Here is a 57,515-nt window from a genome sequence, read left to right on the forward strand (position 1 = left end):
TGGAAGATCTTGTCCTTGCCGATCGAGAAGCGCGAGGTGCCGTCCGGCATCAGGCCCTGGCCTTGAGTGGCGCGGATCGAGGTGCACAGGTTGGTCTTGCGCGACAGGCACGAGTAGCATTCGCGGCATTCCGGCGTGTAGAGCGGAATGACATGGTCGCCCTTCTTCAGCGACGTGACGCCCGGTCCGACATCGACGACGATGCCGGCGCCCTCATGGCCGAGGATCGCCGGAAACAGGCCTTCCGGATCGGCACCCGACAGCGTGAACTCGTCGGTGTGGCAGATGCCGGTCGCCTTGACCTCGACCAGCACTTCGCCGGCGCGCGGGCCATCCAGCTGAACGGTCATGATTTCCAATGGCTTGCCGGCCTGAACGGCAACAGCGGCGCGTACGTCCATTTAGAATGTCCTTTCGATAGCCTGCCTCGACAGAGCAGTGATTATGTTCGATGTCGGAGAGAACAGGGATTGAATTCGGAGTACGCCAACCAAACCCAGCGAGCGCCACGTGATCGAGATCACAATCGTAAAATTGTCCCCCTCCCGGGGGACACGGCAACGACTTCAAAACCCTCCAGCCGCATCGGTCTTCGTTAACATACCAGAACGCATCTGCATACGAAAAAGTATCCGAGATTCACAGAATGATCGCCGATCGCGTCACCGGCATGACCCCTTTCTCTAGGGCCGCGGCTTCATCGAGGTTTGGCCGATCATGAGATGCTTGAGGTCCCCTCAACAGAAAAGGCGCCGTCGCGATAACACGACGGCGCCCTTCTCGGGAGGCGACCCGATGGTCTTGCATTATCCCTGGTGTTCGCTGCCTTCCACCTGGATCACGAGGTCGACCTCGTCACCGATCATACCGTGCGCGGCCTTCATCCCGAAATCACTGCGTTTGACTTTGGTAGTCGCGCTGAAACCGACAACGTGGTTCTTAGTCCAAGGGTTCTGGCCTTCCTTGTTGAACGTGACGTCCAAGGTCGTGGATTTCGTGACCCCCGCTATTGTCAGGTCTCCGACGATCTGTCCGGTGTTGTCGGCCGTCTTTTTGAATTCCTTACCGACAAAGGTGATTTCCGGAAATTCGGTGGCATTGAACCAGTCCGCACCCTGGATGTCGTCGTCACGCTGCTTGTTGTTCGTGGAAATTGAAGCGACGATGACCTTGACATCCAGGCTGCTGGTATCCGGCTTGGAAGCATCGAAATCGAAGGTGCCAGAGAACTGTTGCGCGACACCGATCACCTTCGAGAAACCCAGGTGGTCGATGTAGAACGCAATGCCCGAATGGACCGGATCGATGTCGAATTTCGCGGCCCAGGCGGGCGACACCGCGCCGGATAGGGCCGTCATCGAAAGTAGCATTGCTGCAAGTCGGTATTTCATTCTCATTCTCCTCCTCCTGTTAAATTGGAAAGCTCGATCCATAGTAGATGTATGCGACGGCAAGGGCTGCAGCAGCCGGCAGTGCAGCCAAGGCGACGTGGGTGAAAAGGCGCGGAAATGGCCGAGACAGCCCGCACGTCCGGCAGACAGGCGCCGAGAATGCCGGCAGCACGAGGCAGAGTGCGAGAACCGCAAGTGCGATGAGATCGGCTTTGCGCGTGATCAGCACGACGGTATCGGCAATGGCGATCAGGCCACCCAAAGCACCGATCGACGAGGCGCCTCCAAAACGGAAGGCAGGCTTCAAGGAGTGGACGACCAGGATTCCAAAACATCCAGCCGCAAACATCAGGCAGAGCTGAAACGAGGAAGACGAGGCGCCGAGAAGGGCGATTGGTGCAAAGCCGAGCGCAATTACGGCAATGACGCCACCGCGCTTCACGTCGCCCTCCGTGCCCGTGGCCCCGCGCAGGAAGACCAACCCCATGACCGCCATTCCGGCGACCGCGGCGAGCGCCACCTCCCAGGAGGCTATCCCCAATCGCGGCGCACCGACATAGAATGCGGCGGCGACCGGCTGCAGCAATGCGAGAAGGCGCACCGCGCGTGGGGCCGCTATCTCGGCGGCAAAGCCAATCGCCGTTCCGACAGCGATCACGTAGAACGCCTTGTTGACTGCACCGACAGGCGGAAATGGCGGCACCTTGTTGTAGGTGAGCCAATACGCTGCCAGCAGTGCTGCGGGCATCAGGAGGTCGGTAAGCCGCGCCAGACCGCGCCAACGCATCAGGCTCGACGCAAAAAAGCCGACGAGCGCCATGGCGAGCAGGGACGCGACCAGCGCCTCCTGCGGGGAGTTGCCAAATCCAAGCATGCAATGATTTCCGAACTGAGAATGTATGACGGCGAGCCGCCGACGTGCATGACCTGCGCTACCAGGCTGAACCTTGCCCTCGGGTTCGGTCGCTCCGACAGGTCCTTATCGTTATGATTTTGTCCATGGTCCCCCCCATAATCCGCTGCTCCTCAACAGCGATCGCCGCTTGCGACCTAAATACTATTAGGTTTTCAAATACCAAATAGTTTCTGGATGAAAGCTAGTCTTTGAAATTGATGATGTCAAGCGGGTTTGCGGAAAGACCGTCGTCTTTCGCATGCACAGCAAACTTCCAGGCCGCAGTGAATAATAGCCATGCTCAGCGCGCGCTGGCGTTGCGCGCGCATCTCTGTGGTGGATGATGATTAAGCGGTGGCGCGCGTGGCGGGCGCCGCCGCGCGTGAGGACCGGTACATTTCCCGCAGCACGACCCGGATCATATCCCCGGATGCCCCGTCCTTGAGGAAGCTCGAAATACCGCCATAGGTAAGTTCGAGAACGATACCGCCGATGTAGAAGGGGGTCGCCGGCGGCTGCAGAACAAGATCCAGCTTGTCGATGAGTATCTTGCCCACGCCTTCCCATTGATCCCGGAACAACTTGACATGCCGGTCTCCAAGCGTGTGGTCATGCTGGGCCATCCGAAGAAGCTCTATCGCCAACATACCCCATCGACGATCGTCGCCGCGGTCGTTCGCCCACGCCGCCAAGACATCGATCAGTCCCATGGGGTCATCGTGTTTTCCGAGAAGCTCGGTCAGCTGAACGACGTCGCCACCCGCGTTGCCAGCAAGGAGTTGCAGGAAGATATCTTCCTTATTGGCAAAATTCGAGTAGAAGGCGCCCTTCGAGTAGCCTGCCTCTTCCGCAATCCGCTCGATGGACGCCCCGGCATAGCCGTAGCGTGCCATGACTTCGTAAGCGGACGCCAAAAGCTTTTCCTTTGTGCGAGCCTGACTTTGCTCACGTGTCAGTCGTGCCATCAACAAAATCCATTCCGTGGGTATCCAGACACCGAGGCGTACCTCAAAATGAGGTGATCACACAAGAGCCGTTAGCAGACAAATGATCGCCCAGAATATCGGATATTCGGGTCCCATCTTCTGCCAGCGCCAGTTCATGCCGTTGATCTTCACAACTGCGTAGCCCGCGCCAAGCAGCACCAAGGCACCGAAAAGGGCCGCGAGCCGGGGGTATATCGAGAAAATCAGACCCACCGCTGCGCAGACCTCCGCAACGATGGCGACCCCCACGAACAGCTTTCCGGGCCTGAGACCCGCCGCCTCGAATGTTCCTCCGGCTCTCTCGTAGTGCGATGCCTTGCCGATGAGATGGGGAATAAACCAGGCGCCGCAAAGAATGCGCAGCCAATCAATCAACGCGAAGTCCATGTCTCCTCCTTGACCCGCTCCTTGGCGCGTCCGCGAGGATAGTTGACAATCCCCGCTTGCTTTTTCAGATACTAAACGGTATTCACAATCCAAATAGGATGTCAATACGACGCGATCTCTGAGTTTGGGAGGGTAATGCTTATGGAAATGATGCGTGCTGCGCGCCTGCATGCCGTTGGTCAGCCAATGAGGATTGAGGAGGTCGAGCGGCCGAAGGCAAGCGGAAGCGACGTCGTCGTCCGCGTGAAAGCCTGCGGAATGGTCCCGAACCTGGCAAATGTCCTGGCCAACTGGGAAACCTGGTACCCCCAGATGCCGCTTCCGCCACGCCCGGCAATTCATGGCCTCGATCCGAGCGGGATCGTCCACGAGGTCGGTCCTCAGGTCGTTAACCTCAAGCCGGGCGACCGGGTGTATGTGAACCCCGGTCGATTCTGCGGCGCTTGCCACCATTGTTCGTCGGGAAAGCCGCAGGCTTGCGAACATTGGACGCTTGGCGGTTACTTCGGCTACAACCGGAAAAGCCTGGAGATGTTCGCCCGCTATCCTTACGGCGGTTTCGGCGAATTCATGCTCGCCCCGCAGGCGCAGGCCATCAAGATCCCGGATAACATGAGTTTCGTCGAAGGCTCCCGCCTGGGTTATCTCGGCACCTCCTATGCTGCCCTCAAGAAATGCGGGCCGCTGATGGGCAAGACCCTGGTGATCAACGGCGCAACCGGCACGCTGGGGCTGGGGGCCACGCTTTTTGCGTTGGCGATGGGCATCGCGAAAATCTACGCCGTCGCCAGGGGCGAAAAACTGCTTGAGCGGTTGAAGGCGATCGCTCCCGACCGGATCGTCACTTTCTCGAATGTCAACGGATCGTCGGGAAGCTTCGTGAAAGAGCAGACCAACGGAAGCGGCGCCGACCTCATGCTCGATACGCTCGGTGCGAAAGCCCCTCTCGATTCCATGCTGGACGCCATGGGCGGGGTCAAACGGGGCGGTCGTATCGTCAACATCGGCGGCACGTCCGGAGCTTTGCCTGTCGACGTCAAGTGGTGGATGGACGAGCAGATGGAACTGATCGGCTCCGTCTGGTTCACCGCCGCCGAAGGCATGGAAATCGCCGCCATGGTCGAGGCTGGCATCATCGACATGTCGGTCATGTCTCCGATGGTGTGGCCGTTGGAGAAGATCAACGATGCGATCTCAGGCGTGGGCAAGGACGAGGGCGGGTTCACCTACTACGCCGTCGAACTGTAGCGCCAATGGCTCACACTTACCGGGTCACGGTCGAACGGCTGGAGGGCGATGTCCCTTCGGCTGTCGACGAAGCTCTCGTTTTCCAAACCACTAATCACGACGACCTGTTCAAGATCCTGTCGGCAGTACGCCAAAGGCGACTGCTGCCTGACGATGACGCGGCGGAGTTTATTATCGGATTGAAGCTGTTCGCAGAGGTTCTCATCAAGCACCGATCCCATACGCCTTTCAAGGAACTGTTTCCGCATATCGGCAGCTTCATGAAGTCTCTGAAAGGCTGAAGCTGCTTCCGCGCAATCCAGGACGATGACACGAGGACAATTTCGCTCGAACGGTGGTATGAGGAACTCCGCGCCTCGAACGACGACCTGTCCAGCCGCCTTCAGCACGCTCAAGAATGTGGCGACACGTGGCGGCAATCTAATCGATCTCGATGAGGAGGCCCGCCACGAACTGCGGATCAGAAGGAAACCAAACGTTCCAAACGATTCCTCGTGCATTAAGGGCCTGCAGGATCACGTCAGGCGCCGATGGACCAACACAACCTCTCGCGCCTCTCTGACGTAGGCTACGTCGACGATCTATCCGGGTTGCCGTGAAAGTAGGAGAGCGTTCCACGAGCCTCTCCAACGCACAGTAGAAATCGACCATGAGGCGCTCCCGCACCGTCGAATCAAGGCACGGGACAGGGTTTGGCGGTCCAGATTTCGGCCGCGTATTCGGCGATCGTGCGATCGCTTGAGAACCTTCCCGAGTTCGCGACATTGAGTAGCGCCTTCCGGGTCCACGCTTGACGATCGACATAGAGAGACTGCAGCCGCTGATCCGCCTCCAGATACGAGGTGAGGTCCGCCAAGTGCCTGAAGACGTCGCCGCTCGTCAAAAGGACATTGCGGAGCGCATCGCCGACATCGGGATCATAACGGCAAAAATGCCCGGACAGGATCAGATCCAGCACCGCGCGGGTTTCGGGTTCGTTGTCGTAGTGCCAGCGCGGACTGTACCAGCCGCGGCTCCCCGCGACCTCGTCCGCCGTCAGCCCGAACAGGAAGAAGTTCTCCTCGCCTGCCGCCTCGGCCATTTCAATCGTCGCTCCGTCGCGGGTCCCGATCGTCAGCGCACCGTTCATCATGAACTTCATGTTGCTGGTGCCACTCGCTTCGTACCCTGCCGTCGAAATCTGGTTGGAGACGTCGCTGGCGGGGATGAGACGCTCCGCCAACGATACGCTGTAGTCCGGCAGGAAGACGACCTTGAGACGCCCGCGCACCATCGGGTCGGCGTCTATCGTGGCGGCGAGATTGTTGAGGAATTTGATTATCAGCTTCGCCACGTGGTAGGCTGGCGCCGCCTTGCCCGAGAAGAAGAAGGTGCGCGGCACCATATCGAGGCCTGGATTTTCACGGATGCGATTGTAGAGTGCGACGATCCTCAGCGCGTTCAGCAATTGCCGTTTGTATTCATGGATGCGTTTGACCTGGCTGTCGAAGACGGCCTCGGGATCGACATCGATCCCCGCACTTGAGTTCAGCCATTTGGCAAAGCGCTGCTTCGCCATTCGCTTGGCCTCACCGACCGCATCGACAAATCCGCTATCGTCCACGAGCGGCTTCATCTTTTCGAGTTCGGCGAGGTTGGTGATCCATCCATCGCCGATGCCGTCGCTTATGCAGCGGGCAAGGTCCGGATTGGACAGGAGCAGCCAACGCCGGGGCGTCACGCCGTTCGTCTTGTTGTTGAACCGTCCGGGGAATATCTCCGCAAGGTCCTTCACAGTCGTTTCGCGCAGCAGCCGCGAGTGGATCTCGGCTACCCCGTTGGTGCTGTGCGAGCCGACAATGGCCAGATTGGCCATGCGAACCAGACAATCGCCGCCCCGCTCGATCAGGCTCGCCCGCTCGACGCGGCCCTGATCCTCGGGAAAACGGGCCAGAACCTCGTCCCTGAGACGTCGATCGATCTCCAGAATGATTTCGGAGTGGCGCGGCAGCATCAATTCGAACCACCGCAGCGGCCATTTCTCCAGCGCCTCGGGCAGAAGGGTGTGGTTGGTGTAGGCGAGACAACGCCTGGTGAGATCCCACGCATCATCCCAACCCAAATCCGCGTCGTCGAGCAAGATACGCATCAGTTCCGCAACTGCGAGGCTGGGATGCGTGTCGTTGAGCTGGATGGCCACCTTGCCGGGCAGGAAATGCCAATCGGAGTCATTCGAGCAAAACCGCCGGACGAGGTCGGCGAGCGAACATGCGACGAGGAAATATTCCTGAACGAACCGCAGCCCCTGTCCCATGCTCGTCGTATCGTCGGGGTAAAGGACCCGCGTGACGGTCTCGGCCGTCAGCCTCTGTGCCAGCGCGCTGACGAACTCACCGGCGCTGAAGGCCTGGAAGTCGAAGCTTTCCGGCGTTGCCGCGGCCCAAAGCCGCAGCGTGTTTATGGTCCTGCCGCCATAACCTATAATCGGCCGGTCGTAGGGTATGCCGAGCAGACGGGACGGCATCCCGGCAGCCACCCGCAAATTCCCGCCGCGAACTTCGAAGGAGCAGCCGAGTTTGATTTCGACCGCCTCCTGCGGCCGGGCGACCTCCCCGGGATCCGGCCGGCGCAACCAGTTATCGGGCTGCTCGCGTTGCCAGCCGTCAACGATCGTCTGCTTGAATATCCCGTACTCGTAGCGCAGCCCGTAGCCCATTGCCGGCAATTGCATCGTCGCCATCGAGTCCAGTAAGCAGGCCGCGAGCCGGCCAAGGCCCCCATTGCCCAAACCTGCGTCGGGCTCTTCGACGAGGATGGCCAATTCGTCTATATGCTCCTGATCGAAAAGCCGCCTGGCTAGTGGACCGAGACCGAGATTGGCGATGTTGTTGCTGAGAGATCGCCCGATCAGGAACTCCATAGACAGATAGTAAATCCGCTTGGGGTTCTCTCTGTGATAGGTCTGTTCGGTGTGTTGCCAGCGCTGCGACAGCACATCTCTGACCGATCGAGCGATCGCCTCGTATCGCTCGCGGTTTCCCGCATCTTCGGGGGCGATGACGTTGTCGAAGAGCAGATGACGCTCGTAAAGCCCGTCGTGGCTTCCCCTGAACTGGATCGGACCGCAGCGATAGTGTGTGGGTAGTACATGAGATTCAGGAGACATGGAAGTTTGCGGCGGGACTGCTGCCTTTTCGCTGCTCATGGTGGTGCCCCTTCTGGCGGTGCTATAGCGGGACCTTCGGCCCGAGCGGTCTCAACCGATTGGAATTGCTTCCAGTATTCGAGAGGGTGGTGCGTGTTTAAGCCGCCCCCAGCACACAGCCTTCCGATGAACGTCCGTCGCCTGCATGACGCTGTTGTCTGGCGTTGACAACTCTTGCCTCATCACGTCTCCGACCAGCATCGTGCCAACTTCGACGTAGAATCCGAGCCTACTACAAAATAGCTCCGTAACAATGCTTAGACAACTCGGCCAGTCGATCGGGCACGCAGGCGGAGTATTTCGGCTAAAACATGTCGAGGCAGGCGACTCTCGTCATAGCGATGTGAAATTCCGCCGGCGAACAGCCATCGCCGCGTCGTGGCGGAATGCTGGAGCGAAGCCCGCAAGCTTGGAAAGATTTAACTATAAATGGCTGGGGTTTGAGCCATGGATCAGCTAAAATACTCGTCTAATCCCGATCAGAGTGGGACCCAGGATGAAAGTCGGTATTGTCGGAACCGGAATGGTGGGCAGTGCTGCCGCGTACGCTCTCGGCTTGCGAGGCGTGGCGAGCGAGGTTGTGCTGGTTGATCTCGATTCAGCTCTAGCCGAGGCACACGCCCTTGATATCGCGCACGCGATGCCATTTGCCTCGGGAACCTCGATCGCCCACGGAGACTATGACCGCCTGCAAGATGCCGGAGTAGTCATCATCGCCGCAGGGGTCGCGCAGCGACCCGGCGAGACACGGACCGACCTGCTGGGCCGCAACGCTGGAGTCTTCCGGACAGTCGTCGCCGAGATCATGCGGGTCTGCCCCAATGCAATTCTGCTCGTCGCGTCCAACCCGGTCGACATAATGACCCAGATCGCTTGGGTTTATTCGGGACTGCCCGCCCACCGGGTGATCGGCTCGGGTACAATCCTTGACACTGCGCGGTTTCGCAGCCTGCTCGGGGCACACCTGCGCGTGTCGCCGCGTTCCATTCACGCCTACGTGCTCGGCGAGCACGGTGACAGCCAGGTGCTGGCCTGGTCGGGCGCCAGGGTCGGCACGGTCCCGATCGCTCTTTTCGGCGAACAGGTCAGCGCGCCCATCACCGAAGAAGTACGGGCAAAAATCGACAGCGAGACCCGCAACGCCGCCTACACAATCATCAAGGGCAAGGGGTCTACCTACTATGGGATTGGAGCAGGTCTCGCGCGAATCGTCGGGGCAATAAGGCAGGATGAGCGGGCCGTGTTCTCGGTTTCCAGCGTCACCGCGTTTGTCGAGGGCGTGCGAGATGTCGCCTTGTCGGTCCCGCGTGTCGTGGGTCGCCAAGGCATTGCCACGGAGCTGCTCCCTGAACTCGACGCACAGGAACGCCGTGCACTTCAACAAAGCGCTTCCCTGCTTAGGGGGTTGTTCGAGGCGGCGACGCTCTGAAATCGAAGGATGGGCCGGACGGACTGGTCGTCCATTTCTCGGAACAGGCTCAAAAATCGCAATGTGTCACGGGCCGCACTGGAGGAAAGTACCAAGGCGATCGACGCACCGCGGTTATGCGGCCCATATACACCCAGACATGACATCGCCTCTAAAGATTCTTCTGCGACGGGGCCGATTCGCGCCCAGTCGGACACTCCGGATCTTCGTGGAGCGAAGGGATCGTGGCGCTGGTCGCGCCGCGTAGGCGATCTCGCTTTTCGGCGGGGCCCGAAAGCACCCGCAGCCAAGGCGGCAGGTGGAAGACGCTCATGAGCAAGTACATCGGCACCATGCCGTTGAGCGGAAAGGTATCCCGTATGGAGGAGCAGATCATATCTGCTTCTCCGTTCACGGACGTGAGAAGCGCCATGACAGCGAACGTTGGAGAGGCGGCGAGGGAGAGCCAATGGGTTGCACGGGCACCGGCTGCTTTGCCGCCTGAGGCAGCCGCAAAGCAGCTGCCTGCAGAGGGCATCCCTTCCGGTCGGTTGGACAGGGAGGACATAGCAGTCATCCCCGGCCATATTCGTCATGGCGGCGCCACCAGACGCCGTTCTCGTTGCGCCCCAACGGGGCTCGGTCGAGCCACTGATACATGCCCCAGACCCCGTCCAACCCGCGGGCAAAGCTGGAATAGGTATGATAGACGGCGCCGTCCTGGAGCACGAAGGCGCTAAGCCCGGGCCTGTCTCGCGTATATGTGGCGACGTCGGTTCCAGTCATGGCGGCAATCTGCGCGACGGGGCCTTCGCTACCGCGCAGCTGCCATTCCTGGACGGACCTGCCGGCGAGCGGCTGAGGCATCGGCGCCTCGCGGTGGAAGTTGTATTCTATGCCTCCGTCACGCTGCTCTTCCTTGGTGAACCAGACGCTGAAATCACGGTTGAAATCGCTCCCAAAGGAGGAGGCCCAGGGAAAGCTCCAGCCCATTCGCTCCTTGAAGACCTGCAGCTTGGCGAGCGGCGCGCGTGATACGGCCGCGAAAGCGACGTCGTGATGTTCGAGATGGACGACGATGCCGTTGAAGCCATCGGCGATCGACGAGCAGGACGGGCAGCCGGCCGTATAGTCAGGCCCAAACATGAAGTGATAGACGAGGAGCTGCGAGCGTCCGTTGAAGAGGTCGATGAGTGAGGCGCTGCCGTCATCTGTCTCGAAACTATAGTCCTTGTCGATCCGTACCCAGGGCAGCTCCTGGCGCCGCTGTGCCAGCATGTCGCTGTGCCGCGTTAGCTCCTTCTCATCCGCGAGCAGCTCGAGCCGCGCCGCGAGCCATTCTTCACGTGTTCCTGTCTTATGCGTCGTCATTATGCTTCTCCTTTTGCCGTCTGTTGTCGTACCATCACTGGTGCGATCGGTTTCTTGGTCGTTAGGAACAGACTAGAGGCCGATCGGGGGATGGTGGGAGTTACAAGTTTGACGGGATTTCAATGGACTCGATGATGACCGCCGCGGCGCGGCTGCTCGCGACCGGTGATCTTCTCGGCGCATTAAAGAGGGTTGCCCTGCGCGAAGATGCGCCTGCGCTTGCGCTGCGGGGCATTGCGATGGCGCAGCTTGGTGACCTGGTCAGGGCAAAGGTTCTCCTAAAAATGGCCGCCCGTGCCTTCGGGCCTAGAGAGGCGATGGCACGTGCGCGCTGTATAGTCGCCGAAGCCGAAATCGCGCTCGTCTCGCGTGACCTTGGCTGGCCGGCCAAGACGCTCGCCGCCGCGCGAACTGTGCTTGAGGCCCATGGAGACCGCTTGAATGCCGCCCATGCGCGTCATCTCGAAGTCCGGCGCTTGCTCTTGATCGGTCATCTAGACGAGGCCGAACGGCTGCTCGCCGAGCTCGACCCGACACCGCTTCCGCCTCCATCGAGGACCGCCTACGAGTTGGTCGTCGCGGGGATCGCTATCCGGCGGCTCCAGACGGGTGCGGCACGGGCGGCCCTCCGGCGGGCGGAAAATGCGGCGCATGAGGCGGGCATTCCCGCACTCGCTGCCGAAGTCGAAAGCGCATACCAGGTTCTGAAGACGCCTGCCGCGCGTCTGGTCGCTGTGGGCGAGGAGCGCTTCCTGCTGCTGGAGGAGGTCGAGGCGCTGCTTGCATCGGGGGCGCTCGTGGTGGATGCCTGCCGTTATGCAGTACGGGATGCAAACACGCTGGTCTCTCTCTCAACGCGGCCGGTATTATTCGCGCTTGCCCGCGCTCTAGGTGAGAGCTGGCCGGGGGATGTCTCGCGGAATGCTCTCGTCGCACGCGCATTCCGGGGGAAAGATGCCGATGAATCGCATCGAGCGCGATTGCGCGTCGAAGTCGGGCGGCTTCGAGGCGAGCTCCGCACCCTCGCGGATGTGAGGGCGACCAAGGATGGCTTTGCGCTCACGCCGCGCGGTGTCCGGAAGGTCGTCGTCCTGGCCCCGCCCGTTGAGGAAGAGCATGGAGCTGTACTCGCCTTCCTCGCCGATGGGGAGTCCTGGTCGAGCTCGGCCTTGGCGATTGCCCTTGGGGCCAGCCCGCGCACGGTGCAGCGGGCGCTCGATGCACTGGCGGCGGCTGGCAAGGCGCAATCCTTTGGCCGGGGGCCGGCACGCCGCTGGACGACCCCATCTCTGCCGGGATTCCCGTCAACTTTGTTACTCCCCGGTCCACTACCGAGCGATTAGGATGAACCTATGAAACAGTCCCAAGCCGAAATTCTTCGTGAGTATGGGCCCTTTCCACGTGCCGATCGCGTGAATGGAGTCACCTATGATGGAAGGCACATCTGGTTTGCGTCCGGGGACAAGCTCAACGCCTTCGACCCAGTCAGTGGCGAAGTGGTGCGCTCGATCGATGTCGCCGCGCATGCCGGAACAGCCTTTGATGGCCGGCATCTCTTTCAGATCGCCGAGAACCACATCCAGAAGATCGATCCGAAGACCGGCGCGGTGCTGTCGACGATCCCGGCACCCGGCAATGGCGGCGATTCCGGCCTTGCTTGGGCCGAGGGAACACTCTGGGTCGGACAGCATCGCAGCCGGAAAATTCATCAGATCGATCCCGAGACCGGTACAATTCTTCGTACTATCGAATCCAACCGCTTCGTCACCGGCGTGACCTGGATCGATGGAGACCTCTGGCACGGCACCTGGGAAGGTGACGAGAGCGATATTCGGCGGATCGATCCAGGGACGGGAGAGGTCTTGGAGCGCATCGATATGCCGGCTGGCTTGGTCGTATCAGGGCTTGAGTCTGATGGCGGAGATCAGCTTTTTTGCGGCGGCGGGAGCAGCGGCAATATCCGAGTTATCCGCCGGCCAGGATAAGGGCTGCCCAAGCGAACATGGAGAGCATAAGGAGCTGTGGGTGGGCAGGGATCGATTTCAATCGAGCTATTGGCTGCAACTTATATTAAGTCGATCCATCCCGCCGCAGCCTGGCGTCGGAATCCGCACTGAGAAAATAGGAGCGAAAAATGGGGCGCAGCCGCACCCATTCGCCGCACCTAAACCGGATTGTCATCTACGCCGCCCTCTCTTCTGCGGCGTTCGGGTCTCCATTTGACGAACCGGCCTTCCAGTACATCGAGAATTCGGTCGTTGATGAGCACGAACATGGCCAAGATGATGATGCCGGCAAATAGCCGACCGCGTCGAAGTTGCCTGCGGGCTCTTGATCATTTCCTTCCGCTCAGCAGCCCGGCTTTGCTAAGCGCACCGGCAAAAATAAATTTTCCTGCGTCAGTTCTCCGATCTTGGCATGGAAAGTTTTGACATCGACGGAGGGGTGCCGCTGGTTCTGTTGGCATCATCGCCAAATACGCTTGTCGCTCCGTCTTTTACATAGATAGACCTCCAGGTCGAACTGCTGGGACAATTCACCCAGGACAATCCGACCAGGACGCACAATCTGCCAAAGCCGGTTTCGGATATGGAAGAATCTGCTTTGAGAATTCGGATTTCGGTGGAGCTCGTCGTGGAGGGTCGGTCTATGATGGATGCAGATGAAACCCCGCATCAGTTCAGGACCAGTTCATGTCTCACTTCCGGCCGAAATACATCACCTTCGACTGCTACGGCACCCTCACAAACTTCCAGATGGCAGAAGCCGCGCGGGACCTATACGGCGAACAACTTGACGAGCCGCGCATGGCTGAGTTCATCAAGAACTTTGCCGGCTATCGTCTCGACGAAGTCCTGGGCGACTGGAAGCCCTACAACGAGGTAGTTTACAATGCGCTCCAACGGGCCTGCAAGCGCAATGGCATAAAGTTCCACGACGACGCGGCGCGGATGGTCTATGAACGCGTGCCAACCTGGGGGCCGCATCCGGACGTACCGGCCGGCCTTGCCAAAGTCGCCAAGGAAATCCCGCTGGTCATCCTTTCCAACGCGATGAATTCGCAGATCATGTCGAATGTTGAAAAGCTCGGTGCACCGTTTCATGCGGTCTATACGGCCGAGCAGGCGCAGTCCTACAAGCCGCGCTTCAAAGGCTTCGAATACATGCTTGATATGCTGGGCTGCGGGCCTGAGGAGATCCTCCACTGCTCGTCCTCTTTCCGCTACGACCTGATGTCGGCGCACGACCTCGGCATCAAGAACAAGGTTTGGGTCAATCGTGGCCACGAGCCGGCGAACCCCTATTACGGGTATGTCGAAATAAGGGATATCTCGGGACTGCCCGGCGTTGTCGGGCTTTGATGGACACACTGCGATGAAGTTTCAATCCTACTGGTGGCGCGATACCACCCCCAGCAGGATTGTCCTTCAGTCGATCGCTTCGGATGTTCCAATGCATGAAAAGCAACGATCCCCCGGCAGGCGAGGAGCTTCAAATTGGGTGTTTGTAATGATGTGCTCACCGAGGGGGACGTAGGCCGCGGCGAGGCCTCCCAGGCCCATGATGCAGGCTCGCGGTTCTCGGCAGCTTCAAGCGAAGCCTATTTTCGAGCTGCAACGGCGGTCTTGGCCGCGCAGCCAAGCTCGATCGGAGCCGATCGGTCGGCCGAACTTCTAGCGCGCCACTATGGCTTAACGGGATCGATAGCGACGTTATCGTCGGAGGTTGAACGCACCGAAGAGGTAAACCTGTCGGACGGCCGCCGACTGATCTTGAAGACATCGACACGGCCGGAAACAATTGACAGTTTCCGTTTCCAGGCCGCAGCTGTCAACGGATTGCAAGGAGCGTCTGGCTTTATCGCGCCTGAGATCCTACGCACGAGCGGCGACACACTGATGTTTGAGGAAGAGGGTATCTGCGGATACCTGCAGACCCGCATTGAAGGAATTCCGCTACACCAAGCGAGCTTAACTCCCGACCTGCTTTTCCGCACCGGTAGTGCGCTTGCCCGGTTGAACTCGGCTCTTGGGCTTGTGAGCGTGCCCGCGATCGATCGGCCAATCCTTCTGCACGTTGGTTGCTGGCCGAGGCTGATGGAACTAAGCGAATATCTGCCGTCCGGGCGAATTGCTGATAACGTGCGTGTCGCGATGGACAACTATGTCGAACTCGTTGAACCCCAGCTCTCAAATGTGGCGTGGCAGGTGACGCATAATGATCCGAGCCCATTTAATATGCTGGTCACTGACAATGGATTGGGTTTCATTGACTTTGGCGATGGCTGCTGGAGCCCTAGAATTCAAGACCTCGCGATTGCTGCAAGTCACGTGGTAAAAGACCCGACCACAGCTTTGGGCGGGGCAGAATATCTTATTGCTGGTTATGCCTCGGTCCTTCCCCTTTCGGCGCTGGAAGCAAGACTGCTTGTCGGACTAATGCGGGCGCGACAAAGCGCACTGATCTTGGTCAACTACTGGCGATCCCACCTTTTCCCTGCCGATGCCGAGTACATCAAAAAGAATGTCCCGCGCGCCGAGCATGGTCTTTCAATTCTTACACCCCTTAGCGTCGGCGAGGGCGAGGCGGCAGTTCTCGCGGCGATGTCGTTGTTCCCGTAGTGCAAGACCGGTTCGATCGGGCCCTGACACGGCACTCGAAAAAGAAGAACCGCGAATTGATCAAGGTACTCTCTCAAGCAGGTTGAAGCACATGTCCACAGACCTCATGCCAAATCGCTATATACCCGGTGAAGCGGATCTTCCTACGCGCGAAGCCGAGCTTATTGCCCGGCGAAACAACGTGCTTGCAGCTTCCTATCGCCTGCAGTATCGCCGACCGGTCCATTTCGTTCGCGGCGAAGGCATGTGGCTCTACGATCCTGACGACCGGGCCTACCTTGACTTCTACAACAACGTACCGTCTCTCGGCCACTGCCATCCAGAAGTAAACGCTGCCATGGCTGAGCAGGCAGGTCGGATAAGTGCCAACACGCGCTATCTCGAACCAAAACTTGTCGACTATGCCGAGCGACTGGTCGAAACCTTCCCTCAAGAGCTGGACCGCGTGGTTTTCACCTGCACGGGAAGTGAATCCAACGACCTGGCCCTGCGTATCGCGCGATTGGCAAGCGGCAACGAAGGTGTGATCGTCTCGTCTTACGCATATCACGGCACCAGCGCGGCCACAGCAGCGGTGTCGCCCAACCTTGGTGACGCGGTCAAACTCAGCCCGTTCGTGCGCATGGTGTCTCTACACGGTCCCGCAGGCGTGCCGCAATCGCAAGCTGCGGATTTCTTCGAAACGCAGGTTCGCGCTGCCGTTGTAGATCTAAACCGCCGGGGCATTGGCGTTGCCGCGCTCCTCATCGACAGCATATTTTCCAGCGACGGCGTATGGGTCGATCCTCCCGGCTTCATCGCCGGTGGTATTGCAGCAGTGCGGGAAGCAGGCGGCCTCGTAATCGCCGACGAAGTTCAACCCGGCTTTGGCCGAACCGGCGCTCATATGTGGGGCTTTGAGCGGCACGGGATAGTTCCGGACCTGGTCACCCTCGGCAAACCCATGGGTAATGGATTTCCAATTGGCGCTGTCGTGGGGCGAAAATCACCGATGGACCAGTTTGGTGATACAGCTCGATATTCAAACACATTTGCCGGAAACACAGTAGGAATAGCAACTGCGGACGCCGTGCTGACAATTCTCCAGCGCGATCAGATCCCTCAAAACGCGCTTGCCATGAGCGAGCGGCTCCGAGCCGGGCTGGAGAAACTTGCAATGCTGCCCTACGGCATATTGGGCATTCGAAATGCAGGTCTGTTCTTTGGCATCGATCTGGGGCTGGAGGACGCAACGGCTGCAAGCCGGCGGGCCATGGCGTTGAACGTGGTAAACGCGATGCGAGACGACGGCGTCCTTGTTAGCACGACGGGCGCCAATGAAGATTCGCTTAAAGTTCGCCCTCCGCTCGTTTGCCAAGCCCAGCATGTGGACCAATTTCTTGCAGCATTGGAGCGCGCACTCATCAAAATCGCAGGCTAGATTCTGGGCTGTGTTACAAACACATGCTTGTTGCGTCATCTAGCTCGGCTGTATTCGCAGCAGGTATTTTAACAGGCGATTTCAAGTTGCAGTACTTTCGCAGATACATGTGTTATGCGAAGCGAGGAATTGACCCTTCCCGTCTTTGATTCTTTGATTGATTGGTTCGTTTGTTTCAAGCGCCGCTCCGACCTTCTGCGGAAGGCCCAGCGGCGCCTTACGCGAATGTGGTAGCGGTGGCCCAGCGTATTGCGTCACTCTTTTGTCGATACCGGCCGTGCCGCACGCCGAACGGCAGGGCGGACGTCAATGGGCTTAGTCTCGTCCGGCCCGGACACAGCCAAACCTCGGGGTTTCGCCAGCCCCGCCAATAGATTCGCAGGATTGCAAGCAAGTGCGCTGACAGCGAGACGGTTGCTGTCGTTCCGCCCGCGCAATGCTCGACCCCAAATTATAGAAACTGCACGGTTTCTTCGTCCTTAGCGATGTTCGGACATAGACAAAACGCTCCGGTATGCATGGTCAATTGTAAGCCAAAGAGAACCGAAGCGCACAAACTGACTGGTCCAAGGCCGGCAACGATATGGGCCGATTGTTCCAGATGCACCTGAAGCGCGTGAAGGTCTTTCAGTCCAAGACGGTCCGCTGATCGCCCAAACAGCGCGAGGACGACGTCACCGCACGCAAGTACGATAACCGCCGGCGAAAGATTGCGGATCGTCATGTCATCCCGGGAGTGCTTTCAGGCTCGCGATGTAGAATAGGCCGCGAGCCCGTCGCAACCAACCAGTCGACCCGCAGCGGTCTGGGCGCTCTGGAACTTCTGACCCGTGCGCGAAAGACTGTGCCGGATGGACTGGATCCAAGGTGTTCTGGAAGGTTGGGCGGGGGAAATCCCCAGGGATGGGGATCATGCGCGTGTGCGATCCTCGCCCATAGCTACCCCTCGTCTGGTTGCTGGTGCCAGTATAAAGGGGTGGCTCTGTAAGGCAAACCATCCTCGTCTTTTAGAGTCCGAAAACCCCAGGCAACTGGGTCACGTCGGCGATTTCCGCATACTGGTAGTAGGGGTTGGCGGGCTCATGGCCGCGATTAACCCAGACCTTGCTCTTGATCCCCAGGTCATAGGCAGACATCAGGTCGTGGCGGAAAGACGAGGAAACATGCGTGATGTCCTCCGGCCCGCATCCCAGCATGTCGAACATATACTCGAACGCTTTGAAGTGCGGCTTATAGGCACCCGCCTGCTCGGCAGTGTAGACGGCATGAAACGGCGCGCCGAGCTTTGCCACATTCGACGGAATTTGGGCGATCATGGAATTCGTAAGGATAACCAGCGGGATTTCCTTGGCAAGTTTAGCCAATCCCTCTGGTACGTCCTGATGCGGTCCCCAGGTCGGGATGCGGTTGTAAATCGTATCCGCGTCTTCGGCACGGAACGTAACGTTGTTGCGGCGGCAGGTGCGCTCTAGTGCGTTGTGAACGACATCTGCATAAGGTTTCCAGTCCTGCATCACCTCGTCAAGGCGATAGCCTTGGAAGTTTCTGACGAATTCTTCCATTGAAGGCCCATCCAGAAGATGACCGAAGAGATCCCTAGCGGCTTCCGCCATTTGGAAATTAATCAACGTGCCGTGGCAATCAAAAGTCACGTATTTCGGCCGGAAGCGGTCCATGTCCTTGGCTCCTATCAATTGACTTGTGAGCCGAGCATAGCTGCGTACCTTTGGCAGTATGTGCCGAAGTGCATGGTCATTCGGCAGAAGGCCTTAGCCATTCACCGCAAAACCAGCACGACCTTTTGCACTGCTTCCTCATACGAATCTTTCGAACTGCACCAATCCGAGAAAGCGTGGGCTGGGCCGGCCGGCGGGCATCGACAACTTTTTCACACAGCCCACGATCTTTCGGAGGTGACGTCCGACATGCGCATAGCTCGTGAGGAGATCGTCGGCCCGTGATTTCGATCATACCCTAAAAGGACGAAGAAGAGGCAATCGCCAGTCATCAGATCCGGATGCGCTTGCCGCGCGCATCCGTGCCGGCCAGGTTCATATCAACTCTCCCGCTTGGGACGGAGCGGCCGACTTCGGCGGTTAAAAGCGATCGGGTATGGCCGCGAGTATGGTGTAGTATCTCGTGACGAAGTCCCATTCTCGGTTATTCACAAGGCGACGCCGCGCGGTTGGCTCGCCAGGGCAGTGGCTTCAGCGACTGACGAAGCATAGTCAGGAAAGCGGTAGTCCGCGCGCTTCGCCCGTGTCGCGATCCGAGGATGGCGACGATATCGGCCGGCGGCAGCTTCCAGTTGGGAAGCACCTGCCACAGCCGTCCCTCGGCGAGGTCCTCTGCAACTGCCCACTCGGAACGCATCATGATGCCCTGGCCAGCCAGCGCCCAATCCCGAACGACGGCACCATCGTTGCTCGACATGATCGGATTAACGCGTACTGTCGCACTTTCCTGCTGTGATCCCTTGAACCGCCAGAGCGTTACATCCTCCTCATTCTCTCGGACGACAAGACAGCGATGTCGAGCAAGATCGGCGGGCGTAGAAATGGGCAGAGCCGAAGCGAGGTATTCTGGACTCGCGCACAGAATTCGAGGGTTCGGCGCAAGTGTCGTCACGACCTGGTCCAGATGCGCGGATGCCCCGATGTGAACAACGACCTCATAGCTTTCAACAAGCAGAGCCGAGGGATGGTCGGACAGTTGCAGGGTGGCGGTGGCGCTGCCATGCTCTCGAGCAAACGCTTCCACAACAGGGGCCACATAGAACCTGCCGAACCCGTGTGGTGCTGCGACCCTGAGGTGCCCGCGAACCGCTCCCCTACGATCAGCCAATGCCTCTGCAAGCGAGTGTATGGCATCGCTGACAATAACGCTGTGAGAAGCGACCAACGAGCCTTCTTCGGTAAGGCGCAGGCTACGTCCGGACCGGTCGATCAGCCTCACCCCGGCTTTCTCTTCAAGTGCGCGCAGGCGCTGGGTCACCGCCGGAGGTGTTACGTTCAGCTTTCTCGCGCTTTCTGCGAGAGACTTCGAGCCTGAAAGGACCGAAAAAAAAGCAAGATCGTCGGACGTGAGCATTAATCCACACCTAAACGGGACATTCACCGCTCGTTAATTGCCATCTTTAGATCTTGGCGACAAGGTGAAATTAAGGGATCGGATGAATGGATGTAGCGACGTTCGACTGAACTGGTTGGGCCGGGAGCGCTGCTCGATTGGGCGCCCGACTTCCGAGCGATCAATGCGCGACCGCCTCTTACTGTGATCACCGGCCGCTGGTACGCTTTTGAGGCCTGGACATCACGGAGAACTCGCAATGAATGCTAAGGAGTGCGTCTGACAGCCGGATCTCTGTGGGATTCTGTACTTCAGGAAAAGTGATCAAAGTCAATCGGAACCGAAAAGCCCGTCTTCACCCGGTCCATGACCACCATCGTCTTGAAGCCTTTGATATCGGGATTTTCATAAAAGAACTTGCGGGTAAAGACCTCGTAGTCCTCCATGCTTTGAGCAGTGACAATCAGGACGAAGTCCGCGTCTCCGGTTACATAGTAACCGTTCATGACTTCCGGCGTCTGCCGGATCGATTGCTTGAACCGATCAACGATGTCCGCTCTTTCGCGCTCGAGCGTCACCAGCACAAGCATTGCGATAGGCCGGCCGACGAATTTGGGTTTCACAATCGAAACTTCCGCCTCAATCACACCCGCCTCACGTAGTCGCTTGAGGCGGCGCTGTACCGCAGTAGCCGAAAGACCGACCATCGCACCGAGTTCTTCGCTGCTGTGCTTGTTATGTTTTTGCACGATGCTGAGCAGGCGAGCATCAAGGCGATCGAGCTGCAATGGAAAATTCCGCATAATTTCATCGTTTGGTCGCCCCAGAAAGCAGGATTTCTTCATGTGGTCAACAGTTGTCGGGAAATTCGGCGTTTGAATGCCCCTATGCTTCTTTTGGCAAGGCAGTGGGGCGACGGAAATGTCGAGAATGCCAGGGCGACATGCTCGGGGGTGTGGCGATCTTCCAGACGCTCTTCGGTTGCAGCTCGGTGTTGGCGCTGACCGCCATAAGGCATCGGGATGCGCAAACTCAAATATGTGGGCTTCGGCGGACTGGCCGCGCAAGGAAATGACGATGACGAATATTGCTGAAATCGCAGAAATGGACCGCAGAACGGTTCTCCATCCTTTCACTTATCTAAAGGATTACGCATCGGGCGATACTGATCCTACCATCATCGAGACCGGCAAGGGCATTCGTATAAAGGATGCGACCGGCAGGGAGTTCATCGACGGGTTTGCCGGCCTTTATTGCGTGAACATCGGTTACGGTCGCACCGAAGTTGCGGAAGCGATCGCACGGCAGGCCTACAAGCTGGCCTATTACCATTCTTACGCCGCTCACACCACCGAAGAGCTGGCACGTCTTTCCGACCGGCTTGTCAGAATGGCGCCGGGAAACATGTCGAAAGTATTCTATGGCCTTTCAGGCTCCGACGCGAACGAAACCCACGCGAAAATCGTCTGGTACTACAATAACCTGCGCGGAATGCCGAAGAAGAAGAAGATCATCGCACGTGAGCGCGGATATCACGGGTGTTCCGTTGTCGCCGGCTCGATGACGGGTCTTAGCTTCTACCACGATCATATGGACCTGCCGGTTTCCGGGATCCTTCGGACGGGCGTCCCGCATTTTTACCGGGGTGCACTGCCTGGAGAAACCGAAGAGGCGTTTTCGCAGCGCCGTGCCGATGAATTGGAGGCACTCATTATTGCCGAAGGGCCGGAAACGGTTGGCGCATTTATCGCCGAGCCGGTGCTTGGAACCGGCGGCATTACCCCGCCGCCCGCCGGATATTGGCCTAAGATTCAGGCGGTGCTTCAGAAATATGACGTGCTGCTGATCGCCGATGAAGTGGTTTGCGGATTCGGCCGCACCGGTGCCATGTTCGGATCGCATCTCTACGGTATGGAGCCCGATCTGGTCACTGTTGCCAAGGGTCTGACCTCCGCCTATGTGCCCCTGTCCGCCTCGATTGTGTCACAAAAAGTCTACGACGTAATGGAGGCAGCAACGCCGCGTGTGGGTTCCTTCTCGCATGGTTATACTTATTCCGGACATCCGATCGGCGCTGCGGCTGCAAACGCGGTCCTCGACATCGTCGAGCGGGAGGATCTGGCGGGCCAGTCCGCGACAAAAGGCGCCTACCTGCTGAAACGGCTGAAGGCGGAATTCGATCAGAACCCGATTGTAGGCGAAGTTCGCGGCGTGGGGATGCTTGCTGCGCTCGAGTTCGTGTCCGACCGCGGAACCAAGGCCTCGTTCGATCCGGGTCTCAAAGTTGGAGCACGTATTTCCCAGGCGGCCCGTAATCGCAACCTGATTGCCCGGGCGATGCCGCACGGGGACATCCTGGGCTTCGCTCCGCCGCTGGTCATGACCGAAGCAGAAATCGATGAAATGGTCGCGATCGCGAAAGCCGCGGTCGACGAGGTACTGAAGGAACTGGACGCTCAAGGTGCTGTGGCTGGATGATGGATGACCAATTGGCTGGAAAGTTGTCAGGCATGAACGAGGTTCTGAAGGTCCATGAGCTGACCAAGGCGTTCGGATCCACGAATGTATTGGATGGCATCAGCTTCCGCATGAAAGAAGGGGAGGTGATCTCTTTGATTGGATCGTCAGGATGTGGAAAGAGCACCGCCCTCCGCTGCATCAACTTTCTGGAGACGCCGACGTCCGGGCAGATCGAGTTCCTGGGTCAGGAGATCTCTGTCAGTTGCAATAAGCGTGGCGAGAGCGAAATCGTCAACGCTTCATACATCAGAGCGTTTCGCCAGCGGATTGGCATGGTGTTCCAGAACTTCAACCTCTGGCCTCACCGTACCGTCCTCGGCAACGTGACGGTGGCCCTGGTCTATGCGCTGAAAATGACCAGAAAGGAGGCCGAAGAGGTTGCACTGTCCGCCTTGTCAAAGGTTGGCATGGCGAGCTTCCGGGACCGCTATCCGCATCAACTGTCGGGCGGGCAACAGCAACGGGTTGCGTTCGCGCGTGTGCTGGCAATGCGACCAAAATTGATGTTGTGCGATGAACCAACATCCGCACTCGACCCGGAACTCGTCGGGGAAGTGCTGAAGGTTATCCGCACACTGGCCGAAGAGGGCGCCACGATCCTCCTCGTCACGCATGAAATGCGGTTCGCACGCGATGTGTCGAACCGGATGATATTCCTGCAAGAGGGCCGCCTTGAGCAGGACGACACGCCGGAAGAACTACTTCGAAACCCCGCCACGGAAGGGGTAAAGCGGTTTCTATCGAACGTGATGCCAGCCAGCGCCCAGAGGCGTCTGGCCACAACAACAACCATAAAAGGGTAACAGACATGATCAGCAAAATCTTCAAGTCAGCATTGGCAACCAGCTTGCTCGTCTCCGCTCTGTCCACGGCCGTTTCGGCCAAGGATGGCGTCCTGCGCATCGGCACGGAAGGCGATGCGCCGAAGTTCAGCATGGCTGACCCGAGCGGTAACGTGACCGGCTTTGACGCCGATATCGCCAATGGCATCTGCGCCGAACTCAAGTTGAAGTGCGAGTTCGTGGTGCAGACGTTCAGCTCGTTGGTGCCATCCATGGACAGCGACCGGTTCGACGTCATCATTTCCGGTCTTGGGATTACCGCCGAGCGCCAGAAGAAGATCGATTACTCCATTCCCTATGCAACCACGCCTCTTTACTTCGTCGTCGCGAAGGATTCTCCGCTCGCCGGACTGAAGAGCCTGCCCGAAATCGAAAAAGCCATCGAAGGCAAAAGTGTCGGCGTCGCCACCGGCACGACCTACGCCAAGTTCATCGAAAAGCGGATGCCTGGCGTCGAACTGAAGACTTACGACGCAGTCACGCAGCAGACCGCCGACCTCGCAAGTGGTCGCATCGATGTTGCTTTCGGCGACTCGCCGACCTGGATGGACTTTCTTGCAACACCTGACGGCGCCAACTTCGCGAAGATCGACGTGAGGATCATGGCCATGGATGCCCCCGACGTTCTTGGGCATGGCATGGGCATTGGCATGCGCAAGGGCAACACCGAGCTCAAAGCGAAAGTGGACGCCGCGCTTTGCAAGATGGTCGATGACGGCAAAGTGAAAGAAGCCTCCATGCAGTGGTTCCAGGACGACTATACCATTCCCTGCAAGAAGTGATCTTTGAAGATGCGACCTGTCTTGGCTTGGTCCAAGGCAGGTCATTGGGATGGTGTCAATGCTAGCTGAATTCTGGATATTGATGGTGGAGCGAGGCTGGGCGCTTGCTCTGCTGCGGGGAAGTGCCGTCACGATTGCGATCGGCCTGCTCGGCATGTTTTTAGGTTTTGTTGTTGCAACCCCGTTGGCTGTTCTGCGTTGGCAGAAAGTCGCCGTGGTTTCGCAACTTGTCGACTCCTATAGTATCGTTGTGCGTGGTGTTCCGGGGCTGCTGGTAATCTACCTGCTGTTCTTCGGGTCAGTCGATATGGTCAAGACCGTTGCCACCGCGTTTGGCTATCAGGACTCGGTTGACAATGCCTATCCATACATTGTCGGCGTGATCGCCATTGCTGCAATCTCGTGCGCTTATTCCATCGAGGTCATTCGCGGCGCACTTCAGGCGGTGCCCTATGGCCTGCTTGAAGCTGCGAAATCGCTCGCCTTGCCAACGGGGATCACCTTCTCCCGCATCACCTTTCCGCTGGCATTACGGCTGGCGCTTGGAGGGATCAACAATGTCTGGCAAATGACGATCAAGGACACATCGCTGATTTCGGTGATCGGACTGCAGGAACTGATGAGAACAGCCGCGATCGGGGCCGGAATTACCCGCTCTCCGTTCATCTTTTATTGCATCGCTGCGGCTTTGTTCTTCGGCATGACTGCCGTCAGTCAAACTCTGTTTTCCAGAGCAGAACGCGCGCTCAATCGCGGCTTCGGAGCGCGATGATATGAATCTCGATATCGTCACATATGCCATCCCCTTCCTACTTGTCGGCGCCAAGACGACATTGCTGATTGCCCTGTTCGGAATTGTCTTAGGATTCCCGTTCGGTATCGTCGTTGGCCTAGGGCGCGGCTCGAAGAATAGGGTTCTGCGCAACATCTGCGACAGCTACTGCGCTATATTCCGCGGGACACCGATGCTGGTGCAGATATTCATCATTTACTACGGATTGGCCCAGGTAAGCTTCATTCGTCACAACCCGGTTCTGTGGTGGCTGATCGGGGAGGGCCTAAACGCGGCGATCCTCGCCGTCGTGCTGAACACCGGCGCTTACACCGCTGAAATTTTCCGTACGGCTTTCCTCTCTCTGCCCAAGGGTCTTATCGAGGCGGCCGAAGCCTGCGGCATGTCTCCCTGGCATGTCTTTACCCGGGTGAAGTTTCCGCTCGCATTGCGCCAGGCGCTACCCGCCTACAGCAGCGAGGCGGCCATTGTCGTCAAGGAATCGAGCCTCGCGTCGACGATCACCGTCCTCGAAATCACTGGATACGCCAAGAGGTTGATGAGCGAGACCTTCGCTATCATGGATATCTTTATCATCACCGCTGCCCTCTATCTCGCCATGAACGTTGTTGCTTTGACGGCATTGAAACTCCTCGAACGGCGCCTGTCGTTTGTCCGATAACCTCTCACAAGAAGGGACTTGACCATGTCTAACCTCACTTTCGTCGACCAGAACAACCTGCCGGAGCCGCGCAAGGGTCAGCCCGCGCCCGACCGGCTTGTCGAGGGAAACCCGCAGTTCCTGTCCTGGGACATCGCCCAGACCGCTGACGGCGTTGTTCGCTCCGGCGTATGGGAAGCGACGCCCGGCGCCTATCGCTCGATCAAGGGCGAGACCTTCGAGGTTTGTGTCATTCTTTCCGGCGTTTCGGAACTGACCGAGGATGGCTGCGAACCGCGCCGGATCGGCGCCGGCGACAGCTTCGTCATGCATCCCGGCTTCGTGGGTACCTGGAAGGTCATTGAGACCACGCGCAAGCTCTGGGTCTGCCGCGATTAAATCGTCACCAGCACGGTTCGTCCCATCCATTACGGTATTCGCTCATGATCCAAACTCCGCGGCATTCGGTTAAATCAACGCCCTACCGGTGGGACGACTGCATCTTTGCGTCTCTGTCGGTTCGGGATGTCGACAAGACTTGTGATGTGGCCATCGTCTGGGGTGGATATACAGGCTTGTCCGCGGCAATCGAACTGGCGCGGGAAGGTCAGCATGTCCAGCTCTTTGATCGTCAAATTTTGGGTCAGGCAGCATCCAGCCGAAACGCTGGTATGGCGAGCGGTAGCATCCGACCGGGACGCAAGGAGCTGATCAAGCGCTTAGTGAGGACAGGGCAAATGGCATCCTCATGGAAGGGAAGGCTGCGAGGCAGGATCTCTGGCATTTCCTTAAGGAAGAGAATGTCGAATGCGATTTCTTCCTGTCTGGTCTGTCGACGGAGCGATGACGGCCGACGAGGCCGAAGAGCTTCGCCGTCACGCCGGCTTCCTTCACCGCAACCTTGACTCGAGGCATTTCAGGTCGAGCGAGCGGACGTTGGAAACGTACATCGGCACGGACTGGGAATCCACCGATCAAACCAATATGGTTTCACTTTGCGTCGGTGAGCTGCCACCACTCGCCACGTTGGGGCGTTGAGTTGCAGTATCTGAACGTGGAATTGGACTTCTACGCTGTACCAACTCAAAAATGGACAAATTTATTTGGCAAACCAATTTGGTTTATATTGACACCAATAGCGAAACCAATTTTATAATGGCGTTCACTCAAGCTCGGTTGGTAACGAATGGTGCAGAACGTGAAAACACAACATACACATGACACAACCCGCCTTAGCCATTTGGAGGCGACTGCTGCAGTCGGCGATGTTCCCACTCAGCTTTTGATTGGTGGCGAATGGATCTCAGCAAAAGGGGGGCGGACTTTCGACGTGATGGATCCCGCGACCGAAGAGGTGCTCGCCGCTGTCTCTGACGGCGATATCGCGGAGGCAATTGCCGCTGTGGATGCGGCGGAAGAGGCCGCCGCCGACTGGAAGGCGACTTCGCCGCGCCGGCGCTCGGACATTCTCATGAAGTGTTTCCACCTGATGAATGATCAGGCAGAACGGCTGGCGCGCATGATCACCGCGGAAAATGGCAAGGCGCTTCCGGACGCTAGGTCGGAAGTCACCTATGCGGCCGAATTTTTTCGCTGGTATGCGGAAGAGGCTGTGAGGGCGCCCGGTGAACTCGGGCCTGCACCGGCGGGAGCGAATCAGATCATGGTAACCCATGAGCCAATCGGCATTGCCGTCCTGGTAACGCCCTGGAACTTTCCCGCAGCCATGGCAACCCGGAAGATTGCTCCCGCGCTCGCTGCGGGCTGCACCTGCATCCTGAAGCCTGCAGCGGAGACCCCTCTGACCGCGTTGGCGATCGGCGAGATCATGCGGCAGGCCGGCGTCCCTGCTGGGGTGGTCAACATCGTGACAACCACCAAGGCGGGGCCTGTCGTGAGCGCCATGCTGCATGACAAGCGGGTGCGCAAGCTGTCTTTCACCGGCTCGACAGGCGTTGGCAGGCGACTACTGCACGAGGCGGCGGACCAGGTCATCAGTTGTTCAATGGAACTGGGCGGCAATGCGCCTTTCATCGTATTCGATGATGCCGATGTGGAAACCGCCGTCGCCGGCGCAATGGTCGCCAAGATGCGGAACGGCGGTGAGGCTTGTACGGCCGCGAACCGCTTTTACGTTCAAAAGAGGATTCTGGCTGAGTTCATGCGGCGTTTCGCGGAAGAAATGGCGGCACTCAAAGTCGGACCAGGCCTGGCTGCGGATACGCAACTTGGCCCACTGATCACCGAAGCCGCGGTCGCTAAGGTCGAACGGCTCGTGGACGACGCAATTGCCAAGGGAGCCCGCCTCGTTACAGGTGGCAGCAGACTGGGCGGCGAGGGCTTCTATTATCTACCAACCGTCTTGGCCCACGTCTCTCCCGACGCTGAAATACTTCGCGAGGAAATCTTCGGTCCGGTCGCGCCAATCATTGCGTTCGATACTGAGGACGAGGTCGTCGAACTAGCCAACGATACCGAGTATGGATTGGTCTCCTATGTTTTCAGCCGTGACCTCAAGCGCGCGCTTGCTGTCGCCGGACGCCTCGAAAGTGGCATGGTTGGGATCAACCGAGGTGTCGTCTCCGACGCTGCCGCACCGTTCGGCGGCATGAAGCAGAGCGGCCTCGGGCGCGAAGGTAGCAACCACGGCATGCTCGAATACCTCGAAACGAAATACATCGCCGCGACTTGGTAGGCGCAGCCTCAAATTCGGCTCACGCTTGCAGCGGAAGCCCATTAAAGACCGGGCAGTGTCGCCGTCGTCACGGTACAGCTTGAAGGTAGGCTCCGCCCCGATAACGCTAATAAGGCTTCGTCTGTTTGATGGCGGTAAGCGATTCCCGAGATCAGCCCGCCGCCGACGGGAACGATGGTCGATGGCCACTACGACATCGTAATCGGCGGCGGGTTCACCTCTTGGCGCCGCCCGGCTCGCAAAGGCAGGTGCCAACGTCTTCGTACTGGAGGCGGAGACGGTGGGCTGGGGCGCCTCCGGCCGCAGTCACTTGAACAATGGGCTTGCGCATAGCTATCTGGCGGAAAAGGCGGAGCTTGGCAAGGAGCGGGCGATCGCGCTTTACAAGGCGCTCGATGACCGATCGATACGATCGAAGCTAAGAACGGATTGCAGCTTCCGCCGCGCCGGTAAGCTGAAGCTCGCCTCGAAAACCCCAGCACATCCAGGCGCTCGCTCGCGCAACTTCGAAGCCGTCCAAGCCGAGGTCGATCCGACACGACGTTGCTTGGCGCAGGCGACCTGAAGCAGGAGATCGGCTCTCCCTGTTCAGAGCGATGCTCTCTCGATATGGGCCGCTACGTCATGGATGCGCAGAGGCAACCAAGCGTCAAGGCGCGATGATATTCGAGAATGTCGCCGTCACCGACCATCGGCAGGCGGGCTGCGGCCATCGTCTGAAAACCAGCCGCGGCAGGTCACCGCCGATGCGGTGCTAGTTGCAACAGCGCCCATACGCCTTCGACTACTTCCGGCGCCGGTTATTGCGGTAGGCAGCTTCATCATTGCCACGCGGCCTCTGACCGAAGCGGAGATCGGGCCGCGACCGATGAAGGGGTTCGAATGGCCGGCCGTCCCGGGGGCACTTCGGAAGGCCTTGGTCCTGCATGATTAAAACGCGCTGAACAGTGTCGGCTTGGCACTTGGTGTCCCAGATTTCCGCCATTCCGCCATGATCAGAGCCCGCCGACCTCGACTCTGGAGCCGTCAAAGAAGCCCGACAGACGGAAGGGCGTGGGATCAACGCAAGGCTCATCGTTAGCAACCAGATCAGCGGCCAGGCGGCCGATGCCCGGGCCAATGCCGAAGCCATGGCCGGAGCCGCCAGCAGCCAAATAAAGGCCCTTCACATGATCGGAAGCCGAGATGACCGGTACCGCGTCCGGTGTGCAATCCACATAGGCACCCCAACTGTCGGCGACTTCGATGCCCGCTAGCGCAGGGAACTGCGCTGTAACACCTTTCAGAATAGCCGCGATCGTACGGCGGCTCGGCGTTGGGTCGAGAACGCGAGTCCGCTCGAAAGGCGAAAGCCTGTCCTTGGTCCAACTCCGCTCTGCGAGAGAAAACGCCGCCGACGCGCCAATAATGCCGCCGCCGATGACAACGACATCGGCCATTGCGGGTAGCTCTTGATCGCTCGGAATGCGTTTGAGGAGTGGAGACATTGAGACTGACCTTAATTGATCTATTCTGGACCGTTTGCTGCTGGTCCGGCGGGAGCACTTGGGGCGAGAACGGCTATCGCATCGACTTCGATGTGATAGCCGTAGTGGAGTTCGGAAACCGGAACGACGGTGCGCGCCGGACGGGCATCCCCCAGCCGTGCTGCATAAACCTGGTTGAAGCGGGGCCAATTGCTCACGCCGACAATATAGGCGGTCACCCTGACGAGATCGGCCGGGGTTCCGCCGGCAGCCTCCAGAACCGCCAGCATGTTGTCGATGGCCTGCCCCGCCTGCGTCTCGAAACTGTCGTCGGCAAGCGGCTGCGCCCCCGGCCGGATCGGCAGTTGCCCGGAAATATAAAGGTGCTGACCGGCCAGCTTCGCTTGCGAGTAATGACCCGCAGGACTGGGCGCACGATCGGTACTCACGGTTGAGTTGGACATTACCAGCCTCCGAAGCGTGGCCAGCAGGCCTCAACGGCGTGCGAGCGACCGCGGACCACATGATAGGCTGCGTGCTGCGAAGCGGTAGCGCAGGCATGGTTCGGCAGGATCCGCACCCGGTCTCCTACCGCCAGATCGGGTAGGCGCGCGCCCGACCCGGGCCGCACGGCGATAATTCCATGCTCCTGGTTCGCATCGGCAACGATGATGTCACGATAGGTATTGCCGCCGATGTCACAGACGAGACCATAGCCCTGATCGATGGCTTGCTTGCTGGTGCCACGGTCCCGCGACAGCGACATCCATCCGCCATCGGTTATGATCCAGCCCTTCTCGCGCTGGTGTCCGATAACGGTCGCAAGAACGCTGACCGCGATGTCATCCACCTGGCAGATCCCGATGCCTGCCATTACCAGATCAAAGAACACGAACACGCCGGCGCGAACTTCGGTCACTCCGGCAAGATCCTTCGCGTGATGGGCCGTCGGCGTCGAACCGACGCTGACGAGCGGGCACGGCAGGTCCGCACTGCGCAGCAACTGCGCGGCTTCCACAACGGCCAATCGCTCCGCTTCCGCATAGCGCTGCTGCGCCTCGACGCCCCCACCCTTGTAGCTGTCGCCGGCATGGGTCAGAACGCCACGCAGCTCGGCACCTGCCCTAAGCACCTGCCCGATCTCCAGCAACTGGGCATGGTTGGAGGGTACAACACCCGAGCGGTGGCCGTCACAATCGATCTCGATCATGGCAGGGATGCGCATTCCCGCGGCCCGGGATGCCTCGGCGACCGCCTGTGCCTGCTCGACAGTGTCCAGAATGACCACGAGATCAACGCCCTTGGCGCGCAGCTCGGCGACACGCGCGAGCTTCGCCGGTGCAATGCCTACCGCGTAGATCATGTCGCGAACGCCTGCGGCCGCGAACTGCTCGGCTTCCTTCAGCGTGGAGACGGTCGCCGGCCCCTCGGGCGCGCTCATGAACCGCCGGGCCACTTCAATCGACTTCGCGGTCTTCAAATGCGGTCGCAGTGACACGCCAAGGGCATCAAGCCGGCTCCTGAGCCGCGAGACATTCCGGTCCATCCGGTCCGCATCCAGAACCAGACAGGGCGTTTCCAGCGCCTCAAGACTGGTCGTGGCGGCCGGGGCGGGCGGGTCGATAGTCGCTAGATCCATGTGTCTGGTCTCCAAATTCGAAGTTCACCTTGCCGCCAAATCGTAAAGATGGCAATTAATGATCGGTGAAGGTTCGATTCAGGTTCGCGTTAATACTGGCGCTGCAATACCACACGCGTCAGCCTGAATCCGCCGGAGCACTTCGCACTCCGTCTGGATCTCCAACCGCAGGTTTGAACTGCCGGAAAAAGCGCCATTGAAAGCTGCCGTTCCAATGGTAAACCCTGCAGCACCAGACCGCACGACCGCCGCCATCCTTTCGGCGCTGTCGATCGATCCGGCAACAACCACAGGCTTGTCGACGGCCTCGCACACGCGTGTCATCAGCTCTTCGACATCGCCGTTGAAGCGATAGGCGAGCAGATCGAGACCGCTGACCCCCTTGATCGCCGTCAACTGCCGGGCACTTTCCACAATTGTTTGGATCGTCCCTTCGAGCTTGCTCGGATGACCGACGATCTTGCCGGGGAAAGGATAGTAGCGGATATTCCTGCTGGCGATAAGCGGCAGGACGACATTCGGTCGGGTCCCACCCATCAAGATGTCCACGCCGAGGTCGATTGCGGCCTGCGCGGATCGTCGCTCGCTCTCCTCGTCGAGGCTGACCACTTCTAGGTAGAGCGTCGCACCCGATGCTTTGATTGCTGACGCAAGGTCCAAAAGTTTATCGAACGGCAGGCCAATATCCTTGAAACCCACATGCGTGATGCCGGCGGCAAGCACCTCCTTGAGGCGATCAGCCGCGTCGGCAACGGTCCGGTCCTGGTTGGTCAGCATGAAAATGAAGTCGGGGGAAGTCCGGGGCATCGAAAGCGCTCCTAGATTGCGTTGAGAAGCAGCGCCTGGTCGAAGGCGTAGCGAAGAGAGGAATGGTCGGCCGTACCTTGGCCTGCGATGTCGAATGCGGTGCCGTGATCGACGCTGGTGCGGATGAAGGGCAAACCGATGGTAACGTTGACGCCGTTGTCGATACCGAGATACTTGACCGGAACGAGCCCCTGGTCGTGATATTGCGCGACGACGATATCGAACTCGCCCTTGCGGGCCCGCATGAAAATCGTATCTCCGGGCCACGGACCGGACGCGTTTATTCCAAGCTCCTGAGCTCGGCTGATCGCTGGTGCGATAATGTCGAGATCTTCGCGTCCGAACATGCCGTTTTCACCGGCATGGGGATTGAGGCCGGCGACCGCAACGCGGGGCGAAGCAATACCATAAGCTTTGACTGCCCTGTGCGCTAATTCGATCGTTGTGAGAACCGAATCCTGCGTCACGCGGTCGATCGCATCGCGTAACGAGACATGGATCGTAACCAGAATGACACGCAGTTCGTCGTTTGCCAGCATCATCGCGAACTTGTCGGTCCCCGACCGTTCTGCAAGGATTTCGGTATGGCCGGGATAATTGAGCCCACCCTTTTTCATTGCTTCTTTGTTGATCGGTGCAGTAACGATTGCCCTAATGTTGCCTGCCAGTGCTTCGTCGATCGCTCTCACGACATAGTCGTAGCTGGCGCGGCCAGCGCGAGCGTCGACCTGACCGATCGGCAAATCGTCAGGTAGATCCGAAACTTTGAGGACGGCTATGAGTTTGCCGTCTGGGACAGCCTCATCGACTGACGTGATGGGCTGCACCTGGAGCGGAAGATCGAGGAGTCGAACAGCACGTTCCATCACCTTGGCGTCACCAATCACCACCGCATGCTCAGGCAGGCCGTCCGCAAAAATGCGTGCGACGATTTCCGGGCCGATCCCACAAGGATCGCCCATGGTTATTCCGATAGGCTTCTTCATCTCTTATCTCCAAGCCAGAGGCCCCGAAGCAATTCGGCTGATTTCAGCATGACATTCGACGAACCAAAGCCGCCTGCCTTTGTGATGATGTGAATGGGATGCGATCCGGTCGTGCGCCCGAGCGGAATTCCAGGCTCGATCTCACCCAAAAGTTCGAGTGAACCAATTTCAAGTATACCCAACACGGATTCGGCAGTGTCGCCGCCGGTCACGAAGAGCCCGGTCACGGGATAACGCTCCATAACCATGCGCACCGCCTGACCAAGAGCGATCGCAATGGATCGAGGATCGGCCGACGTGCCGCGTTCAGACGTTGTTAGGATGACATCTCCGGTTGGCCCCGATTGGCTGTACTGCGCAACGGCGCTTTCGGCCGCGAGAACCGGAGAGCGAGACGCCTCCTCGGAGTCGACGACGATCTGCCCGACGTTGTCGTTGCTTCTCAGCCTTGAGCATTGCTCGCGGCTCAGAGGATTGACGCTGCCGATGACAAAGAGATTGAGTGACGCCGTGCGGGTCGATCGTGCGGTGTCACCAGCTGGGCCAAAATAGTCCGCCAACGCAGTCGCCAGACCCGGCGAACCGCACCAAAGGATGGATTTTGGATCCGCCGCCGATTTCACCAGAAGGGCCAGATCGTCCTGCGTTGCTGCATCGGCTATCAGTAACTTCCTGCCATCCGCGACAAGTTCGCCGGATTTCAATGCGCGAACTTCCGCAAGCCCAAGAAAACGCACTTCCGCGTCAGGAATCCCCCGGAACAGGGCGCGAAGATGAGAGTCTGTTATGGGGTGGAGCGGGTCTCTTGCAAATTCGGTCTCCTCCAACGGCACGCCACGAAGAAGCTGCCGCCCTCCTTCAGTGGTTCGCCCACCCGCCGGGAAGGCCGGAGCCACGATTGCAACGGCCCGACCGGAAGCCGCGCGTGCAGCGGTTATTTCCGCTCCAACGTGCCCACGAATGGTGGAATCAACGGTACTGTAAAGTATATCCGAGGCCGCCAGGCTTTTTGCGGCCAGCGTCGCCCGATCGACAGCGTCCTCAACGGATACTGCACGGCTTGCCTTGTTCACCGAGATAATCGCGGCATTTTCCAGAGGCGATCGCTGATGATCGGTGAAGACAAAGCATCTGTGCCCCATGCTCACGAATGGTCCGGCGCCATCTGTTGCGCTCGTCAGATCGTCGGCGAGAATTCCTACCTTCAAAATCGCTCTCCCGTCGGTTCTCAATGATGCGAGAAAGTATTAGCGCTATTGCCTCCGGCGAAAAAACGATGAATTCTGACAGAATTCCGTCACTTCAAGTTACAGATATGGCCGCACGAGTCCCCTCATTATCCACACTGAGAGCCTTTGAATCCGCTGCCCGTCATTTGAATTTCGGTCGTGCCGGCGATGAATTGTTTGTCACACACAGCGCCATCAGCAAGCAAATCCGCTTGCTTGAGGAAGACCTTGGAGTGGCTCTTTTCGAACGAAGAAACAGGGCCGTTTTCCTCACCGATCCGGGGCGACGCCTTCTTGTTACGATGAGCGAGGTGCTTCGCCAGATCAGCGATTGTTGCGAGGTCATAAGAGTCGGCGGTTCGGCACCGCTGGTGGTCTCTTGCGAGCCGACATTCACGCAGCGGTGGCTAATTCCTCGCCTTCCGCAATTCAATGCACTTCATCCGGATGTCGAGGTTCATGTATTGGCCTCTGGTGGTCCGGTGAGCTTCGACAGAAGCCATATCGATTTGGCACTACGGAGAAGCGATTTTAGCTGGTCGCCCGGGCTCTTTGTGGAAACGCTAGTGGAAGAACGTGTTAGCCCTGTATGCGCGCCACGCCTGTTGGCTTCCGGCGAACATGAAATTCTCTCCTTGCCTCGCATCCATTCGGCCACGCGTCGAGACGCGTGGGTACGATACATCGCCGATAATCAACTCGCAGATCCAAATCCACCCGGCAACCAGGTATTCGAACATTTCTATCTGAGCATAGAGGCGGCAATCGCTGGCTTAGGTGCTGCAATCGGTCCCGAGCCGTTGGTAGCCGATGCTTTGGAAAGCGGGCAGCTGGTGGCGCCGCGGGGATTCTCCGGCAACGGCTATAGCTACATCCTGTTGAGCCGCCTTCCCTTCGAAGGCGATGCTAGAAAACGTAACTTCCTCTCCTGGCTTCGCGCGCAGTTTGGCCCATGAGGCGCGCAGTCTGGTCAGCTCCCTGAGGCTGATACTCTGCTTCGTGAGATAATGTGCTAGATGAGCGACATGGCGGAGATCGCAACCTTGACGGTCACTGGGACAGCATGCGTCGATACCATGGTCGCGCAAAGTTCAGATGCTGGGGCCTAGTATGTTTGTTCTGGCTTCAATGATGTGGTCGTACATATTCCGCTCAGCCTCTCTGCTGTCACGATCTTTGATTGCATCGAGAATCGCCTGATGGCTGACGATATACGCTGTCATGCGCTCAGAGGTCAGCGATTGTTCTTTCATTTTTCCCCAGAGGTTTCCCGCCCGTACTGCGTGAATACCTTCATAGAGCGAGGCAAGAAGACCGTTACGCGCGGCCTGAACGATTATGCGGTGAAAGACAGCGTCCCATTTCTCGAAATCGCCCAGTGATTCCGACGTGTTGCCTCGAACGATTGACTTCTGCATTTCTTCGATTTCCTGCCTGGTCGCCCGCAACGCTGCCAGAGCGGCGATCTTGGGTTCTATGATAAGCCGAGCCTCGAAAACTTCCGCCGGATAGGTGCGCAATGCGCTTCCTTCATTGCTCAATGGGCGACGAAGGGCGCTCGAACTTACCCCGCTGCCGGCGATAAAGGTCCCCCTGCCAACATGCCTGATGAGGCGGCCTTCCTTCTCCAATGCACCAAGCATCCTTCGAAGGGCGGTGCGGGGCATCCCAAGTTTCAGCGCCAAGTCGCGCTCAGGAGGCAATCGATCCCCTGGCTCCAGACCTTCCGCGTCAATGAAATCCTTCAACACCAAGCTCATGCGCCGCCCTCCAACAATTATTTGCGCAACCAATTTGATCTATATTGACACCAATGGCAAGACCAATCCCTATATCAACCCGCGGATCACCGCTCTAATGGTAGCAGATGGCGCTGAAGGCCCAGTGGACAAACGCAGGCAGCAAGAATAGGGCAGCGACAAAACCGCGAACGAAAAGCTGCGTTGAAAAAGGGAGCTAAATCGATGGCCACAAAAATCGAGGCTGTTGCCATAAATGACGCAGCGCTGTCGGTGCGTGGCCTGACAGCCGACCTGCCGAAAGGCATGGCACGCGCTCATGCCGTCGAAAATGTCTCGTTTGAGCTCGAGCGTGGTCAGATCCTTCGCATTATCGGCGAGTCACGGTCAGGCAAGTCGGTAACGGCGAACACGATCATGGGACTCTTGCCCAAGATCATTCCAGTCACGTCGGGGGCGATTAATCTTGGCGGAACGACCATCGTCGGCGCGCCTGAAAAAAAATCGCGACAGCTGCGCGGCCGCGTCGTGTCGATGATCTTTCAGGATCCGCTTTCAGCGCTTACCCCGCTAATGACAGTCGGCGAGCAGGTTACCGAAGTGATGGCGGCCCATGGTGTGGGTACGAAAGCGTCGCGGCGGGACCGCGCGCTCGAGTTGCTCTGCCCGACCCGGAACTCATGTATCAGCAGTACCCCTTCCGGCTTTCGGGTGGTCAGCGCCAGCGACATTCAGCGTCGCAAGGATATGAGCGTCATGTTCATACCCCACGACTTCGGTGTTGTGGCTGAAATCGCCGACAGCGTCGTGGTTATGGACAAAGGGCGGATCGTCGAACAGGGAGGCGCCGACCAAGTTCTCAAATCCCCAGCCGCCCTTACACGCAGCGCCTGATCGCTGCCGTTCCGCACCTCACCGGCGAAGACGGAAAGCTCAAGGCGCAGAAAAGCGATGAGACGATTTCCGTCGGTCAATGGATTGTGCAAGACCTATCGCAGCGGCAGCGCGCTGTTCGGCAGCCAGCGAGTCGTGCCTGCTTCAGCCGCCGCTGCCCAGCTGGGGCAATATGCTGAACGGCGTGCAGCAATATCTGGGGACCGCAACGTGGCTGGCGACCATCCCCGGGGCGGCCATAACGATCGCTGTAACCAGCTTCAACTTCATCGGCGACAGGTTGCGTGATGCGCTCGATGTTCGCGGGGATCACAACTAAGAGAAGCACCATTTCGCGCGACACCCAAAAGGCCGTTTACCCGCACGTGAGGTCGGCGGAACAGAGTCTGCGTCGCCGCCACTGCACAGCGTTGGGAACGTCTGTTTCGCGACGGCTAATGAATGAGTTTTTAGCGTTCCCGTCAGGAATGATCGGAGCACGATGCCAGAGGAATGGAGACTATGCCGGTCCAGGTTCAGAAAGTAAGTGATAGCGCCTCTTTTCCAACCGAGGTTGACGTCGTCGTGATCGGGGCGGGGATCGTGGGTACTTGCACGGCCTATGAGCTCGCCCGCAAAGGGGTGTCCGTTGCTCTGCTTGAAAAGGGCATTGTCGGCGGCGAGCAGTCAAGCCGCAACTGGGGATGGGTCCGCCAGCAGAACCGCGATATCTACGAACTGGCCCTCGCCATGTACAGTCTGAGGCGCTGGGAGGAATTGGGCACCGAGATAAGCCGCGATCTTGGGTTTCGTCGAAGCGGGATACTTTACTGCACCAAAAACGAGGCGGATGTCGCCCGGTGGGAAAAGTGGGGCCAGGCTGCACGCATTCAGGGATTTCACAGCCAGATACTCAGTGCTTCCGAGGCTAACGAGCGGACTTCGGGTGGCACATCCTCCTGGGCCGGCGGCGTTTGGTCTCCGACCGATGGGAGAGCGGAGCCCAGCCTCGCTGTGCCTGCCATCGCCGAGGCCGCGAAGGAAACCGGGGTATCGCTCCATCAGAACTGCGCCGTTCGGGGCCTCGACATTGCAAACGGCCGGGTAACAGGAGTGTGGACGGAACGAGGACTTGTGAAAGCGAGCACCGTTGTTTGCGCTGGGGGAGCATGGGCTTCTCGCTTTTCGCATCGCTATGGCATTGAGCTGCCGGTCGCAAACATCTCCGGGACCGCGATCAAAACGACCCCCGCGCCCGAAATCATTCAAGCAGGATGCCTCTCGGCTTCAAACTTCGTGTTGCGGCGTCGGACAGACGGCTCCTACACGGTTGCCGTGCCGGGACATGGTACGCTCGACATCACGCCGCGGGGAATGCGATACGCATTCAAATTCTACCAGATGTATCGCAGCAAGATCAGCAAGAAGCTCAAATATCGCCTCAACAGCAGCTTCTGGAGTGGTCCAGATGCGTTCGGTGGTTGGGAGAACGACGAGATCTCGCCGTTTGAAAAGAACCGCATTCTCGATCCAGCGCCAGACGCTGAACTTGTCAAACTCGCCATCAGGAACCTTGAGAGCGAGTTCCCGGCGCTCAAAGGGATTGGGGCCGAGCGCGCGTGGGGAGGGCTCATCGATACCTCTCCGGACCTCGTTCCCGTTATCTCAACAGTGGAGCAACTGCCCGGTTACGTGATTGCCGCGGGCTTCAGCGGACACGGCTTTGCTATCGGGCCGGGGGCCGGTCGGCTGGTAAGTCAGATCGTCCTGAATGAAACGCCGATGACAGACATCTCACCCTACAGGCTGAACCGGTTCACCGATGGTTCGGTGATCAGACGTCCGGAAATGATGTAGCCCCGACCGCGGGTGTAACTCGAGGTACTGTTTGTCACCTGGCCATGCGCGAGACGCCGAAACCCACAACTGCGTGCGGGCTATAAAACCGGATCAGAACTGACATCAAGGTCCCGTCGAGTTTTGTGGTCTCAACTGTGATCGAAAAAATTTGGCGCAACAGGTGATCGCGAACTAGGCCGTGAACTCATTAAATCGAGGCTGACAAGAAATGCACGAGCTTCCGGTCTCCAAGACCGTCACCGACACCGCTAGCGCGGTCCACTACGACGTCGTCACCAAGTTACTGTCGCCGATGGGACAACGGTGAAAGTGACGGGCGGGTAGAACGTGGGCGCTTGCTGAAACGAGTGGGTACGCGCGACATTTTCTGTCGGCGTCAGGTTGATGCGATCATTGGAGAAGCGCGCTTTGGGTTTCTTCGACCCAACCGTCCGCTTTTATCTCTTTGAAAAGTTTAAGAGCGCTGTGTAGCAGTCGCTCGGCTTTATCTCTTTCAGTCGCGAGTTCAAATTTGCCAAAAGCAAGCAGGCTCTGGGCGAGCTCGGGCCGGGACTGGATTTTCTGAAGAACGGCAATACTTCGACGGAACTGCCCGTCGGCCGATTGGCGATCGCCGTTGGCCTCGTAGGCTTGGCCGAGTGCGCGGTGAGCAGCGCCGATCTCAAGCCTTGCAGTGACGCGCTCCGCGAGCTCCAACGCGCGTTCCGCAGATTGCAATCCCGCTGCAGCATCGCCTTCGGCAAGCTGCAATTGGCTCAGTGCGATATGCGGATAAATTTTGCAGAAATCGAAATCCAGGCGGCGCGCCGCCGTCTTCATTGCCGGCTCCAAAAAGGCTCGGGCATCGGAAATGCGGTTTAACTTCAAACAGGCGATGGCGGCCCAACCCGAAGCCCATAATACGACGTTCCACATCCTGTTTTCCCAAGCTGTCGATAAATTCTCGTCGACAACCCGGACTGCGCGGTGCCAAAGCCCCTTATAAAACCAAGGCTCCGCTTCCATTGCAAACCACGAGCGCACCTCCAGGCTGTGGGTAAACGCTGCAATCTCTCGGGCCATCTCCGCGAACTGCAGAGACCGTTCCAGCCTGCCGGCGCGAGCATTGTTGCAGCGGCCTGCGCCTGCGGCGAATTTACCGAGCTCTTCCAGAGCTCCGGCTTGCTTCAAGAGCTTGACGGCCTTTTCGATCTTCCCGAGCGATTCCTCAAGCCGTCCGGTATTGCCCAGGAAGTAGGCGTAACGGCGCGCGACCTGGGCCTGAAGCTCAGCGTCTGCGACACTGGCACGCCGCTCTGCGGTCGCCAGCAAAGACTCCTCCCGCCAAGCCATTCCCTTGAACGACTCCAGGCGTGCCAAAGCCGGGACATTTCCCTCAGCGAGTTCAATTGCCTTGTTGATCTGGTGAAGCGCCTCAGCGCGCTCTCCTTCAGTCGCGTATCCCTCCCCGCCGCTTGCGATTTGGGCCAGGACGGTTTCGAGGTAGGCTTGGCGGTACTCCGCGGTGTCGGGAAGGTGTTCATGAGCATGGATGGCGCGCCGGTAATGCTCGGCCGCCTCCCAACCAGCTGATCGGCTCTCGGCTTTCGCCGCAGCCAGAAGCCGGAAATTCAGCGACTCTTCCCACGCATGCGCACATTCGTAATGATGCGCCAGCAATGCGGGATCGGTGTCCAGCGACTGTCTGAGCGCACCCGCGACTCGCTTGTGCAGCTCTCTCCTCGTATCACGAAGCAAGCTGCTATAGGCAGCATCGTGAAGAAGCGCGTGCTTGAAGACGTAAGTCGCTCCCGAGGCGATTTGTCGGGAGACCAGCAGCCCGGCCTCTACCAGCTCGTCCAGAGCATTCTGGAGCGCAGCTCCGTTCAGGTCGCATATGTGCCCGAGGAGCTCGGTCGTGAACTCGCGACCAATCGCAGCTGCGGTCTGAATGACCGGCTTTCCCGTGGCCAGCCGGTCGAGCCGGGCCATAAGCAGGTCCTGAAGCGATGCGGGCACATCCAGCTCGAATTCACCAGTGGCAGTTGGTTTGCCGCTTCGTGTCTCGATGAGGGTCCGAGCCATCTCCTCAAGAAAAAGCGGGATGCCATCGCTCCGCTTGACAATCTCCTCAACTAGGCGCTCCGGAAGCAAGTCATCGTTTGACAGCGAATTTAGCATTTTCTCGCAGTCACGCTTGCTGATGCGATTCAACATCAGCGTCGTGACATGAGGCTGATCCGACCAGGGCACGCGGATGCCGGGGCGAGAGGTGACCAGCAGCAGAACCGGCAGGGACTCTACCCTGTCGACCAGCCTGCTGAGAAATTCGAGCGTGGACTGGTCGCACCAGTGCAAGTCCTCGAAGATGAGAACTGAGGGGCCGTTGGCGCAGGAGTCTTCCACGAGGCCCGCAAGCACGTCATAGGTTCGCTCCGACTGTTGGGCCGCATCGAGGCTCGGCGACCCCTCTCCTCCATTCTTCGGAATTGAGAGAAAGGTAGCGAGGACCGACAATTGCTCCTTGGTGCCGTGAGCGGACATCCGGAGCATCGCAGCAAGCCTCCTCAACTTTTCGCCAGGATCGAGGTCCGGCCGAATGTCGGCCGCCTGCTCAAGCTGCATGGCCAAAGGGTGAAACGCTCGGTCCGTGTGAGAAGGCGAGCACTGGTACGTCAGACGCGTATGCGGCCGGTCGAGGAGGCCGGCCCGCAAGGCCTCGCAAAGCCGGGACTTGCCGATGCCGGGCTCGCCCGAAATGAGGACGACCTGGCCTTCTCCTGCTTCTGCCTGCTGATATCGTTTCATAAGCAGTTCCACCTCATCGTCACGCCCGATCAGCGGCGTACGAAGTCCGCCGTGCAGCGCCTCAAAGCGCGTTTCCTTGGGCTCTTTGCCGGTCACGCACCAAGCGCACACGGGCTCCGCAAATCCCTTCAAGGACTGCTCGCCAAGCTCGGTTGTCTTGAACAGATTGCCGAGCAGCTTCCGCGTGCTCGACGCGACTACCACAGTCCCAGGCTCCGCGACGCTTTGCAGGCGCGCCGCCAAATTCGGCGTTTCGCCAACCACAGCTTGCTCACGTGCCGTACCTGCGCCGGTCGTTTCACCGACCATTACAAGGCCGGTTGCGATGCCGACACGAGCTGCAAGGGGCCGTCCTATTGCGGTGTCCAACGTTGCCACTGCCGATGTTAGTTCGAGACCCGACTGGACGGCGCGCTCAGCATCATCCTCATGGGCGCGCGGCCAGCCGAAATAGATCAGGACCCCATCGCCCATAAACTTGGCGATGTGCCCATCCCATCGCGCGACGACTTTCGTGCAGCTTTCGTGATACACACGGATTGCGTTGGCTAGGTCCTCGGGGTCGAATTCCACCGAGAGAGGCGTCGAACCCACGAGGTCACAGAACATCACCGTGAGCTGGCGGCGTTCGGCTGACACTCCCTCCGGGGACCTAGCACATGCGACGGGTTCCGCGACAACTTCCTCATGCCGCGCATTGTGGGTCCGTGAAAGGTCGGCGATCGCATCGAGAAGCCTCCGGCGATCGCCGACCGTGGCAACGCCCATCTCCTTGAGGTCCTCCCCCGTTAAGCGGGGTAGCACATCGCGATCGATTTTGTTCCTGGCGAACGCTTCCGCGTACTCCGCAAAACCTTGGCCCTTCAGCCACTCGGCGATATCGTGCATGACCGTTCCTCGACTGGCTACGGTCCATTCCAAATGAGCGTCATTCCTAGTTCGCGCTATGTCGGCCGCAAGTCAATAGTCTCCGTCGGACCGGCTCACTGTCAGTTCCAAATTGGTGCTAACCCCGGAACGCAGGACGAGGCCTTGAGTGGGGCGCTGATGTGGTCCTCGTCCGTAAGTTGGTTTGAGCATGCGATATAACTTAGCGACTCTGAATGGCGCGTCACTGCGCCGATGCTCCCGAACAAGGCACGCGGCATACCCCGTGTCGACGACCGGCGCATTCTCAACGGCATCTTCTGGGTCTTGCGATCGGGTGCGCCGTGGCGCGATCTGCCAAAGAACTATGGTCCCCATACGACCCGTTACAATCGCTTCGTTCGCTGGCGGCGGGCTGGCGGCTGGGATCAGATCAGGGATGCACTGGCGGTTGCTCACAATGCGGGCGTGCAGATGATCGACACGTCAGTCGTTCGGGTCCACCAGCACGGGGCCTGCATCGCGAATAACCGCGATCAACAAATGGGCCGTTTACGTGGTGGGCTGACAAGCAAGATTCACGCCGTCGTGGACGCCAATAGTCTGCCGGTGCGCATTGGTCTTACGCCCGGTGAGGCTCACGACAACCGGCTGTGTTCGGTTCTCCTAAGCGGGCTGCATCCACAGCTTTGGCTGCGCGTTTTATGAGTTCACGGCCTAGCCGCCGCAGCGGCTCTTACCGCGATTGTCCAAGCAGCAACGGCCGCCGATCTCGCCAAGAGCCAGGCCTTTGCAAGCCGGCAGCAGACCTATGCTCCGGTTTATCAGTATCCCATCTACAAAGGTCGGGTCGCCGTCATGGACGGTCGGACCCTCTGGTATCCTCAGCATGCGCAGCGCGTTCGCCTCGTCGACATCGACACCTGCGAACTCCCGCAACTGGACCCCAAGTGGGTGAACCGCGAACGGCAAAAGGGTCCTTCGCCCGTTCCATGCGGCGCGCTTGCAAAGGCCTGGCTGAAGAGGACGGTAGGGAACAAGCCTGTCGAATGCAGCGTCGTAACCTACGGCAATGATGGCATCCCTGAGGCTCGCTGCACTGCGCGCGGGCGCGACCTTGCCGCGGAAATGCTGCGGGTCGGTTGGGCGCGTGTCGCCTCGCCCTATCCGGCGAGCAGTCAATATCTGGCCTACCAGAACCACGCCATGGCGGCGCGCTATGGGATGTGGGCGACCTATGTCCTCGACATGAACGAATGGCGCCGAAAGTCCGTCGATAAGAGCCTCGATCGCCGCCCGATCGCCGATTTCAACCTGCTGGCGGAACGCGAGAGCGAGATCTCGCCCCCCTTCATTGACGCTCGGAAAAAGCCGAAAAGGACAGACCGATAGTTGCCGGACTTCGCCCATATTGCGAATGCCTTCGCAACCGATCCATTGGCGGGCCCGTTGCTCGCCATAGCATTTTCGTTCGTTCTGCTGATCCTGTCCGAACGTCTCTGGTGGATTCATGGCGCTTTCGGGCTCCTGTTACTGATCGTCTCGATAATCTTCCACGATCAGAGACATCTCTCCTTCGACAGCTTCCTGGTCGCGCTCTTCGCCTTTCCTCCCCTGTGCCGGGACATTCCCAATCAGCCACTGCTGTTTCGCATCGGGATCTCCTGGTTCGCAGCTTTTGCGCTCATTGCCGCCGTGATCTCCGCCGCGGGCGACCGAGTGCAGCATGTCACACCGATCGACGAACAGCTCGTCAATCGGGCGTTTTCAGTCGCAACCATCACGAGGATGACCTGACATGAGACACCTGCTTTATACCGCCACCGGCCTTGCTGCGCTGGCGTTGGCCCCCACGGCGGCAAAGGCGCAAGATGCAGAATGGGGCTGCCAGATTCTCCTTTGCGCGGCATCGCAAAGTCCCTCCTGGCAGGGCGTTCCTTATTGTGTTCCGCCGATGAAGAAGCTCATCAGCGCAATGGCGAAGCCGGGATTCGATTGGCCCGTCTGCCACCAAGCGAAAGCCGGCGAACCAGGACGGGAAGAATACGAAGAGTGCCCCAAGGGAAGCAAAGTCGGTTACAGCCGCGATCGCGACGGGTTTCGCGGCGAACCAGACCAATGCGTCAAGACCGTCGATGTTTGCAAGGAGCGTCGGGATCAAGGCTATCGTCGCTTTAACGAGAGCGGCGGCGACAAGCGCTGCATCAACGAAGTCGCAACTCCTCGTCCGCGACGCGAAAATCCGTGGTTCTTCGACATCCCGAACGACAGGGGCGTCAAGGAGCGCTTCTGGTTTAACCTCAACACCTGACAACGAGGATCCCGCATGAACCAGAATGTTCTACTCACGATCGCAGCCAGCGTTGGCCTGGTCGCCGGCGCCGGCGGCACTTGGTTTGCGACGTCAACGTCATCCAAAGAGGTCGAAGTCGTCTCTAAGGAGGTGATTGCTGCTTTCATCAAGGCTGATCCATCCCTCTGCCCGATCCCTACCGTCGTGGCGCCCACGCAGGCTGAAGCACTATCGGCCTACCGCAAGGCTTACGCCGCGTCCCCTCTCGTTTGGGATAGGGAGAATTTGCCGGAAATCACGCTAGCGCTGGGTCAGTGTGACAAGGCGAGCTCAGGTCCCGGCGTCGCGTGCATTACCTCAGTCAAGGTGGGATCCCAGGCGCAGCCCCTTGATCGGATCGTTGGCTTCGCCAAAGCAGCATCCGGCGAGTGGATTGCTACCCTCAACTGAAAGAATAAGCCGCCTCGATGGCGGCTTTACACTTCTCAGGTCGTACCTATGACAGCGGCCATCTCGACGGTTTTCAAAGTCCGCTTCGTCGCCATCAGATACGCAGCAATATAGGTCAGCTTGAGTTCTGCTTCCCGATCGTCCCGAGGTTCGTGACGGACAATTTTGATCCTGGCCGCCTCTTCTTCTCTGGTCACATCGAGCAAAGCGTTGACATAAACAATGCTGCTGACGTCACCGCCGGTCCGGCGCCCGTCCCATTCGCGCACCGCATCAATGATCGCCAATTGTGCCGCGATATGCCGCTCCATCATCGCCTTCAGGCTCGATCCCACTTTCAATTTTCCCGTTTCTGTCATCGCACCCACTTTTCCAGGCTACGCGGTCACTCCTTGTCCTCCCGAAATCGAAGGGAGGGCAGGAGCCCTGCTCCTGCTCCCGAGCTTGCGCGGAGCAGCGGAAGAGAGGGGGACAAGCTGAAAACCGGAAGGGGTATCGCCCACCCGTAGGGCCGGGTCGGATAGAGCAAAGCGAATCCGACCGGTGCTGCAGGCCGAAGGCCGAAGCATGGGGAAGGCCGGTTTTCTGCTTGTGGGGGAGAGAGGGCAGAGCTCTTTCTCCCCTCTCAGCGAGTTGAAATTATATGGGGCCGTCGGCCGTTATTTCTGGTGCGATAAGGACAGGTATTTTTTTCCTCTCTCAACATATGTCGAGCGTACCAAGCTGATGGGCATGACTGACGGTTAAAAAATCTGTCAAATAATTAACCGTCGCGTCTTTGGCGTTTCTAAGGTCGGGCATGGTCCATCAACCGTACACTGGCTGTGGCGGGTAGTTGACTAGGAGGGTTATACCATTAACGTAATCGCTCACGGCACGCGGTCCGGCGCAACGATACCGCCTTCGTTCTCAAGTATGGCGATACGTTTAGCTTCAGATCTTGTTAATTTCAGACGCACGCCTATGCGGTGCGCGGTGCAGCGCCCAGCGCGCACGCGCGTAGCCCCAGCCGATGCGAGGACCGGCCCGCGGCGGCGGCCACCAGCGCGCGGGAGATGCCGGTGGGGCTGGGTAACTGCCTGTTGAACGCGAACGTGGTGAACGTGGCCGTTACTGGCACATCGAGCTCTCGCGCGGCCACCGCGCTCCATCGACAGGCCGTCCCGTGAGGGCGCCGCGAAGATCCGAGAGCACGCTGAGCCGCAGGCCGAGGGTGGTCCGCGCGAGTTCTTCCAGCAAGGCGTGGGGAATCGGCGGATCCGGCAGGGGCATGGCGCCACCGGGGTAGAGGTGGACCTTCGCACCAGCGGCCTCAATCTGGGCCGCGAACGCAGAGAAGGTGTGGTAGGTGACCAGGTGACCACGCCGGACGAGCTCTGCTACGATCGGCAGCGTCGGGTTGACGTAGCTGTGCATGCCGATGTTGAGGATGGTGCTCATCGAGAGGTCTCCGGATGCCGTCACCACGGGCTCCGTCCCAAACAGCCCAGGGCCGGCTCTGACCGGTTCGTCGAGGAACCGGTTCGCCGAGAATAGCGCGGCGTCGGCCAGCCGGCGGGAGTGGCTGAAGGCTCGGAGTGCGGGCCATGCGGCCATTGACGTCATCGTTCCACCGGCACCGTCACCCAGATCCGTCTCAATGGACCGACTGGAAGGCGTTAGTCTCAGCTTTGGTCGCGGCATTTCAGATTCCAAACACCTCATCGCCTCGTCCCCGCGGTGGTTGATGACCCTCGCCGTTTCGTCCAACCGACGTGGCAGCGGGGGCCTCTCCACCGCTGCCACGCAGCTTCGCTGTACAGCGCGGCAACTAGAAATCGATTGTGCGAGCGGCGAGCACATGCTCATAAGCGGCTGTGCGTTCGGCGTTTGGCGGGTAAATCCAGACCTCGTTTATCTCCTTCTTGACCGCCTTGGCCTGCGCGCCGGTGATTTCCACCTTGGAATCCCATCCGCGCGTAAAAATCGCGTTGTCGGGGCCAAGGTCGAGGCACGTCACATAAACGGGCTGATCGTAGGGAAGTGTCGGTTCTCCGAGCAGATCCGCTGCAGCGTTATGTCCGGCGAAGGCACCCAGTCGGCGGGCATGTTGACAGGACATGGCGGCGTAGTTCCCCGCCGTGTCGGTCCGCGCCTTGGCCGTATCGCCCGTCGCGAAGATTTGGCTCCTTCCCGGCACCCGCAGATCGCGTTCTACGATGACCCGGCCCAGATTGTCGCGCTCGGCCGGCAGTTGCGCGGTCAGCGGCGAGGCGCGCATACCGGCGGACCAGATCACCGTGGCCGTTTCGATCCGCTCGCCGTTACCCAGTGTCACACCGTTTTCGTCGAGCGCCCCAATGCCAACATTCAACCGCGTCTCCACGCCCAGCGTGCGTAGCCGCTCCTCGATGAAGGGTCGGGGGTCGGTGCCCATCGCCGGCGCGACATGTTCCGACCGATCGACGATGATGACACGGATATCCGCATCCTCGCCCATTATCTCGCGCAGACGTCCTGGCAGCTCGGTGGCGACCTCCAGCCCGGTGAAACCGGCACCACCGACCACAACCGTGTTGCGCGCTGTCGATGCCGGTTTCTGCGCCAGAGCGTGCAGGTGGCGATCGAGCGCCACCGCCTCGGCCATTTGCGTGGCGGCGAAGCCGAACTCGGCAAGACCAGGGATCGGGGGAGTGAAACCATCGCTTCCTGCCGCGAGGACCAGCCGATCATAGGCTAGGGTGGCGGAAGTGCCATCCGCCGCGACGACCGTGATCGCCGAAGCAACGCTGTCGATCGTCTCGACGCTACCCTGATGATAGTTGATATCAGTGGCAGCGAACAATTCCGTGAGAGGCGCGACCATCTGTTCGGGGTTGCGTTCATAGAGACGCGGACGGATGACCGTTTCTGGCGCAGGCGACACCACGGTAATGGCCAGTTCGTCCGGCGAGACGCCTTTTTCATGGCGTAGCCGGGAGGCGCCCAGCGCTGCCATCAGCCCCGCGAAGCCGGAACCAATAATCACGATATTCATAGACATGACATCCCTCTTAGTCCTTGTTGAAAACAGCTGTGATGCAAAGTCGGCGATCCCACCGACACGACTGTTCCACACCCGCAAGCGAGTTCGTGTGGTGCGTCGAGGAGTCCGAACGGCAATGTATGCGTTACCGAATGTCGCCTGCAGATCTTTCAGGCATCCATCGGCTCGAGCTGCAGCGGGGTGATGGTTTCTTCACCACAGGCTTCGCCTTACCCGGTCGGCAAATTGTCTCGACACGTCATCTATAATGAAAGCCGCGCGGAAGTATCCTATGCGAAGGTTCAGGATATCCTTGTCCGGAGAACAGGTAGCGATTGCATATTCCACTGAAGCCGGACGCGCCTAAGCGGGTGTAGACTCTCTCCCCCTTGCCATGCGTTCAGGCATATGCCGCCAAATGTGCCAGATCTTGCCGTTGTGCGCCGGGCATCAAGCGTCGACAACATCTCTTGAACAGGCATATCGTCTCACCCGACGATCGTCGGGTGTCACAGTTTGCTGGCGCCGGCTTCGCATGCCGACCGTCTGCTCAGTAGCTTTGCGAGGATGGCGAAGCTTCTTTTGCGCCGGCGAGCCAGTCGCGTGGCGCGCCGGCAAAGCGTCGCAACGGGGCCGAAGATTGCCAGGACGGCTGACGGCCGGGAAGTCGCGCAGGATCACGGTCGGGCCTCATGCGGGCCCGTTAATCAGTCTCTTATGGCTTGGTGGGTGCGGCCTACAAATTTCCAAAACGGACGCTTCGTTTCGACCAGTAGTCGACCGGGATCGCCGGCCTTGAGGCGCCCCCTTAGCAAGGCGTCCAGATCTTTTTGAACCGCCGGGTCGGACAGGAAGTAGCTATGGCCCGAAAAGCCCGCGTTTCCCACGTATTCGATGAAGTCGGCGACACCCGATATCTGTGAATTGCTCCACAGCGCATTTGAGCTCGCCGCTTTGGAACCTATGCTGGTGCTCGTCAAACGCCCAAGCCGAACAACGCTTCCAAACAGAGCACTCGAGAGGGCGAGCGCCTTGTCATTGGGGGACGAATAGACGGTCAGATGCAGCGAGCCAACGGGCGGCAGGAGGCCATAGGGACTTGCTCGTGTTCCGAATGGAACATCCGGATCAGACACGAAGCCGAACAGTTTTGTTGTGGCGACATCCAGATCAACGTCGGGGGCGAACAGCACGACATTGTTGATTTTGTAGCGCTCGCCGAGAGACGTCCGGGTGATGTAGCCTTCCATTCCGAGTTGATAAAGGGCGGAGAGCAGAACATCCGCACCGCGGCTGTGTGCAATAAGATGGAGGCGCTTGACGCGGTTGGCTGCGGAGAGGGTGCGAATGGCCTTCTTTAAATCCAGGACAGCGAACTCGCCGGACTCCCGGTCGATATTGTAACCATAGAACGCGCCGCCCGCCCCGCCCGCGGGCCATGACAGCGACACGCACACAAACTCCACGGACAGTGTGTTGCATATCTTTCCGGTGGCTTTTGCCGCGTCGTCGAAACTGTTGTTGTAACCATGAATGAAAACAACCACCTCCTTGCGTTTCGCCTTCGCAAGGCGATCGTTCACCTCACCCTGCAATGCTGAGGCTGCCCGGAGATGCGCATCCACAATGGCGGGTACCCGGCGGGGACCTTGACCGGTGAGTTCAATGGAGTATGGCGACTGCGGAAACTCTCCTCGTTTGGTTATGTGCAAGACGTCTAGCGACGATCCCTTGCGGGCAAGCGTCACGGAACCGTAGCTCATGGAATGGCTGCGAAACGAGCTGTAGGAAAGTTTGCCATCAACCGAAGCGGAAGGCGCTCGGTTGGTCACGTAAAGTATACCGAGTGGCTTGCCCTGTTTGGCGTGAGAAACGGACGCCTTTCCTGCGATCGGGTGCTTGCCGGTTCTGTACTGCGAGTTTGAGCATGATGGCGACAATACAAGGAACGGCAGCATAAACACCAAAAGCGCGAAATTGATCAGTCGCGTTTTTGGTGAATTTTTAGAATAGTTGTTCAATGTGCAATCCGGGCTCGGCCGGTGCCCCTTGCTGTCGGCCGTCAATGGGTCGCCCTCGCTTTGGCTGGCATTCGGCCAGGCGTCAGGGGCCCCGGCGGCGCGGCCCGCATGAGGCTCACCAGCAGCAGCCCAGCAATGGCGCCCCAGAGGGCGATGGCAAAGCCGTGGATGATCGACAGGACATCGTCCTGGCGGCGGACCAGACGCGCGAGCGTGGCGATGGCGCGCTGGATAGCTACGGATGCTGACATGACAGCTCTTCCCTCCTGTGCTCTCGCTTCTCTCGAACAAGTGCAGCCGCACTTTGACGCGGCTGCATGGCTGCTTTCCTTCCCGGATCAGACGCGCGTCACTCCACCGGCATGACAGCCGGAACATCCTTCTTCTTGAGCAGGACCACGATGAATCTGGCTGGGCTCGTCTTGCTCGCATTCCGGCTGACGAGGTGAATATCGGAGGGGTTCTCGTAGTAGGTTTCCCCGGGCGCAACGGTGACCTCTTCGCCGCCCTTGACCTGCATGACGATCGAGCCCTCCAGGACGTAGACGAAGGCGTGGGCGTTGTGTCGGTGGATTGGGGAGGAGCCACCGGGCTCATACTCGACCGACAGCATCAGCCCCTCTTTTCCAGGGTAATCTTGCAAATCCTTGGACATCAGTGGCGTGACCTTTGCGCTATCCTCTGCTGCTGCAACTGGCAGGGCGCCAACGCCGGCAGCGGTCGAAACGAGCATGATGCGTAGGATGGTTTTCATCGTCGCTTCCTTGTGGTGCGAGGCGGATCGTCCGGGGATTTCCGCAGAATCGGGGTACACTTAACACGCCGGGGTCTCGCTCCAGCGTCAGCTCTTACGAATGGGTCGCGCAAACCCAATTCTCACCCGGCGAGGCGAGGGGGGCGGGCCGCCTGCCGAGCGTGGCCGCATCCTGTATCGCACTATAGACCCGCAGCAGCCGCAAGTCGGACAAACTTACGCCGAAGTAGCGTGCCTCGGGATCGGTGATCGGCTCGCCGGGATCGCGGCTGGCGTCGACTACGACCGTTTCATCGCTGAGGGTTTCCGCATCTGCGATTGTTAGTCTGCCGATGGCGGCGCACGAAGAGCAGCGCGCGCAGTCTTTGCCGCGACATCCCGGACCGGCATGGGTTGGGTTCGAGGCGTCTCCTGTGATGCCGGCTCCCTCCGGGAGCGATGCGGTCGATCTCCTCGATGACGGCGGCGTCCTGCCAGGTGTTCATAGGGGTGCGGACGATGAGCGCCTCGTCCGGTAAGGTTTCGTGATCTCGGAGAACAACAGCCAAGCTCTTTTCGGCAACGGTGGCGTAGCCTCGCCGACGCGTTCCGCATCCATCGCCCATGGGGTCAACCAGCCGTTGGCGGCTGCGTGGCGAATTTGCTTGCCTGCCAACGTTGGCTTTAAGACGCTGGACCCGCATCCGAACGCCCAACTCGGCGGACATCGTCAGTCACACCCGCGCCTTGTTCAGACGCATGCGGCCGCGGTGCGACGGGCGAGCACGCCCGGCGCCACCTGGGTCCTTAAGAAGCGGTCAATAGTCCCAGAAGGCCGGGACCCAGCGGAAGGCGCCCCGATCGACTGCCACATGTCCGACGGACGGGAACGGCAAGTGCGTGGCCACCAGGTATTCGCCGGTTCCTGCAAGTTCCTTCAAGAGACGGATACGAACGCGTGCCGCCTCCTCGGGATCGTGCTCGAAGCCGTTGTACCATTCGGGATGTTCGAACCCGACCGCGAACACGAGGTCGCCGGCAAATGTCAGCTTGTCACCGCCGGATGCCACGCGAACCACGCTATGCCCGGGCGTGTGGCCACCGGTGCGGTGGGCAACCACGCCCGGCGCCACTTCGCACCGCTCATCGAACGGCCGCAGTTGGCTGGCATATTCCTTCATGAACCGCTTGGCGGCTGAGCGAAGCGCGTCCGGGAACCCAGTCGGCATGGAGACACGGGAGAAATCGGGTTTCTGCCAGAACTCGACTTCGGCGGCCGCCAAATGGATCTGCAGATCCGGACGCAGTTGCTCCTTCACGCCGTCGATGAGCAGCCCGCCGATATGGTCCATGTGCATGTGGGTCAGAACCACGTCGGTGACGGAGGCAAGATCGATGCCGGCGTCGGCCAGGCGCTTGATCAACTGCCCGGCCCGCGGGAGGTTCAAATCGGGGTCTAATCCCAGGCCGGCGTCGACAAGAACGGTCCGGTCGCCGCTCCGCACTACCACGACGTTCAGTGCCCAGTCGTAAGCGTCCGGCGGCAGGAACATGTCTTTCAGCCACTGGGCCCGCTCGGCCGGGTCGATGTTGTGGGCCAGCATGGCAGTGGGAAGGGGCAGCACCCCGTCGCTAACGATTAGCACCTCAATCTCGCCGATCTGCATGGCGTAACGCGAGGGGACCAATTCGTCAGGCTTGCGGGGGGATGCTGTATCCAAGTTCGGTTTTGTGTCCTGCTGGCTATTCATGTGCGGTTTTGCTTCTGCCTGTGACATGATGCGCTCCTGTTTGCGGGATCGAGATAGGCCTCGTCGCTTACACTAGGTTGGAGCGTGTCGGCGGTCGACCGCACCAGGGGGCAGGGAAGGCAACACCTTGGGATAGGGCGGTCTGCGCTGCCGATGTAGCGCAGCGAGCATTTGATAGTGAAGAGGCTGCACGAAGGCGTAGTGCTCTCTTCCGCCGAATAGGCGCGCGGCGTGATGGAACCGTGACCACGACGCCGTTCTCCGGCAGCCGCGTGATTGACGCCCAATACATGGATTTCCATAAGTTGCGAGGGGGGCAGGGGAGGATTAGGCTGATCATCCCGTGATTTTCTTGTCCGGCAGGAGCAGCTGATATGAGCGTCTGGTCGCACCGCCCCCAATTCTTGCATCTGGGGCTCTTTAGCCTCGCCTATGTCCTTGGATGCGGATTCGCACAGTCGCTTGCGATCGTGCCTGGAACCGGCATTTCCATTTGGCCCCCGGGCGGGCTTTTTATGGCAACCCTCGTCCTGGCTCCCCGACGCGGCTGGCCGTGGTGGCTGCTCGTGGGCTGTGCGAGCGAGATGTTCAGCAATGCCGTGTGGTTCCACAGTCCGCTGCCCGCAGCCTTCCTGATCTATGTCGCCAACGCCCTTGAGGCGATGACCGGCGCATGGCTGATCCACCGGGCGTTGAGGGGGCCGGCCCGTCTGGAGAGTCTGCCGGAAGTTCTCGCATTTGTCGGGCTAGGCGCAGGGGTTGCGCCGATAGTGGGCGCGAGCGTGGGAAGCGTGACGCTTGCCTGGTTTGGCATCCAATCGCAAACCGTCACCGCCGCATGGCCCCTGTGGTGGATCGGCGACGCCACGGGAGTTCTGATCGTCGCACCGCTTACGCTCGTCGCGGTTCAGAACTGGCGCGGCAAGGATCATCTCTCCACCGCGCAATGGATGGAAATCTGTGTCCTGGGATTGGTTTTTCTCGGTGTCGCCGCCTTTTCTCTGAGCGGCTACCTGCCATTCGCCTACATCACCATGCCGCCTCTTCTCTGGGCGGCCGTCCGCTTTGAGTTCAAAGGCGCCGTCGTTACGCTGATCTTGCTCGCGCTGGTCACGGCCGTTTTCACATTATCCGGCACCAGTCAGTTTGCCGGCAGTCCAGAGGCGCAGCGAGAAAAGCAGATCATGCTGCAGCTCTTTCTCGCAGTTTCTGCATTGTCCGCACTCATCGTGGCTGCCATATCCCGTCAGTACCAGCTGGCACTGCTAACAGTGCGTGAAAGTGAACACCAACTTCAGCAGCTTATTGACGCGGTTCCCACTCTCATCTGGTGTACGACGCCGCAGGGAATTCCATGCTATCTCAACAAGCGGGTCATGGATGTCACAGGTGTCACTCTGAAGGATCTGATCGCGCCCGACGGGTCGCGATCCCTCACCGTCGTCCATCCGGATGATCGCGTAGCCATGGACGAGGCTTTCGCCCGCTCATTCGAGACGGGTGAGTCTCTTTTTTGCAGATATCGTCAGCGCCGAGCCAATGGCCCCCATCGGTGGGTTGAGAGCCGGGCGGAACCTTTGCGCAACGAGTCCGGCGCGATCGTCCAGTGGTACGGCGTGTCCGTTGACATCGAAGACATGGTGCGGGCGCAGGACGCATTGCAAGACCGGGAACGCGAACTTTCGCAACTCGTGGATATGGTTCCGAGCCACGTCTGGCGGCTGAGGCCGGATGGGGAGCTTTCCTTCTTCAACAAACGTATGGTCGACTTCCTCGGTCTTAATGCGGCGGAAATGGACAAGCCCGGCATGAACCGGCTGGACGCGTTCATTGAGACTGTCGTCCATCCGGCGGATCAAACGGAGTTCCGGAGTACCCTCCGACAGAGTCTCGCCACCGGCGGTAGCTTCGCGATGCGCTATCGGCTGCGTCGCGCCGACAGCTGCTATCGATGGATGTCGAGCCGTGCGGAACCTATGCGTGACCAGGCCGGTTGTATCATCCAGTGGTATGGCATTTGCCATGACATTGACGATCAGATGCGGGCCGAGGAGGCGCTGCGGCAAAGCGAGCAACAGCTTGCGCTCCTTGTCGACGTTGTTCCGGTCGCTATCGCCAGTCTGACGCGCGACGGCGAGCCGACCTTCTTCAATAAGCGCCTGAGCGATTTTCTCGGCATCGACGTAGCGGATACGAACACGCCCGGAATGACCCGGCTTGCGGCCGCGATCGCGGCCGCCATTCACCCGGCAGATTCCAAAGATTTCGGCGATGAACTCAACCGCTGCCTCGTCACTGGCGAGAGCTTTTCCAGGAAATATCGTCTGCGTCGCGCGGACGGTGCATATCGCTGGATGGAAGGCCGCGCCGAGCCGCTACGCGATCAAGGCGGAGCGATTGTGCAGTGGTACGCGGTTGCTCTCGATATTGAGGTTGAGGTGCGGGCACAGGAAGCCTTGCAGGAGCGGGAGCGGGAACTAACGCTGCTGGTCGATATGGTTCCAGTTCACATTGCACGTATGGCGCCCGACGGTGAGCCGACTTTTTTCAGCAAGCGTACTTTGGAATCTCTCGGGTTGGAGAACGTCGCGGGTTGGGACAATCTCGATAGGAGTCGCTTGTCGGCCCTCATAGGACAAGCCGTTCATCCCGAGGATGGACCCCGTATGAAGGAGGTTCTTGGCCATGCTCTCCTCACCGGTGAGTCCTACACGATACGATATCGACGACGTCGTGCAGATGGCGTCTATCGCTGGATGGAGGGTCGTGCGGAGCCGCTGCGGAATCAAAGCGGAGAGATTGTGCAATGGTACGCGGCTGCCATCGATATTGATGACGAGGTACGCGCGCAGCAGGCGGTGCGGGAACGCGAGCGAGAACTCTCGCAGCTGGTAAGCATGGTCCCGAGCCTTCTTTGGCGTCTGAGCCCCGACGGCGAGCCGACCTTTTTCAATAGCCGGCTGGTAGACTTTCTGGGCCTGAACCTGGCGGATTTGGAGAAGCCGAGCACGGACCGATTGGCGGCCATCATAGAAGCTGCCGTCCACCCGGATGATGCGGACGATCTTGGCGAGGCGCTCAACCGTTCGCTCATCACCGGCGAGAGCTTCTCCAAGCAGTATCGTCTTCGGCGTGCAGATGGTGTCTATCGCTGGATGCAAGGCAATGCGGAGCCACTCAGAGATGAGAGTGGGAGCATCGTCCAATGGTTTGGTCTCTCGCATGACATCGACGATCAACTGCGCGTCCAGGAGGCGCTACGCGAGAAAGAGCGCGCGCTCTGGCAGATTGTTGAGACGCTGCCGGCAATGATCGACTGTGCCGCGCCGGACGGGGAACCGGTCTATCGCAATCCTCGGCTCCGCGACTTCCTTGGCTATAAGCTCGAAGAGCTGGATGGGACCGGAAAGTCCCGGTTGGAGGGCACGCTTGACGCGGGCGTTCATCCGGATGAGGTCACCGGCGTCAAGGAGAACTATGCTTACTCGCTGGCGACGGGGGAGCCCTATGCGCGAAGGCACCGCCTGCGGCGTTTCGATGGTGAATATCGCTGGGTCGAGACGCGTGCCGCGCCGATGCGCGATGACGAGGGCACCATCGTGCAGTGGAATGTCATCTGCCTGGATATTGACGGCGAGGTTCGGGCGGAGGAAAGGTTGCGACTCGCGCAGGAGAGTCTCGCGCGTGCGAGCCAGGCTGCCAGTCTGGCGGAACTCTCGGCTTCCATTGCCCACGAGGTCAACCAGCCTCTGGCCGCGGTCGTGGCAAATTCCCATGCGTGTCAACGCTGGCTCACAGCCGCGCCGCCAAATATCGAACGCGCGCAGCGCACGGTGGAGCGCATCGTCCGGGATGCAAACTCAGCGGCGGAGGTCGTCAGCCGTATTCGCGCCCTGTTCAAACAATCGGCGGAAACCAGGACCCATGCGGCGCTGTCCGACGTCGTCAACGAGGCACATAAACTCATGACCAGCGAGGCGCTGCGGCATCGCGTGCGGATGGACGTCAATATCGACAACGGCCTGCCGGATATCGCAATCGATCGTGTTCAGATTCAACAGGTCCTGGTCAATCTCATGCGCAACGGCATGGAGGCGATGGATTCCATTTCAAGCGACAAAGTGCTTGGGATGCGCGTGCGCCAGACCGGGGACCTCATCCAGACCGAAATCAGCGACCGCGGCCCGGGCATCGAATTTCCGGAGAAAATGTTTGAGCCCTTCTTCACGACGAAGGAAGACGGCCTAGGCATGGGGCTGGCGATATGCCGCTCGATCGTCGAAACGCATGGCGGACGATTGTGGGCAGAGCAAAACGAAGCGCATGGTGCAACATTCATCTTCACCTTGCCGGCTGAAGCGAAGGCCGCGCCATGACACGCGATGATTATGCCGTCTTCATCGTGGATGACGATGAGCGAATTCGGGAGGCGCTCATCGAGCTCCTCGAATCTCATGGCATGCGCGCCATGGTGTTCGGATCGGCCGGCGACTATGTGTGCGCGAGCAAGCCGGATGTCCCAGCTTGTTTGGTGCTCGATATCGAATTGCCCGACATCAATGGTCTCGACCTTCAAAGGCAGATCGCGCAAGGCGGCCACCCGCCGATCGTCTTCATTACGGGCCATGGCGATATTCCGTCCTCGGTGCGTGCCATTAAGAGCGGAGCCGTGGACTTCCTAACCAAGCCCTTCAGCGATGCCGACCTCCTGGCGGCGATTCAGGCAGCGATCGCGGAGGACCGAAAGAAAAGAGCGG

At 59.3% G+C, this 57,515-nt stretch carries 50 protein-coding genes and 5 pseudogenes (1 of these 55 running past the window's edge); 29 read left to right on the forward strand and 26 right to left on the reverse strand.

The window, feature by feature from the left end; genetic code table 11:
- The 5 genes from A3AY_RS0118680 to A3AY_RS0118700 all read right to left on the reverse strand — a co-directional run.
- On the reverse strand, positions 1-401 hold a 401-nt coding region (locus tag A3AY_RS0118680; RefSeq protein WP_018327194.1), incomplete at its 3' end, for an alcohol dehydrogenase catalytic domain-containing protein.
- A gap of 405 nt (positions 402-806) precedes the next feature.
- Positions 807-1,391 (reverse strand): YceI family protein, encoded by a 585-nt coding sequence (locus A3AY_RS0118685; RefSeq protein ID WP_018327195.1) that lies wholly within the window; start codon positions 1,389-1,391, stop codon positions 807-809.
- Positions 1,392-1,410: 19 nt separating this feature from the next.
- Positions 1,411-2,265: a hypothetical protein gene (locus A3AY_RS0118690; RefSeq protein ID WP_018327196.1), complete on the reverse strand. Its 855-nt coding sequence runs from the start codon at positions 2,263-2,265 to the stop codon at positions 1,411-1,413.
- A 368-nt stretch (positions 2,266-2,633) separates the two neighbouring features.
- A complete protein-coding gene (locus tag A3AY_RS0118695; RefSeq protein ID WP_026203598.1) occupies positions 2,634-3,200 on the reverse strand; it encodes a TetR/AcrR family transcriptional regulator in 567 nt (188 codons plus the stop codon).
- 108 nt (positions 3,201-3,308) lie between these two features.
- A complete protein-coding gene (locus tag A3AY_RS0118700) occupies positions 3,309-3,659 on the reverse strand; it encodes a DoxX family protein (protein ID WP_018327198.1) in 351 nt (116 codons plus the stop codon).
- Positions 3,660-3,800: 141 nt separating this feature from the next.
- Between A3AY_RS0118700 and A3AY_RS0118705 the strand changes: the two genes are divergently transcribed.
- Together A3AY_RS0118705 and A3AY_RS0118710 are read left to right on the forward strand one after the other, a co-directional pair.
- On the forward strand, positions 3,801-4,907 hold the full coding sequence (locus tag A3AY_RS0118705) for an alcohol dehydrogenase catalytic domain-containing protein (protein WP_018327199.1): 1,107 nt from the start codon (positions 3,801-3,803) through the stop codon (positions 4,905-4,907).
- 5 nt (positions 4,908-4,912) lie between these two features.
- Positions 4,913-5,188: a DUF3861 domain-containing protein gene (locus A3AY_RS0118710; RefSeq protein WP_018327200.1), complete on the forward strand. Its 276-nt coding sequence runs from the start codon at positions 4,913-4,915 to the stop codon at positions 5,186-5,188.
- A 392-nt stretch (positions 5,189-5,580) separates the two neighbouring features.
- On the opposite strand, the gene A3AY_RS0118715 is transcribed toward A3AY_RS0118710, so the two are convergent.
- A complete protein-coding gene (locus A3AY_RS0118715; RefSeq protein WP_018327201.1) occupies positions 5,581-8,052 on the reverse strand; it encodes a glycogen/starch/alpha-glucan phosphorylase in 2,472 nt (823 codons plus the stop codon).
- Between the two features lie 535 nt (positions 8,053-8,587).
- On the opposite strand from A3AY_RS0118715, the gene A3AY_RS0118720 reads away from it, so the two are divergent.
- Positions 8,588-9,520, forward strand: coding sequence for an L-lactate dehydrogenase (locus A3AY_RS0118720; RefSeq protein ID WP_026203600.1), 933 nt, complete (start codon positions 8,588-8,590; stop codon positions 9,518-9,520).
- A gap of 552 nt (positions 9,521-10,072) precedes the next feature.
- Here the strand turns inward: A3AY_RS0118720 and A3AY_RS0118730 are convergent.
- Entirely contained in the window at positions 10,073-10,870 is a 798-nt protein-coding gene (locus tag A3AY_RS0118730; protein ID WP_018327204.1) for a DUF899 domain-containing protein, read from the reverse strand.
- A gap of 122 nt (positions 10,871-10,992) precedes the next feature.
- On the opposite strand from A3AY_RS0118730, the gene A3AY_RS0118735 reads away from it, so the two are divergent.
- From A3AY_RS0118735 to A3AY_RS0118760, 6 genes are all read left to right on the forward strand, one after another.
- Positions 10,993-12,213 carry a hypothetical protein gene (locus A3AY_RS0118735; protein WP_018327205.1) on the forward strand — a complete coding sequence of 407 codons (1,221 nt, stop codon included), beginning with the start codon at positions 10,993-10,995 and terminating at the stop codon, positions 12,211-12,213.
- 9 nt (positions 12,214-12,222) lie between these two features.
- On the forward strand, positions 12,223-12,855 hold the full coding sequence (locus A3AY_RS0118740) for a Vgb family protein (protein WP_018327206.1): 633 nt from the start codon (positions 12,223-12,225) through the stop codon (positions 12,853-12,855).
- Between the two features lie 149 nt (positions 12,856-13,004).
- The gene (locus tag A3AY_RS39230; RefSeq protein ID WP_018327207.1) at positions 13,005-13,172 is read left to right on the forward strand and encodes a hypothetical protein; all 168 of its coding nucleotides are present in this window, start codon (positions 13,005-13,007) and stop codon (positions 13,170-13,172) included.
- Between the two features lie 391 nt (positions 13,173-13,563).
- Positions 13,564-14,232 carry a haloacid dehalogenase type II gene (locus tag A3AY_RS0118750; protein WP_018327208.1) on the forward strand — a complete coding sequence of 223 codons (669 nt, stop codon included), beginning with the start codon at positions 13,564-13,566 and terminating at the stop codon, positions 14,230-14,232.
- 135 nt (positions 14,233-14,367) lie between these two features.
- Positions 14,368-15,492 carry a phosphotransferase enzyme family protein gene (locus A3AY_RS0118755; protein WP_210312647.1) on the forward strand — a complete coding sequence of 375 codons (1,125 nt, stop codon included), beginning with the start codon at positions 14,368-14,370 and terminating at the stop codon, positions 15,490-15,492.
- 91 nt (positions 15,493-15,583) lie between these two features.
- Positions 15,584-16,912: an aspartate aminotransferase family protein gene (locus tag A3AY_RS0118760; protein ID WP_018327210.1), complete on the forward strand. Its 1,329-nt coding sequence runs from the start codon at positions 15,584-15,586 to the stop codon at positions 16,910-16,912.
- 451 nt (positions 16,913-17,363) lie between these two features.
- Here the strand turns inward: A3AY_RS0118760 and A3AY_RS40035 are convergent, their stop codons facing one another.
- The 4 genes from A3AY_RS40035 to A3AY_RS0118785 form a co-directional block, all read right to left on the reverse strand.
- On the reverse strand, positions 17,364-17,636 hold the full coding sequence (locus tag A3AY_RS40035; protein ID WP_018327211.1) for a hypothetical protein: 273 nt from the start codon (positions 17,634-17,636) through the stop codon (positions 17,364-17,366).
- Between the two features lie 283 nt (positions 17,637-17,919).
- The gene (locus A3AY_RS0118770; RefSeq protein WP_026203602.1) at positions 17,920-18,588 is read right to left on the reverse strand and encodes a haloacid dehalogenase type II; all 669 of its coding nucleotides are present in this window, start codon (positions 18,586-18,588) and stop codon (positions 17,920-17,922) included.
- A 484-nt stretch (positions 18,589-19,072) separates the two neighbouring features.
- Positions 19,073-20,002 (reverse strand): LysR family transcriptional regulator, encoded by a 930-nt coding sequence (locus A3AY_RS0118780; protein ID WP_018327214.1) that lies wholly within the window; start codon positions 20,000-20,002, stop codon positions 19,073-19,075.
- 290 nt (positions 20,003-20,292) lie between these two features.
- Positions 20,293-20,769, reverse strand: coding sequence for an Lrp/AsnC family transcriptional regulator (locus A3AY_RS0118785; protein WP_018327215.1), 477 nt, complete (start codon positions 20,767-20,769; stop codon positions 20,293-20,295).
- Between the two features lie 250 nt (positions 20,770-21,019).
- Between A3AY_RS0118785 and A3AY_RS0118790 the strand changes: the two genes are divergently transcribed.
- The 9 genes and pseudogenes from A3AY_RS0118790 to A3AY_RS37940 form a co-directional block, all read left to right on the forward strand.
- Positions 21,020-22,459: an aspartate aminotransferase family protein gene (locus A3AY_RS0118790; protein ID WP_018327216.1), complete on the forward strand. Its 1,440-nt coding sequence runs from the start codon at positions 21,020-21,022 to the stop codon at positions 22,457-22,459.
- A gap of 32 nt (positions 22,460-22,491) precedes the next feature.
- A complete protein-coding gene (locus A3AY_RS35505; protein WP_051108371.1) occupies positions 22,492-23,304 on the forward strand; it encodes an amino acid ABC transporter ATP-binding protein in 813 nt (270 codons plus the stop codon).
- 5 nt (positions 23,305-23,309) lie between these two features.
- A complete protein-coding gene (locus A3AY_RS0118800) occupies positions 23,310-24,125 on the forward strand; it encodes a transporter substrate-binding domain-containing protein (RefSeq protein WP_018327218.1) in 816 nt (271 codons plus the stop codon).
- A gap of 58 nt (positions 24,126-24,183) precedes the next feature.
- On the forward strand, positions 24,184-24,897 hold the full coding sequence (locus tag A3AY_RS0118805; RefSeq protein WP_026203605.1) for an ABC transporter permease: 714 nt from the start codon (positions 24,184-24,186) through the stop codon (positions 24,895-24,897).
- A 1-nt stretch (position 24,898) separates the two neighbouring features.
- Complete coding sequence (locus A3AY_RS0118810) at positions 24,899-25,579, forward strand: ABC transporter permease (protein WP_018327220.1); 681 nt, start codon at positions 24,899-24,901, stop codon at positions 25,577-25,579.
- Between the two features lie 24 nt (positions 25,580-25,603).
- On the forward strand, positions 25,604-25,957 hold the full coding sequence (locus A3AY_RS0118815) for a cupin domain-containing protein (RefSeq protein WP_018327221.1): 354 nt from the start codon (positions 25,604-25,606) through the stop codon (positions 25,955-25,957).
- Between the two features lie 44 nt (positions 25,958-26,001).
- Positions 26,002-26,463: an FAD-dependent oxidoreductase gene (locus A3AY_RS37935; RefSeq protein ID WP_234913216.1), complete on the forward strand. Its 462-nt coding sequence runs from the start codon at positions 26,002-26,004 to the stop codon at positions 26,461-26,463.
- A gap of 281 nt (positions 26,464-26,744) precedes the next feature.
- Complete coding sequence (locus A3AY_RS0118825; RefSeq protein ID WP_026203606.1) at positions 26,745-28,253, forward strand: NAD-dependent succinate-semialdehyde dehydrogenase; 1,509 nt, start codon at positions 26,745-26,747, stop codon at positions 28,251-28,253.
- Positions 28,254-28,427: 174 nt separating this feature from the next.
- Positions 28,428-29,109 (forward strand): annotated as a pseudogene (locus A3AY_RS37940) (NAD(P)/FAD-dependent oxidoreductase); the annotation flags it as partial.
- Positions 29,110-29,248: 139 nt separating this feature from the next.
- Here the strand turns inward: A3AY_RS37940 and A3AY_RS0118840 are convergent.
- The 6 genes and pseudogenes from A3AY_RS0118840 to A3AY_RS0118865 all read right to left on the reverse strand — a co-directional run.
- A pseudogene (locus tag A3AY_RS0118840) lies at positions 29,249-29,623 on the reverse strand (FAD-dependent oxidoreductase); the annotation flags it as partial.
- Positions 29,624-29,760: 137 nt separating this feature from the next.
- Positions 29,761-30,183 carry a RidA family protein gene (locus A3AY_RS0118845; RefSeq protein ID WP_018327226.1) on the reverse strand — a complete coding sequence of 141 codons (423 nt, stop codon included), beginning with the start codon at positions 30,181-30,183 and terminating at the stop codon, positions 29,761-29,763.
- Entirely contained in the window at positions 30,183-31,358 is a 1,176-nt protein-coding gene (locus tag A3AY_RS0118850) for a DSD1 family PLP-dependent enzyme (protein WP_018327227.1), read from the reverse strand. The genes A3AY_RS0118845 and A3AY_RS0118850 overlap by 1 nt, the downstream gene beginning before the upstream one ends.
- A gap of 78 nt (positions 31,359-31,436) precedes the next feature.
- Positions 31,437-32,165 (reverse strand): beta/alpha barrel domain-containing protein, encoded by a 729-nt coding sequence (locus tag A3AY_RS0118855; RefSeq protein WP_018327228.1) that lies wholly within the window; start codon positions 32,163-32,165, stop codon positions 31,437-31,439.
- 11 nt (positions 32,166-32,176) lie between these two features.
- A complete protein-coding gene (gene pdxA / locus A3AY_RS0118860; protein WP_018327229.1) occupies positions 32,177-33,151 on the reverse strand; it encodes a 4-hydroxythreonine-4-phosphate dehydrogenase PdxA in 975 nt (324 codons plus the stop codon).
- Positions 33,148-34,359 (reverse strand): four-carbon acid sugar kinase family protein, encoded by a 1,212-nt coding sequence (locus A3AY_RS0118865; protein WP_018327230.1) that lies wholly within the window; start codon positions 34,357-34,359, stop codon positions 33,148-33,150. The genes pdxA and A3AY_RS0118865 overlap by 4 nt, the downstream gene beginning before the upstream one ends.
- A 68-nt stretch (positions 34,360-34,427) precedes the next feature.
- Here A3AY_RS0118865 and A3AY_RS0118870 point away from each other — a divergent pair, with 68 nt between their 5' ends.
- A complete protein-coding gene (locus A3AY_RS0118870; RefSeq protein ID WP_026203608.1) occupies positions 34,428-35,336 on the forward strand; it encodes a LysR substrate-binding domain-containing protein in 909 nt (302 codons plus the stop codon).
- A 135-nt stretch (positions 35,337-35,471) separates the two neighbouring features.
- On the opposite strand, the gene A3AY_RS0118875 is transcribed toward A3AY_RS0118870, so the two are convergent.
- Positions 35,472-36,140: a FadR/GntR family transcriptional regulator gene (locus A3AY_RS0118875; RefSeq protein WP_018327232.1), complete on the reverse strand. Its 669-nt coding sequence runs from the start codon at positions 36,138-36,140 to the stop codon at positions 35,472-35,474.
- A 204-nt stretch (positions 36,141-36,344) separates the two neighbouring features.
- Between A3AY_RS0118875 and A3AY_RS35515 the strand changes: the two are divergent.
- The 3 genes and pseudogenes from A3AY_RS35515 to A3AY_RS0118885 all read left to right on the forward strand — a co-directional run.
- A pseudogene (locus A3AY_RS35515) lies at positions 36,345-37,157 on the forward strand (ATP-binding cassette domain-containing protein); the annotation flags it as partial.
- Positions 37,156-37,332: pseudogene (locus tag A3AY_RS37945) on the forward strand (peptide ABC transporter permease); the annotation flags it as partial. The pseudogenes A3AY_RS35515 and A3AY_RS37945, both read left to right, overlap by 2 nt.
- Positions 37,333-37,514: 182 nt before the next feature.
- Positions 37,515-38,849, forward strand: a complete 1,335-nt coding sequence (locus tag A3AY_RS0118885) for an NAD(P)/FAD-dependent oxidoreductase (protein WP_026203609.1) — start codon at positions 37,515-37,517, stop codon at positions 38,847-38,849.
- A 393-nt stretch (positions 38,850-39,242) separates the two neighbouring features.
- Here the strand turns inward: A3AY_RS0118885 and A3AY_RS35520 are convergent, their stop codons facing one another.
- Complete coding sequence (locus A3AY_RS35520) at positions 39,243-42,527, reverse strand: ATP-binding protein (RefSeq protein WP_018327235.1); 3,285 nt, start codon at positions 42,525-42,527, stop codon at positions 39,243-39,245.
- A 201-nt stretch (positions 42,528-42,728) separates the two neighbouring features.
- On the opposite strand from A3AY_RS35520, the pseudogene A3AY_RS35525 reads away from it, so the two are divergent.
- The 5 genes and pseudogenes from A3AY_RS35525 to A3AY_RS0118915 all read left to right on the forward strand — a co-directional run.
- Positions 42,729-43,214 (forward strand): annotated as a pseudogene (locus A3AY_RS35525) (IS5 family transposase); the annotation flags it as partial.
- Between the two features lie 36 nt (positions 43,215-43,250).
- The gene (locus tag A3AY_RS35530) at positions 43,251-43,898 is read left to right on the forward strand and encodes a thermonuclease family protein (RefSeq protein WP_051108370.1); all 648 of its coding nucleotides are present in this window, start codon (positions 43,251-43,253) and stop codon (positions 43,896-43,898) included.
- On the forward strand, positions 43,899-44,303 hold the full coding sequence (locus A3AY_RS39740; protein WP_018327238.1) for a hypothetical protein: 405 nt from the start codon (positions 43,899-43,901) through the stop codon (positions 44,301-44,303).
- Between the two features lies 1 nt (position 44,304).
- Positions 44,305-44,817 (forward strand): hypothetical protein, encoded by a 513-nt coding sequence (locus A3AY_RS39745; RefSeq protein WP_018327239.1) that lies wholly within the window; start codon positions 44,305-44,307, stop codon positions 44,815-44,817.
- 15 nt (positions 44,818-44,832) lie between these two features.
- A complete protein-coding gene (locus tag A3AY_RS0118915; RefSeq protein ID WP_018327240.1) occupies positions 44,833-45,249 on the forward strand; it encodes a hypothetical protein in 417 nt (138 codons plus the stop codon).
- Between the two features lie 35 nt (positions 45,250-45,284).
- Here the strand turns inward: A3AY_RS0118915 and A3AY_RS0118920 are convergent, their stop codons facing one another.
- The 7 genes from A3AY_RS0118920 to A3AY_RS0118955 form a co-directional block, all read right to left on the reverse strand.
- Complete coding sequence (locus A3AY_RS0118920; RefSeq protein ID WP_018327241.1) at positions 45,285-45,608, reverse strand: hypothetical protein; 324 nt, start codon at positions 45,606-45,608, stop codon at positions 45,285-45,287.
- Positions 45,609-46,359: 751 nt separating this feature from the next.
- Complete coding sequence (locus A3AY_RS35535; protein WP_234913218.1) at positions 46,360-46,689, reverse strand: glycosyltransferase; 330 nt, start codon at positions 46,687-46,689, stop codon at positions 46,360-46,362.
- Between the two features lie 370 nt (positions 46,690-47,059).
- A complete protein-coding gene (locus tag A3AY_RS0118935) occupies positions 47,060-48,265 on the reverse strand; it encodes an NAD(P)/FAD-dependent oxidoreductase (protein ID WP_018327243.1) in 1,206 nt (401 codons plus the stop codon).
- Between the two features lie 695 nt (positions 48,266-48,960).
- A complete protein-coding gene (locus A3AY_RS35545) occupies positions 48,961-50,274 on the reverse strand; it encodes an alpha/beta hydrolase (protein WP_040668963.1) in 1,314 nt (437 codons plus the stop codon).
- A gap of 41 nt (positions 50,275-50,315) precedes the next feature.
- The gene (locus tag A3AY_RS0118945) at positions 50,316-50,525 is read right to left on the reverse strand and encodes a hypothetical protein (RefSeq protein ID WP_018327245.1); all 210 of its coding nucleotides are present in this window, start codon (positions 50,523-50,525) and stop codon (positions 50,316-50,318) included.
- Positions 50,526-50,623: 98 nt separating this feature from the next.
- Positions 50,624-51,028 (reverse strand): cupin domain-containing protein, encoded by a 405-nt coding sequence (locus A3AY_RS0118950; protein ID WP_018327246.1) that lies wholly within the window; start codon positions 51,026-51,028, stop codon positions 50,624-50,626.
- A 797-nt stretch (positions 51,029-51,825) separates the two neighbouring features.
- The gene (locus A3AY_RS0118955) at positions 51,826-52,785 is read right to left on the reverse strand and encodes an MBL fold metallo-hydrolase (protein ID WP_083925991.1); all 960 of its coding nucleotides are present in this window, start codon (positions 52,783-52,785) and stop codon (positions 51,826-51,828) included.
- Between the two features lie 347 nt (positions 52,786-53,132).
- Here A3AY_RS0118955 and A3AY_RS0118960 point away from each other — a divergent pair, with 347 nt between their 5' ends.
- Complete coding sequence (locus A3AY_RS0118960) at positions 53,133-57,134, forward strand: PAS domain-containing protein (protein ID WP_018327248.1); 4,002 nt, start codon at positions 53,133-53,135, stop codon at positions 57,132-57,134.
- Positions 57,131-57,515, forward strand: the 5' portion of a protein-coding gene (locus tag A3AY_RS0118965) for a response regulator transcription factor (RefSeq protein WP_018327249.1). 266 nt of this gene lie beyond the right edge of the window; 385 of the gene's 651 nt are visible here — the first part of the coding sequence; it begins with the start codon at positions 57,131-57,133; its stop codon lies beyond the right edge, outside the window. The genes A3AY_RS0118960 and A3AY_RS0118965 overlap by 4 nt, the downstream gene beginning before the upstream one ends.

The sequence above is a fragment of the Rhizobium giardinii bv. giardinii H152 genome (assembly GCF_000379605.1).
GTDB classification, from domain to species: domain Bacteria; phylum Pseudomonadota; class Alphaproteobacteria; order Rhizobiales; family Rhizobiaceae; genus Pararhizobium; species Pararhizobium giardinii.

Coding starts and splice junctions, on each gene's coding strand:
- A3AY_RS0118685 (WP_018327195.1), bottom strand. CDS start 1,391: ATGAAATACCGACTTGCAGCAATGCTACTTTCGATGACGGCCCTATCC.
- A3AY_RS0118690 (WP_018327196.1), bottom strand. CDS start 2,265: ATGCTTGGATTTGGCAACTCCCCGCAGGAGGCGCTGGTCGCGTCCCTG.
- A3AY_RS0118700 (WP_018327198.1), bottom strand. CDS start 3,659: ATGGACTTCGCGTTGATTGATTGGCTGCGCATTCTTTGCGGCGCCTGG.
- A3AY_RS0118705 (WP_018327199.1), top strand. CDS start 3,801: ATGGAAATGATGCGTGCTGCGCGCCTGCATGCCGTTGGTCAGCCAATG.
- A3AY_RS0118710 (WP_018327200.1), top strand. CDS start 4,913: ATGGCTCACACTTACCGGGTCACGGTCGAACGGCTGGAGGGCGATGTC.
- A3AY_RS0118715 (WP_018327201.1), bottom strand. CDS start 8,052: ATGTCTCCTGAATCTCATGTACTACCCACACACTATCGCTGCGGTCCG.
- A3AY_RS0118720 (WP_026203600.1), top strand. CDS start 8,588: ATGAAAGTCGGTATTGTCGGAACCGGAATGGTGGGCAGTGCTGCCGCG.
- A3AY_RS0118730 (WP_018327204.1), bottom strand. CDS start 10,870: ATGACGACGCATAAGACAGGAACACGTGAAGAATGGCTCGCGGCGCGG.
- A3AY_RS0118735 (WP_018327205.1), top strand. CDS start 10,993: ATGGACTCGATGATGACCGCCGCGGCGCGGCTGCTCGCGACCGGTGAT.
- A3AY_RS0118740 (WP_018327206.1), top strand. CDS start 12,223: ATGAAACAGTCCCAAGCCGAAATTCTTCGTGAGTATGGGCCCTTTCCA.
- A3AY_RS39230 (WP_018327207.1), top strand. CDS start 13,005: ATGGGGCGCAGCCGCACCCATTCGCCGCACCTAAACCGGATTGTCATC.
- A3AY_RS0118750 (WP_018327208.1), top strand. CDS start 13,564: ATGTCTCACTTCCGGCCGAAATACATCACCTTCGACTGCTACGGCACC.
- A3AY_RS0118760 (WP_018327210.1), top strand. CDS start 15,584: ATGTCCACAGACCTCATGCCAAATCGCTATATACCCGGTGAAGCGGAT.
- A3AY_RS40035 (WP_018327211.1), bottom strand. CDS start 17,636: ATGACGATCCGCAATCTTTCGCCGGCGGTTATCGTACTTGCGTGCGGT.
- A3AY_RS0118770 (WP_026203602.1), bottom strand. CDS start 18,588: ATGGACCGCTTCCGGCCGAAATACGTGACTTTTGATTGCCACGGCACG.
- A3AY_RS0118780 (WP_018327214.1), bottom strand. CDS start 20,002: ATGCTCACGTCCGACGATCTTGCTTTTTTTTCGGTCCTTTCAGGCTCG.
- A3AY_RS0118790 (WP_018327216.1), top strand. CDS start 21,020: ATGTGGGCTTCGGCGGACTGGCCGCGCAAGGAAATGACGATGACGAAT.
- A3AY_RS35505 (WP_051108371.1), top strand. CDS start 22,492: ATGAACGAGGTTCTGAAGGTCCATGAGCTGACCAAGGCGTTCGGATCC.
- A3AY_RS0118800 (WP_018327218.1), top strand. CDS start 23,310: ATGATCAGCAAAATCTTCAAGTCAGCATTGGCAACCAGCTTGCTCGTC.
- A3AY_RS0118805 (WP_026203605.1), top strand. CDS start 24,184: ATGCTAGCTGAATTCTGGATATTGATGGTGGAGCGAGGCTGGGCGCTT.
- A3AY_RS0118810 (WP_018327220.1), top strand. CDS start 24,899: ATGAATCTCGATATCGTCACATATGCCATCCCCTTCCTACTTGTCGGC.
- A3AY_RS0118815 (WP_018327221.1), top strand. CDS start 25,604: ATGTCTAACCTCACTTTCGTCGACCAGAACAACCTGCCGGAGCCGCGC.
- A3AY_RS37935 (WP_234913216.1), top strand. CDS start 26,002: ATGATCCAAACTCCGCGGCATTCGGTTAAATCAACGCCCTACCGGTGG.
- A3AY_RS0118825 (WP_026203606.1), top strand. CDS start 26,745: ATGGTGCAGAACGTGAAAACACAACATACACATGACACAACCCGCCTT.
- A3AY_RS0118845 (WP_018327226.1), bottom strand. CDS start 30,183: ATGTCCAACTCAACCGTGAGTACCGATCGTGCGCCCAGTCCTGCGGGT.
- A3AY_RS0118850 (WP_018327227.1), bottom strand. CDS start 31,358: ATGGATCTAGCGACTATCGACCCGCCCGCCCCGGCCGCCACGACCAGT.
- A3AY_RS0118855 (WP_018327228.1), bottom strand. CDS start 32,165: ATGCCCCGGACTTCCCCCGACTTCATTTTCATGCTGACCAACCAGGAC.
- pdxA (WP_018327229.1), bottom strand. CDS start 33,151: ATGAAGAAGCCTATCGGAATAACCATGGGCGATCCTTGTGGGATCGGC.
- A3AY_RS0118870 (WP_026203608.1), top strand. CDS start 34,428: ATGAATTCTGACAGAATTCCGTCACTTCAAGTTACAGATATGGCCGCA.
- A3AY_RS0118875 (WP_018327232.1), bottom strand. CDS start 36,140: ATGAGCTTGGTGTTGAAGGATTTCATTGACGCGGAAGGTCTGGAGCCA.
- A3AY_RS0118885 (WP_026203609.1), top strand. CDS start 37,515: ATGCCGGTCCAGGTTCAGAAAGTAAGTGATAGCGCCTCTTTTCCAACC.
- A3AY_RS35520 (WP_018327235.1), bottom strand. CDS start 42,527: ATGCACGATATCGCCGAGTGGCTGAAGGGCCAAGGTTTTGCGGAGTAC.
- A3AY_RS39745 (WP_018327239.1), top strand. CDS start 44,305: ATGAGACACCTGCTTTATACCGCCACCGGCCTTGCTGCGCTGGCGTTG.
- A3AY_RS0118915 (WP_018327240.1), top strand. CDS start 44,833: ATGAACCAGAATGTTCTACTCACGATCGCAGCCAGCGTTGGCCTGGTC.
- A3AY_RS0118920 (WP_018327241.1), bottom strand. CDS start 45,608: ATGACAGAAACGGGAAAATTGAAAGTGGGATCGAGCCTGAAGGCGATG.
- A3AY_RS35535 (WP_234913218.1), bottom strand. CDS start 46,689: ATGAGCACCATCCTCAACATCGGCATGCACAGCTACGTCAACCCGACG.
- A3AY_RS0118935 (WP_018327243.1), bottom strand. CDS start 48,265: ATGAATATCGTGATTATTGGTTCCGGCTTCGCGGGGCTGATGGCAGCG.
- A3AY_RS0118945 (WP_018327245.1), bottom strand. CDS start 50,525: ATGTCAGCATCCGTAGCTATCCAGCGCGCCATCGCCACGCTCGCGCGT.
- A3AY_RS0118950 (WP_018327246.1), bottom strand. CDS start 51,028: ATGAAAACCATCCTACGCATCATGCTCGTTTCGACCGCTGCCGGCGTT.
- A3AY_RS0118955 (WP_083925991.1), bottom strand. CDS start 52,785: ATGTCACAGGCAGAAGCAAAACCGCACATGAATAGCCAGCAGGACACA.
- A3AY_RS0118960 (WP_018327248.1), top strand. CDS start 53,133: ATGAGCGTCTGGTCGCACCGCCCCCAATTCTTGCATCTGGGGCTCTTT.